Below are 56443 nucleotides of genomic sequence, written 5' to 3'. Positions count from 1 at the left end.
CTCGATCTACATGATCCAGACCATCGGTGAGCTGTGCCTCTCCCCTGTCGGCCTCTCCGTCACCACGAAGATGGCGCCGAAGAAGTACGCCTCCCAGATGATGGGTGTCTGGTTCCTCGCCGTCACCGCCGGTGACTGCACCACGGGTCTGCTCTCCATCGCGGGAGTCGACCTCAACGGCACAGGGATCATCGCGATGCAGGCGACGCTCGCCGTCGCGGCAGGCTTCGCGATCTACATGTACCGCAAGAAGGTCCAGGGGCTCATGGGCAGCGTCCACTGACCTGCTCGCCCTTCTGTACGCGCGAAGGCCGCCGCACCGGTTCGGTGCGGCGGCCTTCGCCGTTGCCGCGTCGTCAGCGCCTCAGCCGCGCCCACGGGGTGAAGGTGAACACCGCGCCGCCGAGGAGGATGACCGTGCCCGCGACCAGGGCGAGGGCGCGCAGGGCGCCGTCGCTCTCGGAGCCGGTCTCGGCGAGGTTCTCACCGGAGGAGCCGCCGGAGGCCGCCGCACTGCCGCCGGAGCCGGAGCCCGAGCCCGAGGCGCTCGAACCGCCGTCGGAGCCGCCGCTCGCCCCGCCCGCCTGCTTGCTGGTGTCCAGCTCGAGGGAGGCGTTCACCGCTCCCTTGACCTGGCAGGGGATCTCCATCTTCGCCTCGCCGAGCGTGACGCTGATGGTCAGCGCACCCGGACTGAGCGTGGACTTCCCGGTCGCGCCGGGCTTGTACGTGCCCTTCATGTCCTCCAGGCTCACCGGAGCTCCCGCCGCGACCGCGGTGGGGTTGGGTGCGCCGGTGACCTTCACCGTGCCGCTGTCCGCCCCACCGATCCTGACCGCCATGGAGGGTACGAGAGCCCCCTTGGGGAGGGGAGCGGGGCTGTTCATGACGCCCTTGGCCGTCTTGACCGTGAGGTCGTAGACGGCGCCGTTCTTCTTCGCGCTGATCGTCACCTTGGAGTTGATGTTCGGCGGGCCGGGGGACGTGCAGGTGAAGGCGACGGTCACCTCCTTGCCGGGGAAGTCGGTCTGACCGCCACCGCCGCCGGAGGTGGAGCCGCCGGCGGAGGCCGAGCCGCCGGACGCCGAGCTGGAGCTTCCGCCAGAGGTGGTCGTGCTGCTGCCGGAGGTGGACGTCGAGCTGCCGGTGCCGGCGCTGCCCGTGTGTCCCTCGGTGGTGGAGCTGCCGCCGGACGTGGTCGTGCTGCTGCCGCCGGAGGTGGTGGTGCTGCCGGAGGTCGTCGTGCTGCTGCCGCCGGACGTGGTCGTGCTGCCACCCGTCGTCGTGGTGGAGCCGGAGCTGTTGCCCCCGGAACTGCTGCCGCCGCCCGCCGTGACCTTGATCGTCGCCGCGACCGGGACCGCTTCCTTCGGTGCGCACTTCGTGTCCGTCGACAGCGGCTTGGACACGTTGATCGTGTACTTGTCGGGCGTCAGCGTGATGTCGCCCGCCGCGGTCAGCTTCAGCTTCCCCTTCATCTCGGGCAGCACCATCGGACTGTTCTTGGGGATCGGCGGGTTGCTCCGCGGTCCCTCCATCGCGACGGTGCCGCTCCCCGCGCCGCCCACCTTCAGGACACCGCTCGGCTTCACGGTGTCCGCTCCGAGGTCGAGCACGTCGGGGTTCTTCGAGGCGGCCTGGACCGTCTTCCAGACGATCTCGACCTCGTCGCCGACCTTGGCCTCCGCCGGTGCGGTGATGAGCACCTTCGTGGTGCCCTGCACCGGCGGGAGCCCGGAGATGGACGGCGGGATGCACTCCGTCTTGTACGAGACCTCGGCGGCCTGTGCGGGGCCGGCGGAAATCAGGATCCCCGCGCCGCCGAGCATCAGCGCGACCCCGGCCGCGCTCATCCTCCGTTGCGTACTCACGCATGTCCCTTCGTCGTCGGACTGCTCTCTGGCGCTGACGGTGCGGAGTCAGGGCTGAACCACGGCAGGACCGTGGCCGGTTCGTCGTCCCTCGCGTCCCCGGTGGCGGGGGCGGGGACGGACGTGCGGGTACGGCGGCGCGGTGCGGCCGTACGGGGAAGGCGGAGGCCCGGGCGGCCGGCGGACGGGCGTCCCGCGGCGGGCCGGGCGCGGTCCACGACCGCCATCCCGATCCGGAACAGCGCGGCCGGCACGACGACGGCGAGCAGCACCCAGAAGAGCGTCACGCCCCAGGGGCGGCCCACCCCCCACGGCTGCTCGACGAGGACCTTGCCCGCGTACCGCACGGAGACCTGGTAGTCGCCGTGCGCGCCCGCCGTGAGTTCGGCCGGGAGCCGGACCAGGGCCTTCTTTCCGGGTTCGATCGTGCCGCGCCACTGGCGTTCCTCGTACTGCGGCGCGAAGACGCCGTGGCTCGTGCCGACCTCGAAGACCGGGTCCTTGACGGCGGCCGAGCCGAGGTTGCCGACGGTGAAGACGACCTCGCGGCGCGGCGGCGCCCCGAACCAGACGAGGAGACCGCTGGAGCCGTCGAGGCGGACGGCCGCGAGGACGGCGAGCCGGCCGTTGCCCGAGGGCTCGGGTAGCGGTGCCGTGGGGTGCCCGGCGACCGTGAACTCCTTGTCGACCGCGCCCTGTTGGCCGGTGACGCCGGCCACGTGCACGACGCAGGGGCAGGGCTTGGGCGGTTCGGCGACCGGGAGCTTCGCGCTGAACGCTCCCCTGGCGTCGACGGTGGCGGCCCGGCCCTCGCTGTTGGCGCAGGAGTTGGTGCCGCCGATGACGCCCTTGCCGGGCGCGGACCGGCCGCAGATCAGGAGCATGAGCAGCGCGCCCGGCTTCCAGCCGCTGCCGCTGACGGTCACCGTGCCGCCCTTGCCTCCCTCGGCCGCCGAGAGCTCGACGACGGGCCCGGGCGCGGCCGTCGCGGTGACCGCGGGCGGCAGCGCGAGGGCGAGGGCCGTGAGCAGGGCGGTGACCAGGGCCGCGGCCGTACGCGACCGCCTCGTCGGCCTCATGTTGTCGCTCCCGTCGACGCGTGCGGGGCAGGGGTACGGGTACGGGGACCCGCATCCGTACGGCTTCCGGCCCTGCCCCGTCGCCGCACCGCCCACGCGCCGCCGCCCGCCGCCGCGAGGAGCAGCCCGGCCGCCCCCGCGAGGGCGGGGAACTCGGCGAAGGCCGCCTCGGCGCGGGCGGTGGCGGGGGGCGCGCCGGGGGCGCGGGCGGTGAGCCGGACGGTGACCGAGTCGAGGGCGGGCGGGTCCGGCCAGGGTTCGGTGCGGGTGGCCCGCTCGCCGGGGCGCAGGGTGAACGGCAGGGCGCGCTCCGGCCGGTCGAGGACCGTGCCGAGGAGGCCCTCGGCGCGGACGGCGAGGGTCGGGGCGAGGACGGTCGTACCGCGGTTGACCAGGGTGTAGCGGAGGGCGCCGGTGGTCTCGTCGACACGGACGTCCTCGACGGTGAGCGCGACGAGGCGCGGGCCGCTCACCCGCAGGAGCAGCTCGACGCTCAGCTCGCGTCCGGCGGCCGTGGCGCGCACGGTGCCGCGGTGGTCGCCCGGCGGGGTGTCCGCGGTGACGGTCACGGCGAACGGCACGTCGGCCCGGGTCCTGGCCGGCACGGTGACGGTCCGCGCGGCGAAGGCCACCGGCGCGCCCTCGCCCGTGAGCCGTACGGTGAGCGGCCGCGCGCCCGGGTTGGTCACCGACAGGCTGTCCTGGAGGACGCTCCCCGCGGGGCCCTCCAGATAGGCGTACGGCCGTCCGGCCGCGGGGGCCGCCGTCCAGGCCTGGGCTGCCGGGGGTGCCGCCGCGACCGCGCCGAGGAGGGCGGCCGCGGCGGCGAGGAGCCCGGAGCGGGTCGCCGCCGCCCGCATCAGCGTGCCGTGCGCCGCGTGAGCCAGAGGACTCCGGCGGCGCCGGTCAGCAGGACGGTTCCGCCGAGGGTCCCGAGGGCCAGGGCGGAGTCGAGCGGGCCGGTCTTGGGCAGTTCGGACCCGGAGCCGTTGTCGTCGCTGTCGTCGTCGGCCGGCGGGGTGTCGTCGCCGGCGACTCCCGTCACGTCGAGTTCCAGCGAGGGCGCGGGGTTGTTCTTCGGCTTGCACTCGGCCGCGTCCATGCCGAGGGCGTGCACGATGAGCGTGCCGGCCGTGAAGGTGACCTTGCCGTTCTTCGTCGGCGTGAACGTCCCGGTCAGCGTGCCGATCTTGATCGGGGTGTCCGGCGGTATGGCGGCCGTGTTCGGCGTGCCCTTGACCTTCACCGTGCCCGACGCGGCCCCGCCGAGGACGAGCTCGGCGCGCGGGGTCATGACGCCCTTGCCCAGCTCGATCGGGCTGTCGGAGACGCCCTTCTCGAAGGACATCGTGATCGTGTAGCCGCTGCCGCTCTTGACGGCCTTGATGTCGACGGGCGAGACGGCGTCCTTCGGGCCGATCTTCGTCACGCACGCGTAGTTCACATCGACGACGGTCGCCTGGGCGGCCGGTGCGGCGGTCAGTACGGCGGCGCCCGCCACCGCGACCGCCGCCGTGAGACCGGCGGCCGTTCTCCTTCGGTTCGGCACCTTGGACACCCGAGCACCCCTCACCACAACGTAACTGACGGTCTTTCAGATTGGCCGTCAAGGTACGCCCGGGGCCTTGCGGAGGGAAGGCAGAGGAACCGGTGAACTTGTGAAAATGCTAGGCGGGTGCGGCCAGTTCGGCCCAGACCGTCTTGCCGGGGGCGCCCGGGGTGCGATCGATGCCCCAGTCCAGGCAGAGTCGCTGGACGATGAACATGCCGTGGCCCCCGGGGCGGCCGGAGCGGTGCGGGGTGCGGGGGGCGGGCTGGCCGGCGCCGCGGTCGGTGACTTCGAGGCGTACGACCAGGGGGCCGCGCAGGACGCGCAGCCGCTCGGGGCCCTCGGCGTGCAGGCAGGCGTTCGTGACCAGTTCGGAGACGACGAGCAGGACGTCCTCGGCGGCGGCCCTGCGGTCGGCGGTGGCGGCCGGAAGCCAGCCCCACTCCGTGAGCGCCGACCGCGTGAAGTCGCGGGCGAGCGGGACGGTGCCGCTGGTCTCGCCGAGGGCGAGCGTACGGACGTCGGAAGCTTGGTCCATCAGCGCTTCACCTCACCGATTGACGAGACAGAGGGGTGGTACGTACGGAGTGAACGGACTCTCTCCGGCCTCAGCCGGGGAGGGCCGTGCCGAGCGTGTCGTGCAGCGTGAAGACGGCCTCCGCGCCGGTGATGCGGAACACCCTGGCGACCGCGGGCCGCATCGCCACCAGATGGACCCCGCCGCCCGCCGCGTCCGCCCGCAACCGGGCGCCGAGCAGGACGTTGAGCCCGGTCGAGTCGCAGAAGTCGAGACCCGAGCAGTCGATGACGAGCCGCGGGCGGCCCGCGTCGAGCGCGGAGTCGAGTGGCGCACGCAACAGTTCGGCGGTGTGGTGATCGAGCTCACCCACAGGGGTGAGGAGTTCGCTTCCCCCACCCACGGTCCGGACCTCGACCCGCAGGCGCGCGGGCTGCGCGCTGCCGATGTGCTGGCGGTCCATGGCCGTGCCTCTTCTCGCTCTCGCGGGTGCCGACTGACGTGCCTCGAACCCTACAAGCGGGGCCCCCTTCCGCGCACACATCGCCCCCACAAACCCACCCAAAGCGGACTATTGACACTTGCAACCATCGGCGTCCACCAGGTAGGGCTAGAGGGGAACACCTGACAGGACACCCGACACGACCGGCCTCGGAGGCGCCGCAAACCGCAGCAGAAGACCGATGAAGGAGACCCATGTCACCCCGGCTCGACGCCCCGCGTACCCCCGACGCGCCGTCGGCGGTAACCCCCCTCGACCACCTGCCCGAGGGGCCCCTCGACCGCATCGGAGCGGTCGACGCGCGCGCCCTCTCGAAGCAGCTCTTCGCCCGCCTCTCCGAACTGGAGGAGGGCACCCACGACCATGCGTACGTCCGCAACACCCTCGTCGAACTCAACCTGGCACTGGTGAAGTTCGCCGCCGCCCGGTTCGGCAGCCGCAGCGAGCCGATGGAGGACATCGTCCAGGTCGGCACGATCGGCCTCATCAAGGCGATCGACCGCTTCGAACTGACCCGGGGCGTCGAGTTCCCCACGTTCGCGATGCCGACGATCATCGGCGAGATCAAGCGGTTCTTCCGCGACACGTCCTGGTCCGTGCACGTCCCGCGCCGGCTCCAGGAGCTCCGCCTCGACCTCGCGCGGGCCGGTGACGCGCTCGCCCAGCGCCTCGACCGCGCCCCGACCGTCGCCGAACTCGCGGAGGAGCTCGGGATCTCCCCGGAGGAGGTCGTCGAGGGCATGACCGCCAGCAACGCCTACACGGCGAGCTCGCTCGACGCCAAGACCGAGGAGGACGACGCGGGCAGCGGGGACACCACCCTCGCCGACCGGATCGGCTACGAGGACGACGGGCTCACCGGGATCGAGTACGTCGCCTCCCTGAAGCCGATGATCGCCTCCCTGCCCGCCCGCGACCGGCTCATCCTCTCCCTCCGCTTCGTCTCCGGCATGACCCAGTCGGAGATCGGCACGGAGCTCGGGATCTCGCAGATGCACGTGTCCCGGCTGCTCGCCCGCACCCTCGCCCGGCTGCGTCGCGGCCTGACTCTGGAGGAATGACCTCCACGGACTGCCCCGAACCGCCAAAATGGCTCCGGAAAGGGCCCGTTCACGGTCGACCGACCCGGAACGGGCCCCTTTCGTACCGCCGGACGCCACCCCGGACGACCGCACGGAAGGCTCCTGGCCGACGCCAACCGCGCTGCCGGAGGGCCTTGTTGACGTGCCGTCCGGATTGGGCCACATTGAGCCCGGGGATTCAGGGGGGAATCACATGGTTTCTGCGTACGCGGAACTGGAAGGGCGGATGCGCGACCGGCTCGGGGGCAGAGAGTGCCTCTACGTGCCGTCGTGCCGCTTCGGGCTCTACCTCGCGCTGCGCCACTGGTGCGAGCCCGGCGGCCGGGTGCTCATGTCACCGGTCAACGACGACGTCATCTTCTTCGTCGTGCTCGCCGCCGGGCTCCGCCCGGTGCAGGCGCCGCTCGACCCCCGGGACGGGTCGATCGACACGGCGGCCGTACCCGAGTCCGTCTGGCGCGGCCTGTCCGCGGTCCTCACGACCAATCTGTACGGGAATCCCGACCCGGCACCGGAGCTGCGGGCCCACTGCGACCGGCTCGGCATCCCGCTGATCGAGGACGCCGCCCACGCGATCGGCTCCACGGTCGGCGGGCGCCCCGTCGGCACGTACGGCGAGGCCTCCGTCTTCAGCCTCTCGAAGCACACCGGCGCCAAGACCGGCGGCTTCCTCGCCCTCGCCGACCCGAAGCTGCGCGCGGAACTCACGACCGCCCGCGACGAGTTGCTGCACCCCTCCCGCACCGTCGACGAACTCGCCTACCTGGCGCGGCCGTACGTGGAGGCCGCCCTGCGCGGGACGCGCCTCGTCCGGCCCGCGCGCGCGGCGGTACGGCTGCTCGGGATGGAGGAGCGCGAGGAGATCCGGATGCCGCTCCGCGCCGACGAGCTGCGGCGGGCCCTGCCGGCCGCGCCCGCGCTCGCCCCCTTCCACTCCTGGGTCCGGGTCGACATGCACGCCTACCGGCTCCGGCCGGGCTCCGGGCGGCTCCGTCGCACCACCCGCCGGCTTGCCCGGCTCGACGGCGTCCTCGCCGCCCACCGCGCCGGCACGGCCCGGCTCCTGGCCAGCGAGTACGGCACGCCGTCGGCCACGGACGAGCCGGCCCAGCCGCTGTTCCGGGTGCCGCTGCTCGTCGAGGACCGGGACGCGGCGATCGCCGCCCTCGCCCGGCACCGGATCACCACCGGCTACGTCTACGACCCGCCGCTCGACAGCTACGCGGGCGAGGCGTTCACCGACCTCTCCCCCGCGCCGGCGGCCGCCGCCCGCTTCGCCCGGCACGCCCTGCCGGTGGACCCGCGCCGCGCCGACGAGGTCCTGGGCGTGCTGCGCGCGGCCGGGGCCCGTCCCGCGCGCCTGTCGGAGGCCCCCGGCGGCGCCCGGTGACCGACACCGTACGACTGCGGGCGACGGACGATCCGGCGGCCGGGGAGCCTCCGGCCGCCGCCGTGGCGGAACCCGCCGGCAAGGACCTCACGGAAGCCAAGGCCGCCTCCGGCGACTCCGGCGAGAACTCCATGTTCCGCAACGCCTACGCGCTCATGCTCTCCACCGGCGTCTCCGCCGCCCTCGGGCTCGGCTTCTGGCTGGTCGCGGCCCGCTACTACACGGAGGAGGCGGTCGGCCAGGGCTCCGCCGCCATCGCCGCCCAACGGATGCTCGCCTCCCTCACGGCGACGACACTGACCGGCGCCGTCGTCCGGTACGTGCCCCGGGCCGGCCGGGCCACCGGGCCGCTCGTCGTCCGCCTGTACCTGGTCAGCACGGCCGTCGTGGGCGTCGCCTGCGGTGTCTTCCTGCTCACCCTGGACTGGTGGGGACCCTCGTACGCCCCGCTCGGCACCGTGTCCGCCGGGATCTTCTTCACCGCCGCCAGCATCGGCTGGGCCCTGCTCACCCTCCAGGACGCGGTCCTCACCGGGCTCAGACGGGCCATCTGGGTGCCCGTCGGCAACGCCGTCTTCTCGCTCGGCAAGCTCGTCCTGCTCGTCGTCCTCGCCGTCGGCCTGCCGGTGCTCGGCGTCTTCGTCTCCTGGGCCGCGGCCATCGTGCTCTCCGTGGTGCCGCTCGGCTGGCTCGTCTTCCGGCACCTGATCCCCCGGCAGGCACACGCCGACCGGGACCGCGAGCCGCCCACCCTGCGCGAGATCGGCCGCTTCCTCGCCGGGGACTCCGTCGGCTCGATCTTCAGCCTGCTGATGATCAGCCTGCTTCCGATGATGGTCGCCGTCCGCTTCGACGCCGCCCACAACGCCTTCTTCTACACGGCCTACACCGTCGGCGGCACGATGGAGTTCATGGCCATCAACATGGCCTCCTCGCTCACCGCGCACGCCTCGCACAGCCCCGAGTCCCTCGCCGAGGGCGTCCGGGGCGCGCTGCGCCGCATGGTGCTGCTGCTCGTCCCCGTCGTGCTCGTGCTCGTCGTGCTCGCGCCGGTGCTGCTCACGCCCTTCGGCGAGGAGTACGCCGAGAACGGCACCACCGTGCTGCGGCTGCTCGCCGCCGCCGCGCTCCCCCGGGTCGCCGTCGAGCTGTACATCGGGGTGCTGCGCGTCCAGGGCCGTACGGGCATGCTCGCCGCGCTCCAGGGCGCGATGTGTGTCCTGGTCCTCGGCAGCGCGGTCTTCCTCCTCGGGCCGTACGGCATCGCGGGGGCCGGGTACGCCGTCCTCGGCTCCATGACGCTGATGGCGGTCGTGTGCGTGCCGGGTCTGCGGGCCGTCCTCAAGGGCCGGGCACCGGCCGAGGGCTCCCGGTCCGCCGCGCGGGTGCAGGAGCGCGCGGAGGACGGGTACGGCACGAACTGGGCGCGGGAGAGCGCCTATCTGCGCGGGACGCACGAGTCGGTGACGCCCGCGTTCGGCATCCCCGTGTACGTACCCCGGCAGCGCACGGACGAGCCGGCGGCCGTCCCGGGGCGGCCGCCGGCTCGTGCGGGGCAGGCGGGCGCGCGGGGGGCGGACCGGATCCCCGCGCCGGAGGGGACCTCCGCGGCCCGCCTCCGGCTGGGGCTCTGGCTGTGCCTCGGGCTCGCCGCCGGACTCTTCTGGTTCCCGCTCGCGGGTTCCGGCGCGCTCGACGTGGAGCGGCTCTCCGGGACCGGCCTGCTGACCGCGCTCCCGCCCGTCACGCTCTTCGCGGGGCTGCTGCTCGTCGCCCTCCAGGGCGCCGCAGTCGGTCTCCGCGCCTTCCGGCCGGCGTTCGCCGGAACGGTCCTGCTCGCCACGTTCCTCGCCCTGCACACCGCCCCGCCTCTGCTGGGGCTGCGGCCCGCGGCGGCCGGCGGCCCGGGTGCGGACCTCCTCGGCGAGGCGGCGGGGCCGGCGGCGGCGGTGACGCCGATCGTGCTCCAGGCGCTGTGCCTGCTGCTCGCGGCCCTGCTGCTGCGCGTGCTGGGCGTGGGCGAGCGGGTCACGGCGGGTGTGGTGTGGGTGCTCGTCTGGGGCGGGTGGGCGGGGCAGCAGGCCTTCGCCGCCGCCCCGCTCCCGCTCTTCCTGGGCCTTGCCGGGGCCACGATGGCGGTCTGCGCCTTCCGCGGCCTGGCGGCGGGCCGCCGCTGAGCCCCCGCCGCCGGGGGCTTCAGCGGCGCGGCAGGGGCTGTTTGAAGTACGGGTCCTGGCCGGCGATCCGGTAGCCCTCGAGACCGGGACCGGAGTCGATGGTCAGGTCGCAGCCGGGCCCGGGGACCGCGCGGTTCCAGTGCACGTACGCCTTCACGTCCGGCAGCGTCGGCGCCACCTTCGGGATCGCGGTGTACCAGTCGCGCTGCCGCTCGGGCCGCTTCGGGTCGGGGGCGGTGGAGAACTCGGAGAGCATGACGGGCTTGTCGGCGGAGATGTTCTTCCGCAGCCAGTCGTAGCTGGGGCGCTGGCTCCTGTCGAAGTCGAGCCAGTTCGGCGACTTGTGGCAGAGGTAGTAGTTGTACTGGTCCATGCCGATCCAGTCGACGTACGCGTCGCCGGGGTAGAGCCGCTTCATCAGGGCGGAGTTGCCGAGGTAGCCGGAGACGGTCCAGACCCACACCACGTTGGTGACGCCGAGCTTCTCGAAGCGGTCGCGGACGTGGCGGTAGGCGGCGACGTACTCCTCCGGGGTGCCGGCGCCCTGCTCGATGCGGAAGTCGGCCTCCTGGTCGAAGGAGAAGAAGACCCGCTTGCCGTACTCCTTGAGCCGCAGGGCCTGCGGGTCGATGACGGAGGTGTCGTACGTCCCGGCGGCGATGTTCTTCCAGCCGAGCTGTCTCTCGGTCCAGTTGGCGTGGTGCTTCTCGGTCCACACCGTGGACTCCCAGGCCAGCATGAGGAGTCGGTCCCGGCCGAGCTCCCGCTCGTCGGGGGTGAGCAGCTCGCCGTCGGCCTTGCTCCCGGACATGTCGTGGTACGTGTAGACGAGGTCGAGCTTGCGGCCGATCTTCTTCTCGAAGGCGTACACCGGCCGGGATAGCGAACTGTGTTCGTCGTACGGGATGTACGCACCCCACCAGGCGCCGCACGGTGCGACCAGCGAGGCGTCGGGCGCGCAGCGGTCGTCGTCCTCGGAGAGGGTGATCCAGACCCCGATGCCGGCGATCAGCGCGCCGACGGCGGCGAGCGCGACGGCCATCCGGGTCCAGGGGCCGCCCTTGGCGTGCCGCCCGTTCACCGGCCCCCGCCAGGCCTTCGTTTACGGAACCGGGCGGCGAGCGGGGACGTGCCCCCGGCGCCGCGCCCGGACGTGCGGGCGCTGTCGCGCTCGACGGCGCCACGGGTGGCGGCCGGCAGCGGCACGCCGGGCAGGATGGCGGCGACGGTCACGAAGAGCGCGAGGGCGGCGAGGAAGACGGTGAGCGAGAACGCCTTCGTCAGGAAGAGGGTGGTCGCGACGAGCGTGGCCACGGAGAGGCTGACGGGCGCGGCGAGCGCCAGGGCCTCCAGGCGGGCGCCGGGGCGCAGGCCGAGGGGCTGCGGGAGCAGCAGGGCGAGGCCCGGCGCGAGGACGACGAAGGCGAGGACGGGGATCCAGCGCAGCGGGGAGCCACCGGGGAGCGCGGTCGCGGCGAGGGCGACCCATCCGGAGGCCGCGAGGGCGGCTCTGCGCTGGACTCGTGGGGTCAGGCGTGGGCTGGCGGCCATGGGGTACCTGCTCCTTCGGGTGCGGACGGGTCGGACTGCGGTGCCGGGCGGATGGGACGGGCCCTGGGTGGTGGGACGGGCGAGCGGGCCACGGCCCTAGGTGGTGGGGCGGTAGCGGAGGACGAGTCCGTACCGGTTCTCCTCCACGACCTCGAAGAGCGGGGACCGCTTGAGCGCGTCCTTGAGGGTGTCGAAGCCGCCCTCCGGGAGGTAGCCCTCGCCGATGACGGCCTCGCCCTGGGTGGGGGTGAGGATCACGTAGGCCGGGCGGCCCGCGGGGATGCCGCCCGCGAGGTAGCCGGCGGGGTCCTTCAGCATGCGGAGGTTCTCGTCGACCTCCTGCTCGGTGAAGAACCAGCGCTCGTAGTGGTCGTAGCGGTAGTACGAGTCGGCGAAGGCGCCGGTCGCGGCGAGGATCAGCGCCCCCTCGGGCGCCCGGTCGAAGGCGCGGCGCGTGAGCGCGGTCTCGCCGGGCGGCGCGTAGTGCATGCCCTCCTTGCCGTAGTACGAGGGCAGGAAGCCGGCGAGCAGGGCGACGAGCGTGACGGGCAGGGCGACGGAGGCGGTACGGCGGGCGATGGCGGCGGCCCGGCTCGCGGCCCCGACGGCGGGGACGAGCGCGGCGGCGGCGAAGAAGGCCGCGCCGGGCAGGCCGAAGAGGTAGACCCGGAAGATCATCTCGCCGCCGTAGTCGTTGACGGCGAACATCGGCAGGGGCGCCGCGGCGGCGAGGATCAGCGGCAGGGCGCTGCGGGCCAGCCTGCGGCGGAGGAGTACGGCGGCGGCGGCGAGCCCGCCGAGGGCGAGGACCATCAGGATGTTGGCGCTGCCGACGAGCTCCGGGCCGGGGCCCGTGGGGTCGCCGGCGAAGCCGGGACGGGAGTTGCCGAGGAGGTCTCCGGCCTTCTCGCGCAGGGTCCCGAGGGTCTCCAGGAAGAGCTCCCGGCCCATGGTGAGGTTCCAGGCCAGCATGATCAGGCCGGTGGTGGCGAGGAGCCCGAGGTTGCGGTAGCGGCGGGTGAGGCAGAGGGCGAAGAGGCTCGCGCACAGCATCACGGGGGTGAGCTGGTGCGAGGCGTTGATGGTGGCGATGACCGGGACGAGGAAGAGGACGGCGACCGCGCGCTGCCGGGTCGTCGTGGGCGGCGGGACGGCCGCGGCGGCCGGGTCGAGCGCGGAGCGGTCGCGGAGCGCGCCCGCCGAGCCGGGCAGGACGAAGTGCCGGACGACGACGGCGAAGACGGTGAGGTAGAGCAGGTAGGAGAAGCCCTGCGGGGAGAGGTAGTCCTGGCCGACCCAGTTCGCCAGCTGGAAGATCCACACGCCGGTCCACACGAGCCGCCAGTCGTCGCTGAACGTGCGGTAGACGAGGATGAGGACGGGCACGGTGAGCAGACCGAGCGCGACCGGGGCCCAGTTGATGAAGGAGGCGGCGGCGTCGACGCCGAAGGCGCGGACGAGGGCCGCGTCGAGGGAGAAGAAGCCGGGCCACTGGTCGTAGGCGGACATGCCGCCGGAGAGCTCGCGCCCGGGGTGGACGGTGCCCTCGGTGAGCAGCCGGCTGATGATCGCGTCGTGCTTGGACGCCCAGGCGTAGCGGACGGTGTCGTAGAGGATCGCGGGCGGCGCCTTGAGGGCGACGAGCATGGCCGCGCAGTAGGTGGCGGGCCAGAGGGGCGCGGTGCCGGCGCGGCGGAGGGTGAGGACGAAGCCGCCGGTCAGGACGGCGAGGGCGGCGTAGAAGCCGAGGGGGAAGCGGTCGAGGAGGCCGAACTCCTCGATGCTCCGGAAGTCGATGTGGGGCAGCGCCCAGAGCCAGAGCGCGGCGGCGAGGAGCAGCGGGGCGAGGTTGGCGGCGGCCGGGGTGCGGAGTGCGGCGAGGGGGCCGGACCGGGACCGGGGGGCGGGGACTGCCGCCCCGGCATCCGGGCGGGCCGCTTCCGGCTCCGTGGCCTCGCGGTCCTGCGCGGAGGGCTGCGGCGGCACGCCGTCGCCCCCGGTCACCGGTGTTGTCGGCAGACGGTCCTGCTGCAAGGCGGCTCTCCCCCCACTGTCCCTGTCCCCTTGGTGAAGCAAGGGAACGTACTTCGGATTTGCACCCGGATTCAACTCTCGTCCCGGATGGGGGAGTTGATGATCTTGCGCGGCGCCGCGGCGCCGTGGCTCAGCCCGCGAACTCCGGCCCGTTGAGCACGGCGCGGGCCCTGCGGTACATCCGCCAGCCGACCGTCGGCAGCGAGTCCGGGTACGGCGCGGCCTTCGCTCCGCGCCCCTCCATCCACTGCTCGATGTCGGCGACGGTGTGCCCGCGGCGCAGGATGAGCCGGGCGATGCGGTAGATCTCGTCCGACCCGGAGCTGAGCGCGTGCCGGACGGCGACGGCCGAGGTGTAGCCGGCGGCCGCGGCGGCCCGGCGCACGGCGGGGCTGTTGTAGCCGTGCGGGTAGGCGAGGTGCCGGACCTCGTGCCCGAGGACGTCCTCAAGGACCGCCTTCGCCTCGCGCAGTTCGCGCCGCAGGAGCCCGGGCGTGAGCGTGTCGAGCTGCGGGTGGGTGACGGTGTGGGCGCCGACCTCCATCCCGTACTGCTCCAGACGCGGGGCCTGGGAGAGGGTCATCATCGGCGCGGGCGGGAGGAGGCACGGCCGGCCGGGGGTGACGGCCCCGGTGGTGAGGTACGCGGTGGACGGCAGGTCGCGGGAGGCGAGCGCCTCGGCCGTCGGTCCGACGAGGTCGGCGAAGCCGTCGTCGAAGGTGAGGACGACGGGGCGGGGCGGCAGCGGGGTGCCGGTGGCGAGGTGTGCGGCGAGGGCGCCGACGGTGATCGCGGTGCGTCCGCTGGCGACGATCGCGTCGAGCTGGGAGGCGAACTCCTTCGGGGAGACGGTGAATTCGGCGATCCACCCCGGAGGGTCGTCCATCACGGCGTGGTAGAGGAGGACGGGTATGCGGGTGGAGACGGGTGCGCTCGTCATCGGGCAGCCGCCTTCCGCGAACCGGCCTGGACGCGGGCCTTCGCCCGGGCCTTCGCGTATCCGATCGGGCCGTAGAGCATGCCGCGCCGCTCCAGTCGGGACAGGCTGCGGGGCCAGGGGTGGTGCTGGGTGCCGTGCTCGCCGGGGACTCCGCCCTCGGCGGCCTCCCCCCGCTGGGCGGTCATGGTCCGCGCGTACGCCAGGCCGCGCGGCAGCCGGGACAGGAGCGCGGGCAGCGTGCGGGGGCGGCGGAGGAGGGTCGCGGTGAGGTACGCGGTGAGGCCGGCGCCGTAGCCGTACGCCTGGTTCCGCAGGTCCTGCCAGGTCTCGCGGTGGTGGTGCCAGACGAGCGCCTCGGGTGTGTAGCGGAGCCGGAAGCCGGCGGAGAGGACGGCGACGAAGGCGTACAGGTCGTCGCCGCCCCTGGCCGGGGTCCCGGTGCCGGTCGCCGGATCGAAGCCGCCGGCCTTCTTCAGTGCCTCCGCCCGGAAGGCCATGTTGGCGCCGGATCCGAAGCTGCCCGCGGTGAACGGGAAGAGCGGCTCGTCGGCGGGCGGCCGGGCGGGGTCGTAGAGGCGGGGCGCGAAGCCCTTGGCGAAGCCGCCGTGCGATTCGAGGAGGACCTGGGCGGGAGTGCCCAGCCGGGCGGGCAGGATCAGGCCGGTGACGCAGCCGAGGCCGGGGTCGTCGGCGAAGGGCTCGGTGAGGGCCGTCAGCCAGTGCGGGTCGGCGATCACGTCGTCGTCGGTGAAGGCGAGGACCTCGCCTTCGGCCGCGGCGGCGCCGGTGTTGTGGGCGACGGCGAGCCCGGGGGTGTCCTCACGGACGTACCGGACGCGGTCGGCGTACTTCCCCGTGACGAGGTCGTGCGTGTCGGTGGTGCGGGGCGCGTTGTCGACGACGATCAGCTCGTGGTCGGGGTGGTCCTGGGCGAGCAGCGAGTCGAGCGCGCGGGCGAGCTGCTCGGGGCGCTCGCGGGTGGCGACGACGACGGAGGTACGGGGCGGGGTGAGCCCCTTGCGGGCCGCCGCGAGAAGGTCCGGCCTGGCCGACGGGCGTGCGGCGGCGAGGTGTTCGGCCTCGGTACGGGGCCGGGCCGCGTCCTCGACCCGCCCGCGCGCGAGCGCCCCGAGCACCTCCTCGGGGTCCTCGCCCTCCGCGACGGTCCCGATGACGGTGGCGGCGGGCCGGCCCCGGAGCCGTACGAGCGCGTACACGTCGCCCGTCGCCAGGGGCGGCCCGCCGGGCGCGGGCCGCAGGCCGACGACCGGCCCGTCGGGCGCGTCGAGATCGAGCTCGGCGACGGAGACGGCACGGGGAGGGGGGACGGGGCGGTCGGGACGACTGCTCGATCGGCTGCTCAATGGGGATCCCTCAGGGGAGTACGGCGGCGGGCTCGGCGGCGGGGGAGGGGCGTCGGCGGGGCGGAACCGGCGCGGACGGGGAGGAGCGAGGGCTATCGGTTGCCCCGCAGCCGGGCGAGGCCGTTGAGGGTGGTGCGGGCCCGGGCCGCGAGGGCCGGACGGTCGCGGACGAAACGGTGGGCGCGCCGGGCGGGTTCACGCCCGAGCCAGTGCAGGGCGGCGCGCGCACCCGGGACGAAGACGGCCCCTTCGTACACCGTCAGTTCGCCCGTCTTCAGCGCGTCCTTGTACTCGGCGGCGCCGCGCCCCAGGTCGAGCATCCCGATCCCGGCGGCGGCCGCGGCCTCGGCCATGCGCAGATGGAGGACGAGGCCGGGCGAGTACTTCGCGAACTCGGGGTCGTACGAGGGGAACCAGCAGGAGAGCACGGTCGCGGACCGCAGCCCGAAGTGGGCGGCTATGGGCCGGTCCCCCACGTACAGCACGGACAGGACTCCGGAGCAGCCGGGCGTGCGCTGCTCGTGGAGGCGGCGGACGAGGGTGCTGATCCACTCCTTGGCGAAGCGGTCGCCGCGTCCGGTCCTGCGGTACTGGGCGGACTTCCACTCCATGAGGGTGCGCAGGGCGGCCGGGTCGCGTTCGTCGAAGACGAAGCGCACCTCGCCGTCCGCCTGGCGGCCGAGCTTGCGCTCCTTGGCGAGGGTGGTCCTGAGGAACTTGGGCGACTGGACGCGCAGCAGCGCCTCGTAGGCCGCGTACCCCTCGCCGATGTCGATCACGGGCGAGGCGAAGGACTCGGTGGCGGCGCCTTCGAAGACGGGCTGGCCGGCCTCCAGGTTGTCGAACTCCCACACCGCGGCCCCGCAGGCGCGCAGCAACGCGCGTGCACCGGGCCGCAGTCCGGGGCGCAGAACGGCACCGTGACTGTCGGAGACACCGAAGCCGATGGCCCGGCCCTGCCCCAACGGCCCCTTCTCGTACGGGAAGAAGCCGACCGGCTCGTCGCCCTCCCACCAGACGGCGACCCGCGAGCGGGGCCGCACCTCGGCGACCGCGCGCGTGAACTCCGGCTCCATGAAGGGGTTCGCGGGCGATCCGGACTTGGCGCGCAGCTCCCGCCACGCCGCCATCTCGCGCTCGCCCAGCTCCCCCGGCCGCACGATCCGCACACGAAAAGCACTCACCTTGCCGACCCCCCGGTCTACCCCCTGAGTACTGCCAGGACAGGACGGTACCGGTCCGAACCCCTCCTCGGCAGGCATACTCGGCCATTCCGTGACCGCACTGTGAAGCGGCCGTCACGCAGGGGCGGGGACGGACAAGAGAGGGGCGGGGAAGGGAAGTTGAAGATCATCGGGCGGGGCAGGACCGCGGCCGTGTACGCGCTGGACGAGCGCCGGAGCTGGTCGCCGGCCTGGCTACGGCTTCCGCTTCACCTCGGTGATCCGGACGTCTTCCGCATCAGGAGCTCCGAAGGGTTCGGCTGTGACCCCACGGTCGGTCCCCGTGACGTCCAGGACCAGGCGGCCGCCCATGAAGCGGAGGTCGATCCGGGCCCGGGGCGAGCCGCCCTGGTCCGGCATCCGGTTGATGAACGACGGCGGGTAGTCCAGGCTCGTCAGCTTCTTCTGCAGCGCCGGGTAGTCGGCCGGGGCCGCGTCGTCGAACGCCGTGCGGACGCGCTCGGCGTGCGCGTCGCCGGCGCACTTCTCGACGTCGGTCAGCGGAACTTCCTCGACCGGACCGGACTTGGTGGGGGCCGGCTCCGGGGCGGGCGGCGGCGGCGGGAAGTCCGTGGGGAACGGGAGCTCCTCCGGCTCCTCCGGCATCGGCTGACCCGGCCGGTTCTGCGGCGGGACCGATTCCTCCGGGCCCAGGGAGGGCGGCTCGGGCAGCCCACCGGGCACACAACCGTCCAGCACGCGGGAGTTCAGGGCCAGGAAGCGCGCGAACGGGTCGGGGTGTTCCGCCAGGCCGTCCGAGGGGAGGGACCGCGTCGGCGTCGGCGTGGTGGCGGGCTTCGGCTTCGCCGAGGCGCCGACGGCCACGGCGGACGCCTTGGCGGGCGGCTTGCCGGTGGCGTCCGCCGTGCCACAGGCGGTCAGGGCCATGCTGCCGAGCGCGGCGGCCAGGACGATCTTCGCGAGGCGGTTCCGACTTCTCATGCAGGAATCATGCGAGCGGCGGCGGGCCGGCCACATGAGTACCGGTACTCAACGGTACGTGCGAGCCGACCCACCGCCGCTGCGTCGCTTTGACGCCTCGTCGTGTGTACGTCAGACCGTGCGGACGCCCTTCCGCCAGACCTCGGCGACCAGCGGCACGCCCGGGCGGTACGCCAGGTGGACGTGGGAGGGGGCGTCGAGGACGGCGAGGTCGGCGCGGGAGCCGGCCGTCAGACGGCCGACGTCCGTGCGGCGGAGCGCCGCCGCGCCGCCGGCCGTGGCGGACCAGACGGCCTCGTCGGGGGTCATGCCCATGTCCCGTACCGCGAGGGCGATGCAGAAGGGGACGGAGGACGTGAAGGACGAGCCCGGGTTGCAGTCCGTGGAGAGGGCGACGGTCACGCCCGCGTCCAGGAGACGGCGGGCGTTCGGCCACTCGGCGCGGGTGGAGAACTCGGCGCCGGGCAGGAGGGTGGCCACCGTGTTCCCGGAGGCCAGGGCGTCGACGTCGGCGTCGGTGAGGTGGGTGCAGTGGTCGGCGCTCGCCGCGTCCAGCTCCACCGCCAGCTGCACGCCGGGGCCGTACGTCAGCTGGTTGGCGTGGACCCGGGGGTGCAGGCCCTTCGCCTTTCCGGCGGTGAGGATCGCGCGGGCCTGGTCGCCGTCGAAGGCGCCCTTCTCGCAGAAGACGTCGACCCAGCGGGCGTGCGGGGCGCAGGCGTCGAGCATCTCGCCGGTGACGAGCTCGACGTAGGCGGCCGGGTCGTCCGCGTAGTCCGGGGAGACGATGTGCGCGCCGAGGTACGTCACCTCGTCGGTGTGCTCGGCGGCGATCCGCAGGGCACGGGCCTCGTCCTCGACGGTCAGGCCGTAGCCGGACTTCGTCTCGAAGGTGGTCGTGCCCTGGCGGAGGGCCTCCCGCAGGAAGCGGGCCACGTTGGCCGAGAGGGCCTCGTCGCTCGCCGCCCTCGTCGCCGCGACCGTCGTGCGGATGCCGCCCGCCGCGTACGCCTGGCCCGACATGCGGGCGTTGAACTCGGCGGTGCGGTCGCCCGCGAAGACGAGGTGCGAGTGGGAGTCGACGAAGCCGGGGATCACGGCCCGGCCGCCGGCGTCGACCCTGTTGTCAGTGGCGGGTGCTTTGCTGGATTCACCGACCCAGACGACACGGTCGCCCTCGATGACGACGGCCGCGTCCTGGATCAGACCCAGGCGGCTGCCATCACCGAGGGAGGGATCGTTCGTGACGAGACTGGCGATGTTGACGATGGCGGTGGCGGTCGTCGCCACGGCACTGTTCGCGCTCGTGGGGGCGGAGCTCGCCGCCGGGTTGTTCGTCGCCGCGGGGCCGGTGTTCATGGTGAGGGGTGTCTCCTTCAGCCGCGCAGGGCGGCGATCGAGTCCGCGAGCGCGCCGGCCACGTCCGGTACGGAGTGGTGGACCCCGTCCCGTACGACGTGACGGCCGGCCACGACCGTGTGACGGACGTCCGCTGCCGACGCGGCGAATACCGCCGTCTCGACTGCCAGACGCGGTAGCGGTCCCGCTGTCCTGACCGTGTCCAGGGCGATCGTCGTGAAGTCGGCGAGCGCGCCGGCCTCCAGGGTGCCCGCGTCCGGCCAGCCGAGGGCCGCGTGGCCGTCGGCGGTCGCCGCGCGCAGGAGTGCCGCCGCCGTCCAGTGACCTCGCGTGCGGGTGCGCAGGCGCTCGTTCAGCTCCATGGCCCGCGCCTCCTCCAGGAGGTCGATGACCGCGTGGCTGTCGCTGCCCAGGGAGAGCGGCGAGCCGGCCCGCTGGAGGGCGACCGCGGGACCGATGCCGTCGGCGAGGTCGCGTTCGGTCGTCGGGCACATGCAGGTGCCGGTGGTCGAGGAGCCGAGGAGGGCGATGTCGCCGTCCGTCAGGTGCGTGTTGTGGACGCCGGTGGTGCTGGGCCCGAGGACGCCGTGCTCGGCGAGGAGCTGGGTCGGGGTGATGCCGTGCGCCGCGAGGCAGGCGTCGTTCTCGGCGGTCTGCTCCGAGAGGTGGACGTGGAGGGGGGCCTCCCTGTCCTGCGCCCAGCGGGCCACGGTGGCGAGCTGGTCCGCCGGGACGGCCCGGACGGAGTGGATCGCCGCTCCGACGCGGACGCCGTCCCGTTCCTTGAGCGCCGAGACCCGCTCGGCCCACTTCTCCGCCGTGCCGTCGGAGAAGCGGAGCTGGTGCCGGTCGGGGGCGGCGCCGAAGCCGGAGGAGAGGTAGGCGGTGTCGAGGAGGGTGATGCGGATGCCGGCCTCGGCGGCGGCGGCGATCAGCGCCTCGCCCATCGCGTTGGGGTCGGCGTACGGGCTGCCGCCGGGCGCGTGGTGGAGGTAGTGGAACTCTCCGACGGAGGTGATGCCGGCGAGCGCCATCTCCGCGTACACGGCGCGGGCGAGCGCGAAGTAGCTGTCGGGGGTGAGCCGCTGGGCGACCGTGTACATCACCTCGCGCCAGGTCCAGAAGGTGCCGGAGCCGACCTGGACGGTGCCGCGCAGGGCGCGGTGGAAGGCGTGCGAGTGGGCGTTGGAGAGGCCGGGGATCGTCAGGCCGCGCAGGACGACCGCGCCCGGGGGCGGGGTGTCGACCCCGGTGCGGACGGCGGTGATACGGCCGTCCGCCGGACCCGCGGCGGAGCCGCTGATGGACACGGTCAGGGTCACGCCCGGCTCGACGTTCGTGTCGAGCCAGGCGTGCTCCAGCCAGTACGTCGTCAGCGACACGCCAGGTCCTCCAGTACGTCGGCGAGTGCGAGGACCCCGGCCACGCAGTCGTCCTCGGCCGCGAATTCGGCCGGGGAGTGCGAGACGCCGGTGGGGTTCCGTACGAACAGCATGGCGGTCGGGATCGATTCGGAGAGGATTCCGGCGTCGTGTCCCGCGCCCGTGCCGAGGACGGGGGTCTTCTCGCCGAGGACGCGGGCCAGCTCGTCGCGCAGGGCGTGCGAGAAGTCCACGACCGGGGTGAAGGACTCCCGGACGACGGTGAGGTCGATGCCGTGGCGCTCGGCGTAGGCGCGGGCCTCCGCCTCGATGCCCGTGACGACCTTGTCCAGCGCGCCCTGGTCGGCGGCGCGGGCGTCGAGCCAGCCGCGGACGAGGGACGGGATGGCGTTGACGCCGTTCGGCTCGACCGCGATCTTGCCGAAGGTGGCGACGGCGCCCGCGAGTTCGGCCTCGCGGCGGGCGGCGAGGACCGTCTCCGCGTAGGTGAGCATCGGGTCGCGGCGGTCGACGAGCCGGGTGGTGCCGGCGTGGTTGGCCTCACCGGCGAAGTCGTACCGCCAGCGGCCGTGCGGCCAGATCGCGGAGGCGAGGCCGACGGAGTCGCCGGACAGGTCCAGGGCCCGGCCCTGCTCGACGTGCAGTTCGACGAAGGCGCCGATGCGGGCGAGCCGCTCGGGGTCCGGGCCGATGGCCGAAGGGTCGTGTCCCGCCGCCTCCATCGCCTGCGGGAGGCTGATCCCGTCGGCGTCGCGGAGCTCGTACGCCTGCTCCTTCGTCAGCCGGCCCGCGGTGAGGCGGGAGCCGACGCAGGCGAGGCCGAAGCGGGCCCCCTCCTCGTCACCGAAGTTGACGATGGCGAGGGGCTTCTTGAACACGGCACCGCGGGAGCGCAGTTCGTCGAGTGCGGCGAAGGCCGAGACGACACCGAGGGGGCCGTCGAAGGCACCGCCGTCCGGGACGGAGTCCAGGTGGGAGCCGGTGACGACCGCGTCGCCGGCCGTCGGGTCGCCGAGCCAGGCCCACTGGTTGCCGTTCCGGTCGGTCTCGACGTCGAGGCGGCGCGCCTCGGCCTGCATCCGGAACCAGAGCCGGCAGTCGGCGTCGGCCCCGGTCCAGGCGTAGCGGCGGTAGCCGCCCGAGGCGTCGCTGCGGCCGATGGGCCGCAGCGAACGCCACATGGCGTGGAAGGTGTCGCTCACGCGGAGGCCTCGGCGCCGGAGGTCTCCTGGCCGGAGCCCTCGCGCATCGGGACGCGGACGCCCTTCTCGTCGGCGACCCGCTCGGCGATGTCGTAGCCGGCGTCGACGTGGCGGATGACGCCCATGCCCGGGTCGTTGGTGAGCACGCGGCGGATCTTCTCGCCGGCGAGCGGGGTGCCGTCGGCGACCGTGACCTGGCCCGCGTGGATGGAGCGGCCCATGCCGACGCCGCCGCCGTGGTGGAGGGAGACCCAGGAGGCGCCGGAGGCGACGTTGACCATGGCGTTGAGGAGCGGCCAGTCGGCGATGGCGTCCGAGCCGTCGAGCATGGCCTCGGTCTCGCGGTACGGGGAGGCCACCGAGCCGCAGTCGAGGTGGTCGCGGCCGATCGCCAGGGGCGCGGCGAGGGTGCCGTTGCCGACCATGTCGTTGAACATGTCGCCGGCCTTGTCGCGCTCGCCCTGGCCGAGCCAGCAGATGCGGGCGGGGAGGCCCTGGAAGTGGACGCGCTCGCCGGCCATCTTGATCCAGCGGTGGAGGGACTCGTTCTCCGGGAAGAGCTCCAGGATCGCCTTGTCCGTCTTGTGGATGTCGGAGGCCTCGCCGGAGAGGGCGGCCCAGCGGAAGGGGCCCTTGCCCTCGCAGAACAGCGGGCGGATGTAGGCGGGGACGAAGCCGGGGAAGGCGAAGGCGCGGTCGTAGCCGGCGAGCTGCGCCTCACCGCGGATCGAGTTGCCGTAGTCGAAGACCTCGGAGCCGGCGTCCATGAAGCCGACCATGGCCTCGACGTGCTTGGCCATGGACTCGCGCGAGCGCTGGGTGAAGCCGGCCGGGTCCTTCGCCGCCGCGTCGGCCATGTCCTCGAAGGCGATGCCGACGGGGAGGTAGGAGAGCGGGTCGTGGGCGGAGGTCTGGTCCGTCACGATGTCGATCGGGGCGCCCTCGGCGAGCATCTGCGGGAGCAGCTCGGCGGCGTTGCCGAGAAGGCCGATGGAGAGCGGGCGGCGGGCGTCGCGGGCCTCGACGGCGAGCCGGAGGGCGTGGGCGAGGTTGTCGGCCTTGACGTCCAGGTAGCGGTGCTCGATGCGGCGCTCGATGGCGCGCGGGTCGACGTCGATGCAGATGGCGACGCCGTCGTTCATCGTCACGGCGAGGGGCTGGGCGCCGCCCATGCCGCCGAGGCCGGCGGTGAGGGTGATGGTGCCGGCGAGGGTGCCGTTGAACTTCTTCGCGGCGACGGCGGCGAAGGTCTCGTACGTGCCCTGGAGGATGCCCTGGGTGCCGATGTAGATCCAGGAGCCGGCGGTCATCTGGCCGTACATGGTGAGGCCGAGGGCCTCCAGGCGCCGGAACTCCTCCCAGTTGGCCCAGTCGCCGACCAGGTTGGAGTTGGCGATGAGGACGCGCGGGGCCCACTCGTGGGTCTGCATGACGCCGACGGGGCGGCCGGACTGGACGAGCATCGTCTCGTCCTGCTTCAGCGTGCGCAGCGTGCGGACCATGGCGTCGTACGAGCGCCAGTCGCGGGCGGCCTTGCCGGTGCCGCCGTAGACGACGAGCTTGTCGGGGTGCTCGGCGACCTCGGGGTCGAGGTTGTTCTGGAGCATCCGGAGGGCGGCTTCCTGCTGCCATCCCAGGGCGCTCAGTTCCGTACCGCGTGCTGCTCGGACGGGGCGGGGTCCTGACATGGGGGTGCCTCCTCGAATGTCGATCAGATATTCACATCTTGGCGCGCTGAATAGTTGTAGTCAACAGGGCGGCCCTCACCCGTACCGGTGAAGCGATGGACGAGGATGGGCCGCATGGCCTCCTACCGCCGTGATCTCGCCGTCCGAGCCTCCGTCGACCAAGGACTGCTCTCCCCCGCCGAGCCCGTCGTCGCACTCCTCGACACCGCCGGCATCCGCGCCTCCGCCGCCGCCCTGACCAGTGCTTTCGCCGCCGTCACCGACGCCCACGTCCTCCATGCCTTCGCCGTCAAGGCCGCCCCGCTCGTCCCCGTCCTGCGCCTTCTCCACGACGCGGGGCTCGGCGTCGAGGTCGCCAGCCCCGGCGAGCTCGCCCTCGCCCGCGCCGCCGGGATCCCGCCCACCCACACCGTGCTCGACTCCCCCGCCAAGACCCCGGCCGAGCTGCGCCAGGCCCTCGCGCTCGGGATCGCCGTCAACGCCGACAACCTCCAGGAGCTGGACCGCCTCGACGCGCTCGTCGCCTCCGCGCCCACCGCCTCGCCCCTCGGACTCCGGGTGAACCCTCAGGTCGGAGCCGGTTCCATCGGCGCGCTCTCGACCGCGACCGCCACCTCCAAGTTCGGCGTGGCACTCCGCGACGAGGGCGCACGCGAGGGCGTCGTCCAGGCCTACCTGGACCGCCCCTGGCTCACCCGGCTGCACACCCACACCGGTTCCCAGGGCGTCCCGCTCGCCCTGATGGCCGAAGGCGTCGGGGAGACCTACGCCCTCGCCGAGGAGATCAACCACAAGGCGGGCCGGCAGCAGATCGACACCCTCGACATCGGCGGCGGGCTGCCGGTCAACTTCACCTCCGACGAGGAGACGCCGACGTACGCCGAGTACGCCCGCCTCCTCGCCGACACCGCCCCCGGGCTCCTCGACGGCCGCTACCGGCTCGTCACCGAGTTCGGCCGCTCCCTGCTCGCCAAGCACGGCACGGTCCTCGCCCGGGTCGAGTACACGAAGACCTCCGGGGGCCGCCCGATCGCCGTCACCCACGCGGGCGTCCAGCTCGCCACCCGTACGGTCTACGCCCCCGAGTCCTGGCCGCTGCGGATCCTCGCGTACGACGCCGGGGGCCGCCCCCGCGCCGGGGAGCCCACCGTCCAGGACGTGGCGGGGCCCGCCTGCTTCGCCGGGGACCTGCTCGCCACCGGCCGGGAGCTGCCGCTGCTGCACCCGGGCGACGTCGTCGCCGTCCCGGACACCGGCGCGTACTGCTTCGCCCACCACTACGCGTACAACAGCCTGCCCCGGCCCGCTGTCCACGGCTTCACGGTGGGCGACGACGGGGCGGTGGCGTTCTCGACGGTACGGAGGGCCCAGACGCTCGACGAGATCGTCGCGGAGGCGGGCGGGGCGCATGCGAACGCCCTCGTCGGATAGCGGGCGGGCCCGCCGGATCGCGCGGGCAGGGGGCGCCCGGTAGCGCGGGCGGGCCCTTCGGGTAGCGCGGGCGCGGCGGCACGGCTTCGATGAGGACATGACTGGATCGGGTACGGACACCACCTCCGTCGTCGTCGAACGCCGGATCGCCGCCTCCCCCGGGCGCGTCTGGGAGTCGATCACCGACCTCCGGGACATGCCCCGCGTCCTCTCGGGCGTCCAGAAGGTCGAGGTGCTCACCGAGGGCGGCTTCGGCGTGGGGACGCGCTGGCGTGAGACGCGGAAGATGCTGGGCAAGGAGGCCACGGAGGAGATGACCGTGACCGAGTGCGTGCCGCCCGACCGGTACGTCACGGTCGCCGAGTCGCACGGCATGCACTACGTCTCCGAGCTCACCCTCAAGGCCGACGGCGGGGCCACTACCCTGCGGATGGCCTTCTCGGCCCGCCCGGCGGCCGGCCGCACCCCCGGATTCGTCGCCCGCCTGCTCGCCCGCTTCGGCGCGAAGGCCGTCGCCAAGGCGCTCGCGAAGGACCTGTCCGAGATCGCGAACGCGGTCGAGTCCCGCGCCTGACGAGCACGGGCGGTCAATTCCCGCCACCCTCGGGCATGTTCCGATGGAAAATGCCAGAACACCTCCCGCGGGCCGGAACGTTCAGTAACGTCACCGTCACCGCCGTTCGTTCGCGCACCGTATCGGGAGGGGAATCCGCGTGCCCGGAATCGACGAGTGCCTGCTGGAGGCCATGGCCGTGCCAGGCGCTCGCGGAGCCTCCCTGGTCGACTGGACCAGCGGGCTCGCGCTCGGGACCGCAGGGGACTCACCCGTCGGCGACCACGAGACGACGGCCGCCGAGACGGCCGAACTCGCCCGGTCCGCCGCCGAGTTCGACTCCTTCGTGGCGGCGGGCGACATACCCTCCGACGGTCCGCCCGTCGAGGACGTGATCGTCACCACCCGCGCCGGCTACCACGTCATACGCTTCGTCGAGACCTCCTTCGACAGCAGCGTCTTCCTCCACCTCTGGCTCGACCGCGACGCCGGCAACCTCGCCCTCGCCCGGATACGGCTCCGCGACCTCGCCGAGAGGCTGGTCCTCGGATGAGCGCGGTGGCCACCCCCGTGTCCCCGATGCTGGTCCGGCTCGCCGCCGAGAAGGCCACCGGCGCGCTGCTGCGCGACCACGGCACGCTCTACCTCGTCGACGGCCGCGTCGTGCACGCCGAGAGCCCCGCCGCCCCCGGCGTCGACGTCCTCCTGACCACCGGCGGGCGGCTGCCGCGCGAGGGCTGGGACGAGGCCGTCGACCGGGCCGGCGCCCACCGCGCCGTCGGCCGCTTCCTCGTCGACAGCGGCCGGCTGCACGACGGCGAGCTGGAGATCTGCCACCTCGGCGCCGTCTTCGACGCGGCCTTCTTCGCCCTCTCCCCCACCAGCGGACCGACCCGCTTCCGGTACGGCGTGGGCCACTGGTTCGGCACGGTGCGGCCGGTCTCCGCCGAGGCCGTCGAGCGCGAGACCGTCCGCCGCCGCGAACTCCTCGACGCCGTCTGGCCGTACGCCTCCGTCGACAACACCCCGGTGGTGCCGCGCCCCGCCGCCCCCGGCCAGACCGTCGGAGCCCGGCAGCGCGCCCTGCTCGCCGCCGCCGACGGGGAGCGGACCCCCGCGGACCTCGCCCGGCTGCTCGGCCGCCCCGCCTTCCACACACTTCTCGACGTCCGGCGGCTCGCCGCGGCCGGGCTCGTCGAGACCCCGCCGGAGCCGGATCCCCGACCCGACCCCGGCCCCGTACCGCCCCCGCAACCGCTCCTGGCGGCCCCGCAGGTGGCAGACCCCGACATCGCCCTGCTGCGCCGGCTCCGTGACGCCCTGGAGGCACATCTGTGATGAGACGTGCCCTGCGCCTGCGCGCCGAGAGGAGACAGCTCATGACTGCGGAGACAGAAGTCCTCAGCGAGCTCAGACGGCTGCGGGCCCGGCTGCCCCAGCTGACCGGAGCCCTCGCGGCCAGCGCCGACGGCCTCGTGCTCGCCCACGACACCGTCGACGGCGAGGCGGAGAGCGTGGCCGCGCTGACGGCGGCGGCGCTCGGCGTCGGCCAGCGGCTGACCGACTCCACGGGCCAGGGCCGCTTCCGCGAGCTCCTCGTCCGTGGCGAGAGCGGATATGTGGCGACCTACGCGGCAGGCGGCTCTGCCGTCCTGACGCTCCTCGCGGAGCCCCGGATCAACGTGGGCCGGCTCCACCTGGAGGCCCGCAGGTCCAGCACCCGGATAGGGGAACTCGTCGACGGCGCCCTGGAACGCAAAGACCTGAACCGACTCTGATCGAACCGTCCGAACAGCACACTCGAAAAGGAAGTACGACACCATGGCGAACACCGAGACTGCCCTCAAGGAAGCGGCCTCCATCGAGGGCGCCATCGGCGCTGCCCTCGTGGACTACACCAGCGGCATGGCGCTCGGCACGATCGGCGGTGGCAACGAGATCGACCTGAACGTCGCCGCGGCGGGCAACACCGACGTCGTCCGGGCCAAGGTCCGGGCGATGGAGCTCCTGGGCCTCAACGACGAGATCGAGGACATCCTCATCACCCTCGGCAGGCACTACCACCTGATCCGGCTGCTCAAGGGGCGCGGCACCGACGGCCTCTTCCTCTACCTGGCCCTCGACAAGGGCCGGGCGAACCTGGCGATGGCCCGCCACCAGCTGAAGAAGATCGAGAACGAGCTGGACGTCTGATCCCGGGGCACCGAACCCACGGCTCCCGGGGCTACTCGACGAAGAGCCCCCGCGCGGCCGCCTTCGTGTCGAACTCCTCCAGACGCGCCTGCGCGTCCGGGAGTTCGTCCGCCATGGCCTCCAGCAGGACCCGGCCGAGCATCATCGGCGCGCAGGCGGTGTCGAAGGCGAGCCCGGTGCCGACGGCGGCCGGGATCAGCAGGTCGCTGTGGGCGGCGACGGGCGCGAACGCCGAATCGGCGACGGCCACGACCGTCAGCCCCGCCGCCCGCGCGTACTCCAGGGCCTCCACGACCTCCCGGGGGTGCCGGGGCAGGGCGAAGCACAGCAGCGCCGTGGCCCCGGCCCGTACGGCCGCGTCGACGCGGTCCGTGAGCATCGAGCCGCCCTCGTCGAGGAGCCGGACGTCGGGGTGCACCTTGGCGGCGAAGTAGGCGAAGCCGCGCGCCTGCGAGGAAGCCGCCCGCAGGCCGAGCACGAGCAGCGGGCGCGAGGAGGCGAGGAGCCGGCCGGCCCGCTCGACGGGCCCGGGGTCGGCGAGGAGCCCGGCGAGGTGCCGCAGGTTCTCGATCTCGGCGAGCACGGCCTGCTGGTACTCGTTGCCCTGCTCGCCCCCGGCCCCGTCCGGCTCGGGCGGCGCGACCTCCCGCAGGTGCTTGCGGAGCGCCGGGTACCCGTCGAAGCCCAGGGCGACGGCGAAGCGGGTGACGGAGGGCTGGCTGACCCCGGCGAGCTCGGCGAGCTCGACGCTGGACAGGAAGGGCACGTCGGCGGCGCGCCGCACCATGGAGTGGGCGATCCGCCGCTGGGTCGGCGTCAGCCGGTGCCCCTCGAAGAGCGCCTGCAGCCGTCCGGCCGGGCTGTCGCTCATGCCGCCCCCTCACCTATTCACCCGCCAATGACTCTGCATAAGGATATGCAGCCGGGTGGAGAGAGGGAAAGGCGAGGGAAGGGGAAGGTGTGGCGCGGGGACCGCCGCACCCCCGGTGAAGGGGGGCGGGACGACGGCGGTCCCCGCGAGGGACACGGGCCCGGGTCAGGGCCGGTCTCCGCGTCCGCGGCGTCCATGGAGGCCCGGGAGCCGCTCCGGAAGTCCTTGACGCCGACAGACACCAATGTGCCGGACGCGTGTTAAGCGGGTGCTGCGCGTACGTGTCACGCTCGTACCGGTTGTACGAAGTACCGGTTTCCCGTACGCCGCAGCACCCGCCCGGGGTCCTACTTCGAGCCGCCGTTGGCCAGGAAGGCCAGCAGGTCCTGGCGGCTGACGACGCCGGTCGGCTTGCCCTCGACCAGGACGATCGCCGCGTCGGCGGACTCACCGAGGACGGTCATCAGGTCGGCGACGGGCTCACCGGAGCCGACCTGCGGCAGCGGCGCGCTCATGTGGCGCTCCAGCGGGTCGTCCAGGGAGGCGCGCTTCGTGAAGAGCGCGTCGAGCAGCTCCTTCTCGACGACCGAGCCGACGACCTCGGCGGCCATGACGTCGGGGTGGCCGGCGCCGGGCTTCACGATGGGCATCTGGGAGACGCCGTACTCGCGCAGCACCTCGATGGCCTGGCCGACGGTCTCGTCCGGGTGCATGTGGACGAGGGAGGGCATGACGCCCTCCTTGTGCCGCAGGACGTCGGCGACGGTGGCGGAGGAGGTGTCCTCCAGGAAGCCGTGTCCCGCCATCCACTCGTCGCTGAAGATCTTCGACATGTAGCCGCGGCCGGAGTCCGGCAGCAGGACGACCACGACGTCGTCGGGGCCGAGCTCCTTGGCGACCTCCAGCGCGGCGACGACCGCCATGCCGCAGGAGCCGCCGACGAGCAGGCCCTCCTCCTTGGCGAGGCGGCGGGTCATCTGGAAGGAGTCCTTGTCGGACACGGCGACGATCCGGTCCGTGACGTTCCGGTCGTACGCGGTCGGCCAGAAGTCCTCGCCGACGCCCTCGACCAGGTACGGGCGGCCGGAGCCGCCGGAGTAGACCGAGCCCTCGGGGTCGGCGCCGATGACCTTCACGGAGCCGCCGCTGACCTCCTTGAGGTAGTTGCCGGTGCCGGAGATGGTGCCGCCGGTGCCGACGCCCGCCACGAAGTGGGTGATCTTCCCGTCCGTCTGCTCCCAGAGCTCGGGACCGGTGGTCTCGTAGTGGGAGCGCGGGTTGTTCGGGTTGGAGTACTGGTCGGGCTTCCAGGCGCCCGGCGTCTCACGGACGAGCCGGTCCGAGACGTTGTAGTACGAGTCCGGGTGCTCGGGGTCGACCGCGGTGGGGCAGACCACGACCTCGGCGCCGTACGCCCGCAGCACGTTGATCTTGTCGAGGGACACCTTGTCGGGGCAGACGAAGATGCACTTGTAGCCCTTCTGCTGGGCCACGATCGCGAGGCCGACGCCGGTGTTGCCGGACGTGGGCTCGACGATGGTGCCGCCGGGCTTGAGCTCGCCGCTCTGCTCGGCCGCCTCGATCATCCGTACGGCGATCCGGTCCTTGACCGAGCCTCCGGGGTTGAAGTACTCGACCTTGGCCAGGACGGTCGCCTGGATGCCCGCTGTGACGTTGTTGAGCTTCACCAGCGGGGTGTTGCCGACGAGGCTGATCATCGAGTCGTGGAATTGCACCGTAATCTCCGGGGTCTCCGTAATGGTGTGGCCAGCGTATGCGTAGTCGGAGCGGGTTACGGGGCAGTTAGACCCTGAACGGCTTGAAGGGTCCCTGCGGCTCGGAGGAGGTGACGGCCCCCATGTCGAGGGCGAGGGTGGCACGACGGATCGCGGCGGGTGCGGCGTACGGCGGCGGGAGCATCGGTCTCCTCGGCGTGGCGGCGGTCGGACTCCTGCTGACCGAGATGCAGCTGGCGAAGCGGTCGGTGGGGAACGGGACGGCGCCCCTGCCGCCGGTGGCGGACGGCCTGTACGGCCGGTCCTTCGGCACGGAGGAGCCCCTGCGAATGGCCCTTCTGGGTGATTCCACGGCGGCGGGCCAGGGGGTGCGCCGCACGGGTCAGACGCCCGGCGCGCTGCTCGCCTCGGGGCTCGCGGCGGTCGCGGAGCGGCCGGTGGTCCTGCGGAACGTGGCGCTGTCGGGGGCGCGCTCGGACGACCTGGAGCGCCAGGTGTCGCTGCTGCTCTCCCAGCCGGTGGCCCCCGACGTCTGCGTGATCATGATCGGGGCGAACGACGTGACGCACCGGATGTCGCCGACGGAGTCGGTGCGGCATCTCTCGGCGGCGGTGCGGCGGCTGCGGACGGCGGGCGCGGAGGTGGTCGTCGGGACCTGTCCGGACCTGGGGACGATCGAGCCGGTCTACCAGCCGCTGCGCTGGCTGGCCCGGCGGGCCTCGCGGCAGCTGGCGGCGGCGCAGACGATCGTGGTGGTGGAGCAGGGCGGGCGGACGGTGTCGCTGGGCGATCTGCTCGGCCCGGAGTTCGCGGCGAACCCGCGCGAGATGTTCGGGGTGGACAACTTCCACCCCTCGGCGGAGGGGTACGCGACGGCGGCGATGGCCGTGCTGCCGACGCTGTGCGTGTCGCTGGCCGTGTGGCCGGAAACCGATCGGCTGGAGCCGGCGCGCCGGGAGAACATCCTGCCGGTGGCGAAGGCGGCGGCCGAGGCGGCGAAGGAGGCGGGCACCGAGGTCACGGGCGCCCGCGCACCGTGGGCCCTCCTGAAGCACCGGCGGCGGAGGCGCCTGCCGGCCGCGGAATCCCCGGCCCCGGCCCCGGAGGACGCCCAGGCATGACCCGTACCCCGCCACGGAGGGAGGCATCGACTGAGCGCTCGCTTAGAAAAGAGGTCCGCGTCACACCGCCAGGGCGGTGACCCGTGCGGTACGTACGGGTAACTTCCCTTTCAGTCCGCCCCCTCCGCACCCTCATGGAGCCGTGATGCCCGAAGCCGTGATCGTCTCGACCGCCCGCTCGCCCATCGGCCGGGCCTTCAAGGGCTCCCTCAAGGATCTGCGGGCGGACGACCTCACCGCGACCATCGTCCAGGCCGCCCTGGCGAAGGTGCCGGAGCTGGACCCGCGCGACATCGACGACCTCATGCTGGGCTGCGGTCTGCCCGGCGGCGAGCAGGGCAACAACCTGGGCCGGATCGTGTCCGTGCGGATGGGCATGGACCACCTGCCGGGCTGCACGATCACCCGCTACTGCTCCTCCTCGCTGCAGACCTCCCGCATGGCGCTGCACGCGATCAAGGCGGGCGAGGGCGACGTCTTCATCTCGGCCGGTGTCGAGATGGTGTCCAGCTTCGTCCGGGGCAACTCGGACTCGCTGCCCGACACCCACAACCCGTTCTTCGCCGAGGCCGAGGCCCGTACCGCCGCGGTCGCCGCCTCCGAGGGCTCCACCTGGCACGACCCGCGCGAGGACGGCATCGTCCCGGACGCGTACATCGCGATGGGCCAGACCGCCGAGAACCTGGCCCGCCTCAAGGGCATCAGCCGCCAGGAGATGGACGAGTTCGGCGTACGGTCGCAGAACCTCGCCGAGCAGGCCATCAAGAACGGCTTCTGGGAGCGCGAGATCACCCCGGTGACGCTGCCGGACGGCACCGTCGTCTCCACCGACGACGGCCCGCGCGCCGGCGTCACCCTGGAGGGCGTGCAGGGCCTCAAGCCGGTCTTCCGCCCCGACGGCCTGGTCACCGCCGCCAACTGCTGCCCGCTGAACGACGGCGCCGCCGCACTCGTCATCATGTCGGACACGAAGGCCCGCGAGCTCGGCCTGACCCCGCTCGCCCGCATCGTCTCCACCGGCGTCTCCGGCCTCTCCCCCGAGATCATGGGCCTGGGCCCGGTCGAGGCCTCGAAGCAGGCCCTCAAGCGCGCCGGCCTGACCATCGGCGACATCGACCTGGCGGAGCTCAACGAGGCCTTCGCCGCCCAGGTCATCCCGTCCTACCAGGACCTGGGCCTGGACCTGGACAAGGTGAACGTCAACGGCGGCGCGATCGCCGTCGGCCACCCCTTCGGCATGACGGGCGCCCGGATCACCGGCACGCTCATCAACAGCCTCCAGTTCCACGACAAGCAGTTCGGCCTGGAGACTATGTGCGTCGGCGGCGGCCAGGGCATGGCCATGGTGATCGAGCGCCTGAGCTGATCGAGCGCCTCTCCGGGCACCCCGGGACCAACCCCGTCGCGTCCGAGCCGTGACCGAATCTCCCCCAGGATGTGACCTACGTCCCGGGGGAGGTTCATATCTGCAGGTCAGAGGGGTTTCGGGACTAAACACCCGGCCGAAATACCTGTCCAATTCGTGACGTAATGCACTGACAGCGGGCACCACCTCAGGACAAGCTGATGTAGGAAGTCGGGGGATCGACTCGGAATCGGGAGTACGTCAGTGAGCGCCATGTCTCTTGCCCTGCTGCTGACCACGGCCGCTGCCACGGCCGTGGGCGCTGCTGCCCTGCACGCCGTCCACGGTCTCCGCAAGGAGGTCACCGGCCTCCGCAGCGAGCTGGCGGCCGCCCGCGGCGTCACGGTCCCCGCGGCGCGCGCCACGCCCGCCGCGGAGATACGGGCCGCGGTCGCCGAGGCGCTGGCCGAGGAGCGCGAGCGCGAGCTCGCGGAGGCCCGTGCCTTCTGGGCCGCGCAGGAGGCCCGTGACGCGGCGGACGCCCCGTCCCTGCTCGGCGGGATCGGCGGCCCGGCCGAGGACGGCACCTTCTTCGTCCCGCGCCAGGCCGACTTCGCGGGCCTGGAGGCGATGGCCCTGGAGGCCATGGAGGCCGAGGCCGCCGCGCTCGACGGCGTCGCCGAGCTCGCCGACCCGCTGGACGAGTTCCCCGAGGACTCCCCGGAGCTGGCCGCGGCCCGCCGCCGCCACCCCTCGCACCCGGACTTCGTGCCGGTCCAGACCCCGGTCGTCACCGACCACGAGCGGACGGTGGCCCGCCTCGAAGAGCTCGCGGACACCCGTACGGCGCTGACCGACGTGCGCCCCGGCCCGCTCGGCACGCTGGACGTGTACGTCTTCGCGGACGGCACGACGCTCTGTATGACCCCGGGCCACCGCGAGACCGCGGAGCGCCTCGCCGAGGCCCTGCGCTCCGGCCGTTCCCCCGTGCTGCTCGGCGGCTCGGGCGTCTCGGGCGCCTTCGCGCTCACCTTCTCCTACGGCGACACGGACGAGGAGAACGTCTACATCCTGGCGGACCGCGTCATCGCGTCCCTCTGATCCCGCGCCGCCGGCACCGCTCGGCCACCGAGGGCCTCACGGGCTTCGGAGCGCTGCGGCGGCCTCCGACCGCCGGCCGCGCGGCGCGAGCCGTAAGGCTCGGCCCTGATCCGGCCTGATCCCCCGGACAGAGGCCCGCGGCCCCGGCCATGATCCGTCGGACAGGCCCTAGAGCCCCGAGCGCTCCGCCGCCTCCCGTACCAGCCTCACGGCCTCGTCCAGCTCTCCCTCGCGGGAGCCGGCCGGGGCCGTTCGCAGGATCTCCGCCAGGTCGTTCCCGGCGACGACGAGCTGGTCGGCGACGGTGAAGACCCCCGCGTCCGGCATCGTGAGCGGCTCCCGCTCCGGGCTCTCGGCGCGCTGGGCGCGCACCGCGAGCTCCCGGGCGAGCTCCAGCCCCTCGGCCGCCGCACCGCGCTGGAGGCGGCTCTGCGGGGCGGCCCGCAGCCGGTCGGCGAAGCGCTCGACGGCCGCGGTCAGTTCACTCGTATCACGCACGCGGTGACCCTACGGCATCACTTCACGTGCCGGCCGAGGAAGTCCCTGACCAGCGCGGCGATCTCCTCCCCGTGGGTCTCCAGGGCGAAGTGGCCGGCGTCCAGGAGGTGGATCTCCGCGTCCGGCAGGTCCCGCTCGAAGGCCGCCGCGCCCGCGGGTCCGAAGATCTCGTCGCCGCGCCCCCAGGCCGCGAGGAGCGGCGGCCGGTGGGTGCGGAAGTACTCCTGGAAGGCCGGGTAGCCGTCGAGGTTGAACTGGTAGTCCCAGAAGAGCTGGAGCTGGATCTCCTTGTTGCCGGGCCGGTCCAGGCCGGCCTGGTCCAGGGTCCAGGTCTCCGGGCCGATCCGGTCGAGGCGATCGGCCGGCACCCCGTGGGTGTACTGCCAGCGCGTGGCCTCGGCGGTCAGCAGCTCGCGCACCCCGGCCTCGTGGGCCGCGCGGTCCTTGGCGTGGGCGAAGAGCACGTCCCAGAAGGGCGTGAAGCCCTCCAGGTAGGCGTTGCCGCTCTGGCTGACGATCGCGGTGATCCGCTCGGGGTTCCGGGAGGCGATCCGCAGGCCGATGGGTGCCCCGTAGTCCTGGACGTAGAGCGCGAACCGGTCGACGCCGAGCCGGTCGAGCAGCGCGAGGGTGACCTCGGTGAGCTTCTCGAAGCCGTACGGGAAGTCCTCGACGGCCGGGGCGGCGGAGGCGCCGAAGCCGATGTGGTCCGGGGCGATCAGGTGGTAGCTGTCGGCCAGCTCGGCCATGAGACCGCGGTACATGTGCGAGCTGGACGGGAAGCCGTGCAGCAGCAGGAGCGTGGGCTTGGCCGGGTCGCCGGCCTCCCGGTAGAAGACGTCGAGCCCGTCGACGGTGACGGTGCGGGCGCGCAGGGCGAAGGCGGACATGGGCGTTCCCCGTTTCCGGTGTCGTGTTTCCGGACGGGAGAACGATCGTTCTCCCGATGCCCTGTAGGCTACGAGAACGATGGTTCTCTACGCAAGGGGTGATCGGCCGATGGACGCGGAAGCCGCCGAACTGAAGGTGCTCGACACCGCCGAGCGGCTCTTCGACGAGCGCGGGGTGCAGGCGGTCGGCATGGACGCGCTCCGCACGGCGTCAGGGGTCTCCCTGAAGCGCCTCTACCAGCTCTTCCCCTCCAAGGACGTCCTGGTCGAGGCGGTCCTGCGGCGCCGCGACGGGGCCGTCCGCGACGCCCTCGCCGCGTACGGCGCACGGGTCGCCGACGGTCCCTACGAGCGGGCCCTGGCGGTCTTCGACTGGCTCGGCGCCTGGTTCGCCGAGCCCGGGTTCCGCGGCTGCGCCTTCATCAACACCTTCGGGGAGCTCGGCGGCGTCGCCCCGAACGTCACCGCCCTCGCCCGCGACCACAAGGAGGCCCTGCGGGCGTACCTCGCCGCACAGACGGACGCCCTGGGCGCCCCGCCCGCCCTCGCCGACCAGCTCGCCCTGCTCGCCAACGGCGCCATGGTCGTCGCGGGCATCACCGGCTCCCCCGAGCCCGCCGCCCAGGCGAAGGCCGCGGCCCGCGTCCTCCTCGACGCGTCACAGCCGTAGGGCGAACGCGGAAAGGGCCCGCCCGGCACGAAGCCGGACGGGCCCTTCCCCCGAGCTCGGAGGCGTCAGTCGTCGCCCTGCAGGATCGACAGCAGACGCAGCATCTCCAGGTAGATCCACACCAGGGTCATGGTGAGACCGAAGGCGGCCAGCCAGGCCTCCTCGCGCGGCGCGCCGTAGTTCACGCCGTCCTCGACCTGCTTGAAGTCGAGGGCGAGGAAGCAGGCACCCAGGATGACGCCGATGACGCCGAAGAGGATGCCGAGGCCACCGCTGCGGAAGCCGAGGCCGTCACCGCCGGCGAAGACGGCGAACAGCAGGTTGACGACCATGAGCAGCATGAAGCCCATGGCGGCGGCCATCACGAAGCCGTAGAAGCGTCGGTTGACCCGGATCCAGCCCATCTTGTAGGCGATCAGGACACCGGCGAAGACCGCCATCGTGCCCAGGACCGCCTGGATGACCACGCCGTCGGCGATGTACGTCGAGACGGCGGCCGAGATCACACCGAGGAAGACGCCCTCGAAGGCGGCGTAGCCCAGGATCAGCGCGGGAGACGGCTTGCGCTTGAAGGACTGCACCATCGCCAGGACGAAGGCGACCAGGGCGGCGCCGATGGCGATGCCGTAGGACTTGCCGAGGTTGGCCGAGTCGACCGGCAGAAGGAACCAGGACAGGACGGCGGTGAGCACGACCGTACCGAGCGTCATGGCCGTACGGCTCACGACGTCGTCGATCGTCATCACGTTGCCGCGAGCCTGCTGCAGGGCGCCGGCCTGGGCGTCCTGCGGGGCGTACGGGTTGGTGGCGTACGGGTTCGTCGCGCCGTCGGCGTACGGGTTGCCGGTGGCGTACGGGTTGGTTCCTACGGCGGGGCCCCCGGCCTGCGGCTGCTGGCCGAAGCCCGCGGTGCCGTTGTCGCGGCTGAACCCCCGTCGCGAGAAGACCGGGTTGCTGCTCCTCATCTCACTCCTCCATGGGCAGACCGCGCGGCGCGGTCTTGCGTCAAGAGTAATGCGTAGGCAAAAGAAACTCCCTAGTGCTCGGGGAGGATCTTTTCCCGCATCCGTGGGAGGCCCCCGGGAGAGCGGCCGGGAGTGTCGATCGGGGACCTTGCCACCGGGCCCCAGGCACTCGCCTGCGGCCCGGGTTGGTGCCCGGAACCGGACTTGAACCGGTACGGCCCGAAGGCCAGCGAGGTTTAAGCTCGCCGTGTCTGCGTATTCCACCATCCGGGCGTTGCGCGAAGCTCCGCGTTGGCACAGGAGCCTATCGGGGCCCTATCCCTCGTTCAGCGGAACATCGACCCGATGTTGTCTTATTTTATTGACGCCTGAGGGTGCGTCAGTGCAGGTGAGGGGCATTTCGCCGAACTGTGACGGGGGTCGCAGGCGCAAAGGCGAGCCCACCGGAATGACGAAAAGTCGTCGGACTTCTGTCACCTCGGCTCGATGCCGACTCTCAGGGAAGCCGTCATACCTCAGGAGGAGGGTCGAGGGCTCCGGTCCGCCTCGAGTCTGCCCCGAGAACGGGCACGTGGACGGACGTCCCGGGCCGGAACGCTCGACACGATGGAGTGGTTCCCGCAGCAGCCCCGCAGTGACAGGAGTCCCCCTCGTGACCACCACCCCCACCGTGTCCCGCGCCACCGCGGTGGCCGCCCGCGCCACGGATCTCTCGAAGGTCTACGGCCAGGGCGAGACCCAGGTGGTCGCGCTCGACCACGTCACCGTCGACTTCCGGCAGGGCGAGTTCACCGCGATCATGGGCCCCTCGGGCTCCGGCAAGTCGACCCTGATGCACTGCGTCGCCGGCCTGGACTCCTTCTCCTCCGGCTCGGTGCGGATCGGCGAGACCGAGCTCTCCACGCTGAAGGACAAGCAGCTCACCCAGCTCCGCCGGGACAAGATCGGCTTCATCTTCCAGGCCTTCAACCTGCTGCCGACGCTGACGGCCCTGGAGAACATCACGCTGCCGATGGACATCGCCGGCCGCAAGGCCGACAAGCAGTGGGTCCAGCAGGTCATCGACATGCTCGGCCTCTCCGCCCGCCTCAGCCACCGCCCCACCGAGCTCTCCGGCGGCCAGCAGCAGCGCGTGGCAGTGGCCCGCGCCCTGGCCTCGCGCCCCGAGATCATCTTCGGTGACGAGCCGACCGGAAACCTGGACTCGCGCTCCGGCGCCGAGGTCCTCGGCTTCCTGCGCAACTCGGTCCGCGAGCTCGGCCAGACCGTCGTCATGGTCACCCACGACCCGGTCGCCGCCTCCTACGCGGACCGCGTGATCTTCCTCGCGGACGGCCGGATCGTCGACGAGATGCTGAACCCGACGGCCGACGGGGTGCTCGACCGCATGAAGGCCTTCGACGCCAAGGGCCGTACGAGCTGACGCACGCGCGTCACCCCGTACCCACCCCCTTCTCCCAGGACTCCAGGACACACCCATGTTCCGTACCGCCCTGCGCAACGTCCTCGCGCACAAGGCGCGGCTGCTGATGACCGTCCTCGCCGTGATGCTCGGCGTGGCCTTCGTCTCCGGCACCCTCGTCTTCACCGACACCCTCGGCCAGGCCTTCCGCAACCAGTCGGCGAAGAGCTACGACGACGTCTCCGTGGCCGTCGAGATGTGGCCGAACCCCGAGCAGGCCCGCAAGGCCCCCGGCCTCTCACAGCAGGACGTCGACAAGGTCGCGAAGCTCGACGGGGTCACCTCCGTCTCCGCCCGCGTCGACGGCTTCGCCGGCGTGCCCGACAAGAACGGCAAGCTGATCGGCAGCGGCTGGTCCAACAAGGGCACCAACTTCGCGCCCGGCCAGGACGGCAAGGACCGCGCGTTCGCCTTCACCGCGGGCAACGGCCCGGCCGAGGCCGGACAGGTCGCGCTCGACAAGGACACCGCCGACAAGGGCGGCTACAAGGTCGGCGACACCGTCCGCGTCGCCACCAACGGCCCGGTGAAGGAGTACACCCTCTCCGGTGTCTTCACCACCGAGGACGGCGCCGTCAACGCCGGCGGCAGCCTCGTCGTCTTCGACACCGCCGTCGCCCAGAAGCTCTACCTGAAGCCCGGCTTCTTCCAGAACCTGACCGTCACCGCCGCCCCCGGCACGGACGACGGCAAGCTCCTCGACGAGGTCCTGAAGGTCGTCCCGAAGGCCGCCACCGCACAGACCGGCCAGGCCCTCGCCGACCAGCAGGCCAAGGACATCGAGGCCGGCCTCGGCGCCCTCAACCAGGTCCTCCTCGGCTTCGCCGGCATCGCGCTCTTCGTCGGCATCTTCCTGATCTCCAACACCTTCACCATGCTGGTCGCCCAGCGCACCAAGGAACTGGCCCTGATGCGCGCGGTCGGTGCCTCGCGCAAGCAGATCACCCGCTCCGTCCTCGCCGAGGCCGGCCTCGTCGGCCTGGTCGCCTCCGCCGTCGGCTACGTCCTCGGCATCGGCCTGGCCGTCGGGCTCCGCTCGGCCATGAGCGCCTTCGAGATGAAGGTCCCCGCCGGCGACCTGGTCCTCGGCGCCACCCCGGCCCTCAGCGCCTTCGGCGTCGGTGTCCTGATCACGATGCTCGCCGCCTGGCTGCCCGGCCGCCGCGCCGCGAAGATCCCGCCGGTCGCCGCCATGAGCAGCGTCCACGCCACCGCGAGCACCAAGTCGCTCGTCGTGCGGAACTCCATCGGTGCCGCGCTCACCGCGCTCGGTGTCGTCCTGATCGTGCTCGGTGCCGGCCAGGGCGGCGACGACGGCCGCATGCTCATCGCGGGCGGCGCGTTCCTCACCCTCATCGGCGTCATCGTGCTGATCCCGTTCCTGTCCCGGCCCGTGATCGCCCTGATCCGCCCGGTCTTCGTCAGGCTCTTCGGGGTCTCCGGCAAGCTCGCCGGCCTGAACGCGGTCCGCAACCCGCGCCGCACCGGCGCCACCGCCTCCGCGCTCGCCATCGGCCTGACCCTGGTCACCGGCCTCTCGGTGCTCGGCGCCACGGTCGGCTCGGCCCTCGACAAGGTGACGACCGACCAGATCAAGGCCGACTACATGGTCACCATGGCCAGCGGCGACGGTCTGAGCCCGGAGGCGCTCGCCGCCCTGGAGAAGGCCCCCGGCGTCACCGCGGTCTCCCCGCAGCAGGCCGGCGCCTTCGAGCTGAAGGGCGACTACGTCTCGGTCTCCGGCGTCACCCCCGGGGCCATCGAGAAGGTCCTCAAGCTGGACGTCCTGAAGGGCTCGCTGTCCTCCCTGGGCGGGAACACGATCGCCATCGACGACAACGTCGCCACGAAGCGCGGCCTGAAGGTCGGCGACGCCGTCCCGGTCGAGTACCTCGACAAGCAGAAGGGCAAGCTGACCGTCGGCGCCGTCTACAGGACCAACGAGTTCGTCTCGCCGGTCATGGCCGACCACAAGCTGGTCACGGCGCACGAGGAGCAGGCCTCGATCCGCCAGGTCTTCGTCTCGACGGACGGCGGCGCGAGCGCGGCCCACGAGAAGGCCCTGTCGAAGGCCATGGGCGACAACCCGGCGATCACGGTGATGGACCACAAGGACATCCGTGACTCCTTCGGCGGCCCGATCAACATGATGCTCAACATCATGTACGGCCTGCTCGGCATGGCCCTGATCATCGCCGTCCTCGGTGTCGTGAACACCCTCGCGATGTCGGTCTTCGAGCGCCAGCAGGAGATCGGCATGCTGCGGGCGATCGGTCTCGACCGGCGCCGGGTGAAGCGGATGGTCCGTCTGGAGGCCGTGGTCATCTCGGTGTTCGGCGCGGTCGTCGGCATCGGTCTCGGCTCGTTCCTCGGCTGGGCGATCGGCGAGACGTTCAAGAGCAGCCTGCCGGGCTACGTCCTGGTCCTGCCGTGGGACCGGATCGGGCTCTTCCTGGTCCTGGCGGCCCTGGTCGGCGTCCTCGCCTCCCTCTGGCCGGCCCGGAGCGCGGCGAAGCTGAACATGCTGTCCGCGATCAAGGCCGAGTAGCCGCGACAGAAGCCGAAGGGCCGGTCCCCCACCCGGGGCCCGGCCCTTCGGCGTGTCCGCCTCAGTCCGTCTTCTCGTTCCAGACGCGCGGCCGCAGCGCCGTCCCGCTCGTCCCCGCGAGCGGCGTCTTCACGGCGAGGAACTGGTTCACGCCGATCCGGTTGCGCTCGAAGGAGACGGCGGAGGCCGCCATGTAGAGCCGCCAGATGCGGGCGCGGCCGGGCGAGGTCAGCCGGACCGCCCGGTCCCAGTCGCGCTCCAGGTTGGCCACCCAGCGGCGCAGCGTCAGCGCGTAGTGCTCGCGGATCGCCTCGACGTCACGGACCTCGAAGCCGGCGTCCTCCAGAGTGGACAGGGTCCGGCCCATGGGGGCGAGTTCGCCGTCGGGGAAGACGTACGCGTCGATGAAGGGGTCGATCTCGTAGGCGGCCTCGTCGGGCTCGGGGCGGCGCGAGATCTGGTGGTTGAGGAGCCGTCCGCCGGGCCTGAGGAGCCCGTACAGGGTGTCGGCGTACTCCCGGTACCGCACGGCCCCGACGTGCTCGGCCATGCCGATCGAGGAGATCGCGTCGTACGGGCCGTCCGCGACGTCCCGGTAGTCCTGGACGCGGATCTCGACGAGGTCGGTCAGGCCCTCGTCGGCGACGCGTTTGCGGGCGTACGTCGCCTGCTCCCGGGAGAGGGTGATGCCGACGACCCGGGCTCCGTACTCGCGGGCGGCGTGGAGGGCCATGGAGCCCCAGCCGCAGCCCACGTCGAGGAGCCGGTCGCCCTCCTTCAGGTTCAGCTTGCGGGCGATGAGGTCCAGCTTGTCGTGCTGGGCGTCCTCCAGGGTGCCGTCCTCCGTCCAGTAGGCGCAGGAGTAGACCATGGACGGCCCGAGGACGATCTCGTAGAAGTCGTTGCCCACGTCGTAGTGGTGACTGATCGCCTGCTTGTCGCGGCGCCTGCTGTGGCTGCGGCCGCTGCGACCGCGCACCTCCTCGGCGGGCGGCGGCGGGGGCGGCAGGGGCCCGGCGAGCCGCAGCAGGGCGCGGGCGGCGGCACGGAGCTTCGGGTCGCGGACGGAGTCTCGCAGGGCCGTGAGACGGCTCCTGGTGTCCTCGGGGCGCTCCCAGAGGAGGCCCGAGAGCCGGTCCAGGACCTCGTACAGATCCCCTTCGACGTCGAGCTCCCCGGCCACCCAGGCGCGGGCCAGGCCCAGTTCGCCGGGCTTCCAGATCATCCTCCGCAGGGCGCGGCGGTCGCGGACGATCAGAACGGGAGCCCCCGCGGGGCCGGCTTCGCTGCCGTCCCAGGCTCGCAGTCGCACCGGGAGCGGTCCTCCGAGGACTTCCTCGGCGAGAGTCGTCAGCCGCGACGCGGCGTCGGCCATGATGCACACCTCCGTGATCTCGTGCCCCAGAAATGCCCGTCACCAAGGGAACACCCTGAGTAGGTGTTTCCCATCCCGGCGCAGCGTGACGCGTGCGCAAAACACGCGAAGGGCCGTCCGCACCACGGATGGCGGACGGCCCTTTCGGACGAGCTGTGCAGTTGTGCGGAGGCTAGGAGGCCTTGGCCTTCTCCTGCGCCGGCGCGGCCGGGGCGGGGGCGGGCTTGGCGGCCTCGTAGAACTCCTCGCGCGGCGTCTCCATGGCGCCGAGCGAGACGACCTCGCGCTTGAGGAACATGCCGAGGGTCCAGTCGGCGAAGACGCGGATCTTGCGGTTCCAGGTCGGCATGGCCATGCCGTGGTAGCCACGGTGCATGTACCAGGCGAGACGGCCCTTGAGCTTGATCTTCACCTTGCCCATGACGATCATGGCGACGCCCTTGTGCAGACCGAGTCCGGCCACCGCGCCCTTGTTGGCGTGGCTGTACTCCTTCTGCGGGAAGCCGCGCATGCCGGCCACCACGTTGTCGCCGAGGACCTTGGCCTGGCGCAGGGCGTGCTGGGCGTTCGGCGGGCACCAGGCGTTCGGGTTGCCGGCCTTGCGGCCGACCATGTCCGGAACCTGGGCGTTGTCGCCGGCGGCCCACGCGTAGTCGAGGCCGTTGATCTGGAGCTTCTCGTTGCAGTCCACGTGGCCGCGGGGGCCGAGCGGCAGACCGAAGCGGGAGAGCGCCGGGTTCGGCTTCACGCCGGCGGTCCACACGATCGTGTTGGAGTCGACCTCGAGGCCGTTCTTCAGCACGACGTGGCCGTCGACGCAGGAGTCCATGGAGGTCTCGAGGTAGATCTCGATACCGCGGGACTCCAGGTGCTCCTTGCCGTACTGGCCGAGCTTGGGGCCCACCTCGGGGAGGATCTTGTCGGCCGCGTCGACCAGGACGAAGCGCATGTCCTCGCGCGACACGTTCTGGTAGTACTTCGCGGCGTCGCGGGCCATGTCCTCGACCTCGCCGATCGTCTCGGCTCCGGCGAAGCCACCGCCGACGAAGACGAAGGTCAGCGCCTTGCGGCGGACCTCCTCATCGGTGGTCGAGTCGGCCTTGTCGAGCTGCTCGAGGACGTGGTTGCGCAGGCCGATGGCCTCCTCGATGCCCTTCATGCCGATGCCCTGCTCGGCGAGGCCGGGGATCGGGAAGGTGCGGGAGACCGCGCCCATCGCGATGACGAGGTAGTCGAAAGGCAGCTCGTACGCCTCGCCGACGAGCGGCGAGATCGTGGCGACCTTGCGGTCCTGGTCGATGGTGGTGACCCGGCCGGTGAGCACCTCGGCTCCGCGCACGACGCGTCGCAGCGGGACGACGACGTGGCGCGGCGAGATGCTGCCGGCGGCGGCTTCGGGGAGGAAGGGCTGGTAGGTCATGTACGACCGCGGGTCGACGACCGTGACGGTCGCCTCCGCGTAGCGCATCTTCTTGAGGATGCGCCGAGCTGCGTACAGGCCTACGTACCCGCCGCCTACTACGAGGATCCTGGGACGCTCCGTGGTGCTCATGGGATCGAGTATCCACCCCTCACCGGGGGGGTGCTCGTGCGCCCCTTCACAAGGTCCTGGCGGACCTCTGCTACACTCCGCCGCCCACGTGATCCATGTCATGGTGTTGCAAAGGAACCGGGGTGCGGCGGTGAACGTTGTTCACCCCTTGTGAACTGGCCTGGAGAGCCCTCGTTAACGCTGAACCGCCAGATGCGTTCACGCGATGGAAACAACGAGCGAAGTGGCCCCCGCACCTGCGAAAGGGCCCCGAGACGCCCCCCGGAGGGGCTAAAGACCCCCCTCTGGCGCCATCGAGGCCCTTTTCCTTGTGAAGAACTTCACGAACCTTTTCCGACAGGGTGTCGCCGGAGGGCTCGATAGGCGCCCACTATGCGACGGATAGGGCGATCCCATCGAGAATGTCGTGCTCGCTGACCACGACCTCGCTCGCTCCGACGCGCTCCACGATCTCCCTCAGGACGAGCGCACCGGCGATGATCACGTCGACCCGGCCCGGGTGGATGACGGTGATCGCGGCCCGCTCGTCGTGCGTGGAGGCGAGGAGCATGTCGGTGACCCCGGCGACGCGCTCGGCGGAGATCCGGGAGTGGTGGATCTTCTCGGAGTCGTACTCCGGCAGCCCGAGGGCGATCGCGGCGACGGTGGTGACCGAGCCGGCGAGCCCGACGAGGGTCTCCGCCGTGCCGATCGGCACGGTCTCCGCGGCCAGGTCGAGCGCGGCCCGGACGTCGGCGCGGATCGCGGCGACCTCCTCGGCGGTCGGCGGGTCGTTCCGGACGTGCCGCTCGGTCAGCCGGACGCAGCCGATGTCGACGGAGCGGGCGGCCTCGACGTGCTTGTTGCCGACGACGAACTCGGTGGAGCCGCCGCCGATGTCCACGACCAGGCGCCGGTCGTCGCCGTGCAGCTCACCGGTGGCGCCGGTGAAGGAGAACGCGGCCTCCTGGTCGCCGGTGATCACCTCGGGCTCGACGCCCAGGATCTCCACGACCCCGTTCACGAAGTCCTGGCGGTTCTCGGCGTCGCGCGAGGCGGAGGTGGCGACGAAGCGGAGCTTCTCGGCGCCCAGCTCCTTGATGACCTCGGCGTACGCGCGGCAGGCCGCGAAGGTCCGCTCCAGCGCCTCGGGCGCGAGCCGGCCCGTCTTGTCGACGCCCTGGCCGAGCCGGACGATCGTCATCCGCCGGTCCAGCTCGACGAGCTCGCCGGTCTCCGGGTGGACGTCGGCGACGAGGAGGCGGATCGAGTTCGTACCGCAGTCGATTCCGGCGACCCGGGTCATTCCGCGGACTCCTTCTCTTCCTTGTCCGCGCACGGCGTCACGCACGCACCCTTCGCCCACCACTCCGGCAGCATCGCGAGGGCCTCGTCACCGAACGGGTTGACGCCCGGGCCCGCGACCAGCGAGTGACCGACGAGGACGTGCAGGCACTTCACGCGGTCCGGCATGCCGCCGGCGCTCGGGAAGCCCTCCAGGACCTCGATCGCGTCCCGGCGGGCGAGGTAGTCCTCGTGCGCCGCCCGGTAGGCGGCGGCCAGCTCCGGGTCGGTGGCGAGCCGGGCCTGCATCTCCTTCATGACCCCGTTGGCCTCGAGTGTGCCGATGGCGGAGGCCGCGCGGGGGCAGGTCAGGTAGTACGTCGTCGGGAACGGCGTGCCGTCGGGGAGCCGCGGCGCGGTCTCGACGACGTCCGGGTTGCCGCACGGGCAGCGGTGCGCGATGGCGCGCAGGCCGCGCGGCGGCCGGCCGAGCTGCAGCTCGAAGGCGGCGATGTCCGTCGCGGTGGGCTCGGTGCGTTCGGTCTGCGGAGGGGGCGTTTCCATGTCTTCGATTGCCTTGCTCGTTGTCGCGGAGGAGGGGTCAGGGGCGGTCGGCGTGGTCGACGCCGTCCCAGAGGTTGTCGTACCAGGGGCGCTCGGCCGCGCCCTGGTCGGCGCGGGGCCGCTGCTCCGCGTCGGGGTCGTTCACGGTGAAGCCGGTCTCACCGGGCAGCACGTAGTGCAGGTGCTCGCGGGCGAGGCGGCGGACGTAGGCCGGGTCCTGGAGGCGGGCCTTCTCGTCCCGCAGCTCCTCGACCCGCTGGGCGGCCTCGGCGGCCCGGCGCTCCTGCTCCTCGATCTCGCCCTGCTGGGAGACGTAGCTCCGCATCGGGTAGGCGAGCGCCACGACGAGGGAGCAGACGACGAGGGCGAGGAAGGCCGCGCGGCCGGTGAGCCGGGAGCGGCGTGCCTGGCGGCGGGTCTGGGAGCGGTAGACACGAGCGGCGGTCTGCTCGCCGAGCAGTCTGATCCGGGTCGCGGTCGAGAACCGGTCCCGGTCCTTCGCGGCCATGTCGTGTCGCCTCCCCTGTTCATGCGTACGTCCCCGCACACGGTACGGGACCGAGTACGGGGACGTACGGAAGCTGCCCTACGGGGCCGGTGTCAGCCCCTGGGGTCTCGTCAGCCCTTGAAGCGCGGGAACGCGCTGCGGCCGGCGTAGACCGCGGCGTCGTCGAGGATCTCCTCGATGCGCAGCAGCTGGTTGTACTTGGCGACGCGGTCCGAGCGGGCCGGGGCGCCGGTCTTGATCTGGCCACAGTTCACGGCGACGGCGAGGTCCGCGATGGTGACGTCCTCGGTCTCGCCGGAGCGGTGGGACATCATGCACTTGAAGCCGTTGCGCTGGGCGAGCTCGACGGCGTCGAGGGTCTCGGTCAGCGAGCCGATCTGGTTGACCTTGACCAGGAGGGCGTTCGCGGTGCCCTCCTCGATGCCGCGGGCGAGGCGCTCCGGGTTGGTGACGAAGAGGTCGTCGCCGACGATCTGGACCTTGGTGCCCAGCTTGTCGGTGAGAACCTTCCAGCCCGCCCAGTCGTCCTCGAACAGCGGGTCCTCGATGGAGACCATCGGGTACGCGGAGACGAGCTCCTCGTAGTACTCGGTCATCTCGGCGGCCGAACGGGACTTGCCCTCGAACTCGTACTTGCCGTCCTTGTAGAACTCGGACGCGGCGACGTCGAGCGCGAGCGCGACATCGGTGCCCGGGGTGTAGCCGGCCTCCTTGATGGCCTCGACGATGAGGTCGAGGGCGGCGCGGTTCGACTCCAGGTTCGGGGCGAAGCCGCCCTCGTCGCCGAGGCCGGTGGAGAGGCCCTTGCGCTTCAGCACGCTCTTGAGCGTGTGGTAGATCTCCGCACCCCAGCGAAGGGCCTCGGAGAAGGACTCCGCGCCGATCGGGGCGATCATGAACTCCTGGATGTCGACGTTGGAGTCGGCGTGCGACCCACCGTTGAGGATGTTCATCATCGGAACGGGCAGCAGGTGCGCGTTCGGGCCGCCGAGGTAGCGGAAGAGCGGGAGGTCGGAGGCCTCGGACGCGGCGTGCGCGACGGCGAGGGAGACACCGAGGATGGCGTTCGCGCCGAGCGAGCCCTTGTTCTCGGTGGCGTCCAGGTCGAACATCGCCTGGTCGATCAGGCGCTGCTCGGTGGCGTCGTAGCCGACGAGCTCCGGGCCGATCTGCTCGATGACGGCGAGGACGGCCTTCTCGACACCCTTGCCCAGGTAGCGGTTGGGGTCACCGTCGCGAAGCTCGATGGCCTCGAACGCACCGGTGGAGGCGCCGGACGGAACAGCAGCACGGCCGGTGCTGCCGTCGTCGAGGCCGACCTCGACCTCGACCGTGGGGTTGCCTCGGGAGTCCAGGATTTCCCGGGCTACGACGACGTCGATGGACGGCACGAGCATCTCCTTTTTGGGATGTGACGCTGGATGTGACGCATGGCCGGTGCAGGGTCGACCGGCCTTGCGACATGAGCCTAACCGGCTCGGGGGCTCCGGTCGGCCGCGCGCCCGCCCCCTGGGACGAAAAAGGACCCAAGGGCATGCAATAAGGGACGAAGGGCCCCAGATCTACTGGGCAGTAACTGTGAGGTCGCCCCCGGCGGGCCGAAGACCCCCGGATACGCGGAACCCCGGTCCGGCGCGCACGGGGGAGAGTGCGCCGGACCGGGGTGGTCACCGCGGGAGGGTCGTCGGGGTCGGGGGAGCCGCCGGACTCACCCGAGCCGCCGGGTTCACTTCAGGTGGAGCTGCTGGCCCACGTAGATGAGGTCGGCGTTCTCGACGACGTCCTTGTTCAGCTCGAAGAGCTCGGCCCAGCCGCCCTTGACGCCGTGCGCCTCGGCGATCTTGCTGAGGGTGTCGCCGGCGACGACCTTGTACTCGCCGTCGCCCTTCTTGACGACCTTGCCGGTCGGGGTGGTGACCGTCTTCTTGGTGGCGGCCTTCGGCGCGGCGTACTGCTGCGTCGACTTCTTCGGGGCCTGGCGCTGCTCGCTGCGGGTGGTCGGCTGCTCGGCCTTCCGCTCCTGGCGCGGCTGCTGGGTCTGCTGCGGCTGCGTGCTCTGCTGCTGCGGCGCGCTCTCGGCGGCGCCGCCGTCGTACGAGGCGCCGGAGAGGCCCACGCCACAGCTCGGCCAGGCACCCTTGCCCTGGCCCGCGAGGACCTTCTCGGCGATGGCGATCTGCTGGGACTTCGACGCCTGGTTGGCGGTCGAGGCGTAGGCGGTGCCGCCGTACGCGGCCCACGTGGAGGCGGAGAACTGCAGGCCGCCGTAGTAGCCGTTGCCGGTGTTGATGGACCAGTTGCCGCCGGACTCGCACTGGGCGACGCGGTCCCACTCGGAGGCCGTGGCGGCCGAGGCGGTGCCCGCGGTCATCAGCGGGGCGGCCACGGCGACACCGGTGACGCCGACGAGCGTGGCGACCTGGGTGGCCTTGGAGGGACGACGGTGTTTGCCCTTGCCGGAAAACAGCATGGAGATTCTCCTCACCGACGCCTGTGAGGTGAGCTGTCGGGTTCGGGCCGGAAAGTTGCCCGGCCGCGTGTCCTAGCACGCGGCTTCACCCCAAGCCGGTCTTCGGCCGTCTCTCAACGGCCTGGACCGGCACTTACCTTGGGTCCCCCACTCCTGCCTTCGGCGCTTACGCGACGACTGTTCCCATCGGCCGACGGCAGGATTCGGCGTTTCGGTCGACGGGGCCCGCGGTGGCGAGCGGTTACGACCGTAGACACAGACCCACCGGAAGTTCAAAGAGGCGTATTGCGGAAATATCGCCCCTACTTGCCTTCCGGTGGGGGGCGTTTGTGCAGGTCGGAGGTGACGGAAGCAAAGTTCGCGGACGTGACACGCCAGTTGGGACGAAGAGACCCATGTCTCACTTGCCCAGAACCGGACATAAGCCCTCGAACTACTCCGCCACCTCCTCCGAACCGACCGTCAGGTCGAGGCTCTGACCAGGGACGATGAGGTCCGGATCGGTGCCCACGGTCCCGCGGTTGGCGTCATAGAGGGCGTCCCAGCCGCCAGGGAGTTCGTTCTCCTGTGCAATCTCGGACAGGTTGTCACCCGGCCGCACGGTGTACGTGCCCGAAGTGCCCTGACTGTCCGTTGTGCCCGAATCCTTCGACTCGTCAGCCACGGGCTTGGCGGTGGAGTTTTCCGCCAGCTTGTCCGTCGATGAAGCGTGTCGACCCGATTCGGCAGGAGTGTCCGCCTTGTCGGCTTCCTCCGGAGCCGCCTCGCCCCGGTGCTTGCCGGTGCCGGGCGCGGCCGACGAGGCGTCATCCTTCGGCGTCTCGGGCGAACCGGGCGTAAGGGATGTGTCGGGCGTGACCGGAGCGGTCGGGGTGCCCGGCGCGGTCGGGCTCACCGGCGCGGTCGGGGTGGTCGAGCCGTCCGGGGTGGTCCCGGTCGCCGGTGCGGTCGGGCTGACCGGCGTGGCGGTGCCGGCGGGGGTGGTGGGCGCGGCGGGGCCGGTGGGGGCCTCCGAGGCCTCACGGGGCGACTCGGAGGTCTCCGCGGCCTGCGTGGGCGCGGTGGCCTCCTCCGCCGCCTTCCCCGCGGACTTGTCGGCAGCGGCCTCCGAGGGCGCGACCGGGGTGCCCGCGGTCCGGTTCGACTCCGCCACGGGCCCCGTGGGCGCCTTCGTGGCGACGGCCGGGCCGGGGTTGACCCCGGTGGCCCTGCCGTCGTTCGTCAGACCGGCGATGGGCGCGCAGGTGGCCCAGTCGGTGCCGCCGGCGGTGAACGCCTTGTCGGCGATCGCGATCTGCTGGGCGCGGCTGGCCAGATCGGGGCTGGGCGCGTAGTCGAGGCCGCCGTTCCGCTCCCAGCTCTCCTGGGTGAACTGGAGGCCGCCGTACATGCCGTTGCCGAAGTTGGCGCTCCACTGGCCGCCGGACTCGCACTCGGCGACCCGGTCCCAGGTCGCGGCGTCGGCGGCGGAGGCGGAGCCGGTGGCGAGCAGCGGCAGCGCCAGGGCGGAGCCGGTCACACCCGCGGCTACGACGATGGCGGGGGCCTGACGGGGGCGGCGGTGTCTTCCGTTCCCGGATCGCATAGGAACGCCTTTCGCGTGACGGCTGGAAACTGCCGGGAAACGTAGCGGCATTCGAACACTCATCACAAGTCGATGGACCCCCGATCACGTGAAGATCACATTTCTGACGGTCCATCAACTCACAGCAGGCGTACGGAAGGGGTGAAATCCACCGGAAGCGTGCGCAATCCCCGCATGATGAGCCCTCCGCGCCACCGCAGTTCGGCCGGATCGGCCGCAAGTCGCAGGTCGGGCAGGCGCGTCAGCAGGGTGGCCAGCGCCGCCTGACCCTCCAGCCGGGCGAGCGGCGCGCCCAGGCAGTAGTGGATGCCGTGCCCGTACCCGAGGTGCTGGCTGTCGCGCCGCGAGAGGTCCAGCGTGTCCGGCTCCGCGAAGCGCTCCGGGTCCCGGTTGGCGGCGGCCAGGACCACGAGCACCGGGTCGCCCGCCGGGATCTCCTGCCCGCCGACGGTCAGCGCCTGCGTCGCGTACCGCCAGGTGGCCATCTCCACCGGACCGTCGTACCGCAGCAGCTCCTCGACGCCCGTCTCCAGGAGCCCGGTCTCCCCCGCCGCGACCGACGCCTGGAGCCGCTCGCGCTGCTCGGGGTGGCGGAGCAGCTGGTAGACGCCGTTGCCGATGAGGTTCACCGTCGTCTCGAAGCCGGCGAAGAGAATGATGAAGGCCATGGCGGCCGCTTCGTTCTCGGTGAGGTGCTCGCCGTGGTCGGAGGCCCTGATGAGCCCCGAGATGAGGTCCTCGCCGGGCTCCTCGCGCTTGCGATGGATCAGCTCCGCCAGGTAGCCGCGCATCTTCTTCACCGACCGGGCGACGCCGCCGCGCGGCCCGCCGCCGTGCCGGATCATCATCCCGGCCCAGTCCCGGAAGTCGTCCTGGTCCTCCGGGGGCACGCCGAGCAGGTCGCAGATCGCGTAGATGGGGAGCGGGAACGCGAACTCGTGGATGAGGTCGGCGCTCCCCCTCTCCACGAACTCGTCCATGAGCCGGTCGGTCAGCTCCTGCACGCGCGGCGCGAACTCCGCGACCCGGCGCGGCGTGAAGGCCTTCGACACGAGCCGCCGCAGCCGGGTGTGGTCGGGCGGGTCGATGTTGAGCAGATGCGTCATCAGCTCGGCCTTGCGCTCGCCCGGAATGCCCGTCTTCCCCTTCGCGTGCGGGGACTCGTCATGATGCGCCGGGTTCTTGGACAGCCGCTGGTCGGCGAGGGCCTGCCGGGCGTCCGCGTACCGGGTCACGAGCCAGGCCTCGACGCCGCTGGGCAGTTTCGTGCGGTGCACGGGCGCGTGCTCCCGCAGCCAGGCGTAGGCGGGGTAGGGGTCGCTGGCGAACTCCCAGGTGAAGAGCTCGGGGGCGGGGCTGGTACTCACTCCCCGACCGTACAGGGAGGTCCCGGGGGTGCAGACGGGGCGCGTGCGGGGCTCGGGCAGGGGCGGGAACGGGGCTCGGCCGGGGGCGGGAGCGGCGGCCGCCGGGGCATGTATGGAGAACCTGTGATCATGAGGCGCCCGACGTGCCCTAGATTCATGCCAGTGGATCCCCAGTTGATCAGAAGCACGTTCGCGGTCGTCGAGAGACGGGCCGAGCATGCCGTCACCTTCTTCTACTCGCACCTCTTCTGGAACAACCCGGGAGTGCGCGAGCTCTTCCCCGAGGACATGGTCCCCCAGCGGGACCGGCTCTTCGCGGCGCTGACGCATGTGGTGACGCACCTGGAGGACCCCGCGCTCGCCGCCTATCTGGGGCACCTGGGCCGGGACCACCGCAAGTTCCTGGCCTCGCCCGCGCTCTACGCCGCCGTCGGCGAGAGCCTGATCGGCGCCTTCGCGCACGCCGCCGGCTCGGCGTGGACCATCGAGGCGGAGAAGGCCTGGACCGAGGCGTACGGGCTCGTGGTCGAGATGATGCAGGCGGGCGCCGACGAGGCCGCCGGGGCCGGGGAGCCCGCCTGGTGGGACGCGGACGTCGTCCGCCACGAGCGGTACGGCGACAGCCTGGCCGTCCTGACCCTGCGGCCCCGGCAGCCCTTCCCCTACGTCCCCGGCCAGTACGTCAGCGTCAGCTCGCTGCGCGTCCCGCGCGTCTGGCGCACCTACTCCGTCGCGAACGCGCCCCGCGACGACGGCACGCTCGACCTCCATGTGAGCCGGATCCCCGGCGGCGCGATGAGCACGGCACTCGTCGAGGAGACCGGTCCCGGCGAGGTCCTGCGGCTGAGCGCCCCCGGCGGCGGCCTCACGGCACGGACGCCCGCGGGCGGACTGCGCACCTATATATGCGCCGGTACGGGCTGGGCCCCCGTGCGGGCCCTCCTGGAGGAGGCCGCCGAGGCGGAACCGGACCTGGAGGGCAGGCTGTTCGTCGTGGCCCGCGCGAAGGACCACCTCTACGGGCGCCCCGACGCCGAGGCCCTGAAGAATCGTCTCCCCGGTCTGAACGTCACCTACATCACCGCGGCCCCCGGACGCCGGCGCGACCAGGCGACGGAGCGGCTGATCCACGCGCTCCAGGCCTGCGAGCAGTGGCCCGCGCACGAGGTCTACCTCGCCGGCCCGCCCGGTTTCCTGACGGAGACCGTCGAGGTCCTGACGGAGCTCGGCACCGATCCGGACCGCATCCACCACGACACGCTCCCGGCCGTGGGCCGCTTCACGGTCCGTCCGAGCACCGCCGCCGAACGCCTCCTCGGCCCGCCCCAGCTCAGCTGGCACAACCCCGAGGCCCGGGCCCCGCACGGGGAGTGAGCCGGGGGTTCAGGCCCGGGCGCGCCCGCGCAGGCGCCCGACGGCAACCCTTGCCAGCAACGCGAAGCCCCACAGCGCCAACAGCCCCGAGACGGTGCGCAGCCACCACTCCGAGCCGTCGCTCAACGCCTCCCACCCGAGGACCGGGGCGAGCAGGATCAGCGGAGCCGAGTCCATGTCACGAGCGCGACGGCGCGGCTTCCTCGCCTCCTTCGGTCCCCCCGTCACAGCCCTTCCGCCGCTCGGATCGCCTCGCGGTACGTCCGGGCCGCCGCGCGCAGCGCCGCCTCCGGGTCCACGCCGGCCGCCTCCGCACGGGCGGCGAGGCCGAGGAGCTCGTACCCGATGCCCTCGCCCGCCGGCAGGGCCACGTCGAGCCCCGCCGACCGCACGCGGTTCGCCAGCTTCGCGGCGAGCGCGAGGCCCGGCTGTCCGAGCGGCACGCCGTCGGTCACGGACTCCCGCTGCTTCTCGACGGCCTTGGTCCGCAGCCAGTGGGCCTTGACCTCCTCCGGCGTCTCGGCCGTCGCGTCGCCGAAGACGTGCGGGTGCCGGTGGATCAGCTTCTCGACGATGGTCCCGGCGACGTCGTCCACGGAGAACGGCTCCTCCGGGTCCTCCTCGGCGATCCGGGCGTGGAAGACGACCTGGAGCAGGACGTCCCCGAGCTCCTCGCGGAGCTCCTCGCGGTCACCGTCCTCGATCGCCTCGACGAGCTCGTACGCCTCCTCGATGCCGTACTTGGCGAGCCCCTTGTGCGTCTGCTGCGAGGACCAGGGGCACTCGCGCCGGATCCGGTCCATGACCTGCACCAGGTCGAGGAGGCGGGAGCCGGGCAGGTCGTACGAGCCGGGGAGCAGCTCCAGGTCGGGCATGGAGACCCGGCCGGAGCCGGCGAGCCGGGCGAGCCCGTCGGTCAGGGCGCGGTCGCCCTCGCCGGAGGGCAGCAGCACGATCGTCCGGCCCCCGGCGCACTCCTCGACGAGCTCCTGCGCGGTGGGCAGGACGTGCTCGACGACGACCCCGGCGTCCTTCAGGTACGGCAGCTGGGGGTGGTGCTCGTCGGGACAGAGCACCCGGTCCGCGCCGTGCAGTGCCTGCCACGCGGGCCAGGACAGCAGTCCGGGCGCCACGCGGTGGCTGGCGGTCAGCAGGACGATGCGGCCGGGGTTCTCAGATGTCACCCCTCGAACCTACCGCCCCGGGCATCGACGCCCGGGCCCGGCCTCAGGCCCCGGCCTGGGCCGCGCCCGGGTCCTGGCTGACCTGCCGCAGCCACGGCGCCCCGTCGTAGGCGCCGTCGAGCTGGACCTGCGCGTCGTCCCAGGCGCCGAAGCGCGGGTTCACGTCGATGTCGAGGGCCTTCGAGGCGGCGGTGAAGACCTTCGTCAGCTTCTCCTGGCCCTCGGGGGTCTCGGTGATCCCCAGCTTGGCGGCGATCTTGTTCATGAGGACGTTGCGGCGGACGACGTCGTCGATCTGGTCGGGGGCCACGCCCTGCTCCTGGAGCAGCACGGCCGCCAGCCGGTCCTCGCCGCCGCTCTGCCGGACGAACGCGGCCCGGGTCTCCTGGAGCTCGGCGCGGGTCGCGGTGACGCCGTTGTCGGCGGCGACCTTGTTCACGACCCGGTCGAAGATCAGGCCGTTGAGCTTGCGGCGGTTGAGGTCGCCGCTGGTGCCGAGCAGCTGGGCGGCCTGCGGCGAGGCGGCCTGTGCGGCCCGCACGTCCTTGACCTGCGCCTGGAGCGTCGAGACCTCGATCCGTTCACCGCCGACGACGGCCGCAGCTCCTGGGTGGGCGTCGCTCCCGCAGGCGGTGAGCAACGGCGCCGCGAGGAGCGCGGCGGAGACGGAGAGAGCAATGCGGCGATCGCGGCGGTGCACAGGAGCCTCCCGGGCGGGTCGTGCGTCAGTTGAACGACCTTGCGGTGATCGATGGTAGGGAGTCGCCGGGGCCGTAGCCACTACTTCGGAGCGACTGTTTCCCACAACGAGTCACGGGACCGCCTGGTGTCGGCCCGCATCCCCCTGTCCTCCTGCCCCGTCTCCGTCTCCTGCACCAGGTAGTGGGGGCGTCGCTTCACCTCGTAGTAGATGCGGCCGACGTACTCGCCGATGAGTCCCACCATCACCATCTGAACGCCGGCGAGCGCGGTGACGGCGACGAGGAGCGTGACGTAGCCGGGTGTGTCGACGCCGCTGGCCAGGGCGTCGACGACGATCCAGGCGGCGTAGACCGAGGCGAGGGAGACGAGGATCAGGCCGAGGTAGACGGCGGCCCGGAGCGGCTTGTTGTTGAAGGAGAGGAGACCGTCGAGCCCGTAGTTGAGGAGCTTGCCGAAGGTCCACTTGGAGCGGCCCTCCTCACGCACGGCGTTCTCGTAGGAGAAGGTCGTGGTGCGGAAGCCGACCCAGGCGAAGAGGCCCTTGGAGAAGCGGTTGTACTCGCCGAGGCCGAGGAGCGCGTCGACGGTACGGCGGGACAGCAGCCGGAAGTCGCCTACGCCGTCGACGAGCTCGACGTCCACGAGCCGGTTGATCGCCCGGTAGTAGAGGCGGGCGGTCAGGGTGCGGGTGACCCGGTCGCCCTCGCGGGTGCGGCGGGCGACGACCTGGTCGTACCCCTCGGCGTGCAGGGCGACCATGCGGTGCACGAGCTCGGGCGGGTGCTGGAGGTCGGCGTCCATGATGACGACGGCGTCCCCGGCGGCGTGCCGGAGCCCGGCGAGCATCGCGGCCTCCTTGCCGAAGTTGCGGCTGAAGGAGACGTAGCGGACGCGGCCGGGGTCGGCGGCGGCCAGCTCCTGGAGGAGCGGGAGGGTCCGGTCCCGGCTCCCGTCGTCCACGTAGACCAGCTCGAACTCCCCGTCGAGGCGGGAGAATTCCTCGGTCACGCGGGCATGGAAGCGGGTGAGGACGTCATCCTCGTTGAAGCACGGGACCACGATCGAGAGCAGCACGCGGACCACGACAACGGAGCCCGGTGACCCGGCCGGTCCGGGTGGGTGGCGGGCAGGCGACGATTGCGTGAACTGGCCTGCCGGGCCCGGCCCTTCCCGGGGACTCGCTGGCATATTCGATCCGTCATGCCGAACGCCCTGCGCTCCCTGTCGCTCTCCGCCCTCCTCGCCACGGCAGCCGTCTGCGCC

53 protein-coding genes, 1 tRNA gene and 1 riboswitch (2 of these 55 cut by a window edge) are annotated in these 56443 nt (G+C 72.4%); of the genes, 18 read left to right on the top strand and 36 right to left on the bottom strand.

Going from position 1 to position 56443, the window contains the following annotated elements:
- Positions 1–283, top strand: the 3' portion of a protein-coding gene (locus DEJ46_RS24320) for a peptide MFS transporter (protein ID WP_150269631.1). It extends 1238 nt beyond the left edge of the window; 283 of the gene's 1521 nt are visible here — the last part of the coding sequence; its start codon lies off the left edge, out of view; it ends in the stop codon at positions 281–283.
- 73 nt (positions 284–356) lie between these two features.
- Here DEJ46_RS24320 and DEJ46_RS24315 read toward each other — a convergent pair whose 3' ends face one another.
- The 6 genes from DEJ46_RS24315 to DEJ46_RS24290 form a co-directional block, all read right to left on the bottom strand.
- Positions 357–1853, bottom strand: coding sequence for a hypothetical protein (locus DEJ46_RS24315; protein WP_150269629.1), 1497 nt, complete (start codon positions 1851–1853; stop codon positions 357–359).
- 14 nt (positions 1854–1867) lie between these two features.
- Positions 1868–2950, bottom strand: a complete 1083-nt coding sequence (locus DEJ46_RS24310; protein WP_150269627.1) for a neocarzinostatin apoprotein domain-containing protein — start codon at positions 2948–2950, stop codon at positions 1868–1870.
- Entirely contained in the window at positions 2947–3810 is an 864-nt protein-coding gene (locus DEJ46_RS24305; protein WP_150269626.1) for a hypothetical protein, read from the bottom strand. The genes DEJ46_RS24310 and DEJ46_RS24305 overlap by 4 nt, the downstream gene beginning before the upstream one ends.
- Positions 3810–4499, bottom strand: a complete 690-nt coding sequence (locus tag DEJ46_RS24300) for a peptidase (protein WP_190623258.1) — start codon at positions 4497–4499, stop codon at positions 3810–3812. The genes DEJ46_RS24305 and DEJ46_RS24300 overlap by 1 nt, the downstream gene beginning before the upstream one ends.
- Positions 4500–4617: 118 nt before the next feature.
- Complete coding sequence (locus DEJ46_RS24295; protein ID WP_150269622.1) at positions 4618–5037, bottom strand: ATP-binding protein; 420 nt, start codon at positions 5035–5037, stop codon at positions 4618–4620.
- Positions 5038–5107: 70 nt separating this feature from the next.
- The gene (locus DEJ46_RS24290; protein WP_150269620.1) at positions 5108–5479 is read right to left on the bottom strand and encodes an STAS domain-containing protein; all 372 of its coding nucleotides are present in this window, start codon (positions 5477–5479) and stop codon (positions 5108–5110) included.
- A 233-nt stretch (positions 5480–5712) separates the two neighbouring features.
- Here DEJ46_RS24290 and DEJ46_RS24285 point away from each other — a divergent pair, with 233 nt between their 5' ends.
- The 3 genes from DEJ46_RS24285 to DEJ46_RS24275 all read left to right on the top strand — a co-directional run bounded on the left by DEJ46_RS24285 (position 5713) and on the right by DEJ46_RS24275 (position 10167).
- Positions 5713–6579, top strand: a complete 867-nt coding sequence (locus DEJ46_RS24285; RefSeq protein WP_150269619.1) for an RNA polymerase sigma factor SigF — start codon at positions 5713–5715, stop codon at positions 6577–6579.
- A 214-nt stretch (positions 6580–6793) separates the two neighbouring features.
- Positions 6794–7990: a DegT/DnrJ/EryC1/StrS family aminotransferase gene (locus tag DEJ46_RS24280; RefSeq protein ID WP_150269617.1), complete on the top strand. Its 1197-nt coding sequence runs from the start codon at positions 6794–6796 to the stop codon at positions 7988–7990.
- Entirely contained in the window at positions 7987–10167 is a 2181-nt protein-coding gene (locus DEJ46_RS24275; RefSeq protein ID WP_150269615.1) for a lipopolysaccharide biosynthesis protein, read from the top strand. The genes DEJ46_RS24280 and DEJ46_RS24275 overlap by 4 nt, the downstream gene beginning before the upstream one ends.
- Before the next feature lie 19 nt (positions 10168–10186).
- Here the strand turns inward: DEJ46_RS24275 and DEJ46_RS24270 are convergent, their stop codons facing one another.
- From DEJ46_RS24270 to hutU, 11 genes are all read right to left on the bottom strand, one after another.
- Positions 10187–11248 carry a glycosyl hydrolase gene (locus tag DEJ46_RS24270; RefSeq protein ID WP_223835052.1) on the bottom strand — a complete coding sequence of 354 codons (1062 nt, stop codon included), beginning with the start codon at positions 11246–11248 and terminating at the stop codon, positions 10187–10189.
- Entirely contained in the window at positions 11245–11718 is a 474-nt protein-coding gene (locus DEJ46_RS24265; RefSeq protein WP_223835050.1) for a hypothetical protein, read from the bottom strand. Before DEJ46_RS24265 ends, DEJ46_RS24270 begins: the two co-directional genes overlap by 4 nt.
- 96 nt (positions 11719–11814) lie before the next feature.
- Positions 11815–13752, bottom strand: a complete 1938-nt coding sequence (locus DEJ46_RS24260; protein ID WP_223835048.1) for a hypothetical protein — start codon at positions 13750–13752, stop codon at positions 11815–11817.
- 130 nt (positions 13753–13882) lie between these two features.
- Entirely contained in the window at positions 13883–14692 is an 810-nt protein-coding gene (locus DEJ46_RS24255; RefSeq protein ID WP_150269611.1) for a polysaccharide deacetylase family protein, read from the bottom strand.
- Positions 14689–16056, bottom strand: coding sequence for a glycosyltransferase (locus tag DEJ46_RS24250; protein ID WP_150269610.1), 1368 nt, complete (start codon positions 16054–16056; stop codon positions 14689–14691). The genes DEJ46_RS24255 and DEJ46_RS24250 overlap by 4 nt, the downstream gene beginning before the upstream one ends.
- Positions 16057–16148: 92 nt before the next feature.
- On the bottom strand, positions 16149–17186 hold the full coding sequence (locus DEJ46_RS24245) for a GNAT family N-acetyltransferase (RefSeq protein WP_223835494.1): 1038 nt from the start codon (positions 17184–17186) through the stop codon (positions 16149–16151).
- A gap of 288 nt (positions 17187–17474) precedes the next feature.
- The gene (locus DEJ46_RS24240) at positions 17475–18221 is read right to left on the bottom strand and encodes a hypothetical protein (protein WP_150269606.1); all 747 of its coding nucleotides are present in this window, start codon (positions 18219–18221) and stop codon (positions 17475–17477) included.
- Between the two features lie 111 nt (positions 18222–18332).
- On the bottom strand, positions 18333–19580 hold the full coding sequence (gene hutI, locus DEJ46_RS24235; protein WP_150269604.1) for an imidazolonepropionase: 1248 nt from the start codon (positions 19578–19580) through the stop codon (positions 18333–18335).
- Between the two features lie 17 nt (positions 19581–19597).
- Positions 19598–20962, bottom strand: coding sequence for a formimidoylglutamate deiminase (locus DEJ46_RS24230; protein ID WP_150269602.1), 1365 nt, complete (start codon positions 20960–20962; stop codon positions 19598–19600).
- On the bottom strand, positions 20953–22164 hold the full coding sequence (locus DEJ46_RS24225) for an allantoate amidohydrolase (protein ID WP_150269600.1): 1212 nt from the start codon (positions 22162–22164) through the stop codon (positions 20953–20955). Before DEJ46_RS24225 ends, DEJ46_RS24230 begins: the two co-directional genes overlap by 10 nt.
- Positions 22161–23852: a urocanate hydratase gene (gene hutU / locus DEJ46_RS24220; RefSeq protein WP_150269598.1), complete on the bottom strand. Its 1692-nt coding sequence runs from the start codon at positions 23850–23852 to the stop codon at positions 22161–22163. Before hutU ends, DEJ46_RS24225 begins: the two co-directional genes overlap by 4 nt.
- A 105-nt stretch (positions 23853–23957) precedes the next feature.
- Between hutU and DEJ46_RS24215 the strand changes: the two genes are divergently transcribed.
- From DEJ46_RS24215 to DEJ46_RS24190, 6 genes are all read left to right on the top strand, one after another.
- Positions 23958–25283, top strand: coding sequence for a diaminopimelate decarboxylase (locus DEJ46_RS24215; protein WP_150269596.1), 1326 nt, complete (start codon positions 23958–23960; stop codon positions 25281–25283).
- A 97-nt stretch (positions 25284–25380) separates the two neighbouring features.
- The gene (locus DEJ46_RS24210) at positions 25381–25857 is read left to right on the top strand and encodes an SRPBCC family protein (protein WP_150269594.1); all 477 of its coding nucleotides are present in this window, start codon (positions 25381–25383) and stop codon (positions 25855–25857) included.
- A 139-nt stretch (positions 25858–25996) separates the two neighbouring features.
- The gene (locus DEJ46_RS24205) at positions 25997–26389 is read left to right on the top strand and encodes a hypothetical protein (RefSeq protein ID WP_150269592.1); all 393 of its coding nucleotides are present in this window, start codon (positions 25997–25999) and stop codon (positions 26387–26389) included.
- Positions 26386–27174 carry a transcriptional regulator gene (locus tag DEJ46_RS24200; protein ID WP_150269590.1) on the top strand — a complete coding sequence of 263 codons (789 nt, stop codon included), beginning with the start codon at positions 26386–26388 and terminating at the stop codon, positions 27172–27174. The genes DEJ46_RS24205 and DEJ46_RS24200 overlap by 4 nt, the downstream gene beginning before the upstream one ends.
- Before the next feature lie 41 nt (positions 27175–27215).
- The gene (locus DEJ46_RS24195) at positions 27216–27614 is read left to right on the top strand and encodes a roadblock/LC7 domain-containing protein (protein ID WP_150269588.1); all 399 of its coding nucleotides are present in this window, start codon (positions 27216–27218) and stop codon (positions 27612–27614) included.
- Between the two features lie 43 nt (positions 27615–27657).
- The gene (locus DEJ46_RS24190) at positions 27658–28029 is read left to right on the top strand and encodes a hypothetical protein (protein ID WP_150269586.1); all 372 of its coding nucleotides are present in this window, start codon (positions 27658–27660) and stop codon (positions 28027–28029) included.
- 31 nt (positions 28030–28060) lie between these two features.
- Here the strand turns inward: DEJ46_RS24190 and DEJ46_RS24185 are convergent, their stop codons facing one another.
- Together DEJ46_RS24185 and DEJ46_RS24180 are read right to left on the bottom strand one after the other, a co-directional pair.
- Positions 28061–28900: a MurR/RpiR family transcriptional regulator gene (locus tag DEJ46_RS24185; protein ID WP_150269584.1), complete on the bottom strand. Its 840-nt coding sequence runs from the start codon at positions 28898–28900 to the stop codon at positions 28061–28063.
- 347 nt (positions 28901–29247) lie between these two features.
- Complete coding sequence (locus DEJ46_RS24180) at positions 29248–30636, bottom strand: cystathionine beta-synthase (RefSeq protein WP_150269582.1); 1389 nt, start codon at positions 30634–30636, stop codon at positions 29248–29250.
- Positions 30637–30773: 137 nt separating this feature from the next.
- Between DEJ46_RS24180 and DEJ46_RS24175 the strand changes: the two genes are divergently transcribed.
- The 3 genes from DEJ46_RS24175 to DEJ46_RS24165 all read left to right on the top strand — a co-directional run bounded on the left by DEJ46_RS24175 (position 30774) and on the right by DEJ46_RS24165 (position 34203).
- Positions 30774–31757, top strand: a complete 984-nt coding sequence (locus DEJ46_RS24175) for an SGNH/GDSL hydrolase family protein (RefSeq protein ID WP_150274728.1) — start codon at positions 30774–30776, stop codon at positions 31755–31757.
- 145 nt (positions 31758–31902) lie between these two features.
- Positions 31903–33123 carry an acetyl-CoA C-acetyltransferase gene (locus DEJ46_RS24170; RefSeq protein WP_150269580.1) on the top strand — a complete coding sequence of 407 codons (1221 nt, stop codon included), beginning with the start codon at positions 31903–31905 and terminating at the stop codon, positions 33121–33123.
- Positions 33124–33366: 243 nt separating this feature from the next.
- Positions 33367–34203: a hypothetical protein gene (locus DEJ46_RS24165; RefSeq protein ID WP_150269578.1), complete on the top strand. Its 837-nt coding sequence runs from the start codon at positions 33367–33369 to the stop codon at positions 34201–34203.
- Positions 34204–34371: 168 nt separating this feature from the next.
- Here DEJ46_RS24165 and DEJ46_RS24160 read toward each other — a convergent pair whose 3' ends face one another.
- Both DEJ46_RS24160 and DEJ46_RS24155 read right to left on the bottom strand, forming a co-directional pair.
- On the bottom strand, positions 34372–34701 hold the full coding sequence (locus DEJ46_RS24160) for a hypothetical protein (RefSeq protein ID WP_150269577.1): 330 nt from the start codon (positions 34699–34701) through the stop codon (positions 34372–34374).
- Between the two features lie 17 nt (positions 34702–34718).
- The gene (locus DEJ46_RS24155) at positions 34719–35591 is read right to left on the bottom strand and encodes an alpha/beta fold hydrolase (protein ID WP_150269575.1); all 873 of its coding nucleotides are present in this window, start codon (positions 35589–35591) and stop codon (positions 34719–34721) included.
- Between the two features lie 109 nt (positions 35592–35700).
- On the opposite strand from DEJ46_RS24155, the gene DEJ46_RS24150 reads away from it, so the two are divergent.
- Positions 35701–36261 (top strand): TetR/AcrR family transcriptional regulator, encoded by a 561-nt coding sequence (locus DEJ46_RS24150; RefSeq protein WP_150269573.1) that lies wholly within the window; start codon positions 35701–35703, stop codon positions 36259–36261.
- Positions 36262–36326: 65 nt separating this feature from the next.
- Here the strand turns inward: DEJ46_RS24150 and DEJ46_RS24145 are convergent, their stop codons facing one another.
- Together DEJ46_RS24145 and DEJ46_RS24140 are read right to left on the bottom strand one after the other, a co-directional pair.
- Entirely contained in the window at positions 36327–37226 is a 900-nt protein-coding gene (locus DEJ46_RS24145; protein ID WP_150269571.1) for a Bax inhibitor-1/YccA family membrane protein, read from the bottom strand.
- 186 nt (positions 37227–37412) lie between these two features.
- Positions 37413–37499: transfer RNA gene (locus DEJ46_RS24140), tRNA-Leu, on the bottom strand.
- A gap of 379 nt (positions 37500–37878) precedes the next feature.
- On the opposite strand from DEJ46_RS24140, the gene DEJ46_RS24135 reads away from it, so the two are divergent.
- On the top strand, positions 37879–38649 hold the full coding sequence (locus DEJ46_RS24135) for an ABC transporter ATP-binding protein (protein WP_055643093.1): 771 nt from the start codon (positions 37879–37881) through the stop codon (positions 38647–38649).
- 55 nt (positions 38650–38704) lie between these two features.
- Positions 38705–41236 carry an ABC transporter permease gene (locus DEJ46_RS24130; protein WP_150269569.1) on the top strand — a complete coding sequence of 844 codons (2532 nt, stop codon included), beginning with the start codon at positions 38705–38707 and terminating at the stop codon, positions 41234–41236.
- Positions 41237–41297: 61 nt separating this feature from the next.
- On the opposite strand, the gene DEJ46_RS24125 is transcribed toward DEJ46_RS24130, so the two are convergent.
- From DEJ46_RS24125 to DEJ46_RS24085, 9 genes are all read right to left on the bottom strand, one after another.
- Positions 41298–42611 carry an SAM-dependent methyltransferase gene (locus DEJ46_RS24125; protein WP_150269567.1) on the bottom strand — a complete coding sequence of 438 codons (1314 nt, stop codon included), beginning with the start codon at positions 42609–42611 and terminating at the stop codon, positions 41298–41300.
- 172 nt (positions 42612–42783) lie between these two features.
- Positions 42784–44163 (bottom strand): NAD(P)/FAD-dependent oxidoreductase, encoded by a 1380-nt coding sequence (locus tag DEJ46_RS24120; protein WP_150269565.1) that lies wholly within the window; start codon positions 44161–44163, stop codon positions 42784–42786.
- Between the two features lie 370 nt (positions 44164–44533).
- Positions 44534–45448 (bottom strand): Ppx/GppA phosphatase family protein, encoded by a 915-nt coding sequence (locus DEJ46_RS24115; protein ID WP_150269563.1) that lies wholly within the window; start codon positions 45446–45448, stop codon positions 44534–44536.
- The gene (locus tag DEJ46_RS24110) at positions 45445–45990 is read right to left on the bottom strand and encodes a DUF501 domain-containing protein (RefSeq protein WP_055643088.1); all 546 of its coding nucleotides are present in this window, start codon (positions 45988–45990) and stop codon (positions 45445–45447) included. The genes DEJ46_RS24115 and DEJ46_RS24110 overlap by 4 nt, the downstream gene beginning before the upstream one ends.
- A 37-nt stretch (positions 45991–46027) precedes the next feature.
- Positions 46028–46498, bottom strand: coding sequence for an FtsB family cell division protein (locus tag DEJ46_RS24105; RefSeq protein ID WP_150269561.1), 471 nt, complete (start codon positions 46496–46498; stop codon positions 46028–46030).
- Positions 46499–46608: 110 nt separating this feature from the next.
- A complete protein-coding gene (gene eno / locus DEJ46_RS24100; RefSeq protein WP_150269559.1) occupies positions 46609–47895 on the bottom strand; it encodes a phosphopyruvate hydratase in 1287 nt (428 codons plus the stop codon).
- Between the two features lie 329 nt (positions 47896–48224).
- A complete protein-coding gene (locus DEJ46_RS24095) occupies positions 48225–48968 on the bottom strand; it encodes a transglycosylase family protein (protein WP_150269557.1) in 744 nt (247 codons plus the stop codon).
- A 3-nt stretch (positions 48969–48971) separates the two neighbouring features.
- Positions 48972–49143, bottom strand: a riboswitch (cyclic di-AMP (ydaO/yuaA leader).
- 258 nt (positions 49144–49401) lie between these two features.
- Positions 49402–50487: a transglycosylase family protein gene (locus tag DEJ46_RS24090; protein WP_317852191.1), complete on the bottom strand. Its 1086-nt coding sequence runs from the start codon at positions 50485–50487 to the stop codon at positions 49402–49404.
- A gap of 185 nt (positions 50488–50672) precedes the next feature.
- Positions 50673–51920, bottom strand: a complete 1248-nt coding sequence (locus tag DEJ46_RS24085) for a cytochrome P450 family protein (RefSeq protein ID WP_150269554.1) — start codon at positions 51918–51920, stop codon at positions 50673–50675.
- Between the two features lie 174 nt (positions 51921–52094).
- Between DEJ46_RS24085 and DEJ46_RS24080 the strand changes: the two genes are divergently transcribed.
- On the top strand, positions 52095–53294 hold the full coding sequence (locus DEJ46_RS24080; protein WP_263411757.1) for a globin domain-containing protein: 1200 nt from the start codon (positions 52095–52097) through the stop codon (positions 53292–53294).
- A 9-nt stretch (positions 53295–53303) separates the two neighbouring features.
- Here the strand turns inward: DEJ46_RS24080 and DEJ46_RS39270 are convergent, their stop codons facing one another.
- From DEJ46_RS39270 to DEJ46_RS24065, 4 genes are all read right to left on the bottom strand, one after another.
- A complete protein-coding gene (locus DEJ46_RS39270) occupies positions 53304–53471 on the bottom strand; it encodes a hypothetical protein (protein WP_190622862.1) in 168 nt (55 codons plus the stop codon).
- A 47-nt stretch (positions 53472–53518) separates the two neighbouring features.
- The gene (locus DEJ46_RS24075; RefSeq protein ID WP_150269551.1) at positions 53519–54478 is read right to left on the bottom strand and encodes a nucleoside triphosphate pyrophosphohydrolase; all 960 of its coding nucleotides are present in this window, start codon (positions 54476–54478) and stop codon (positions 53519–53521) included.
- A 43-nt stretch (positions 54479–54521) separates the two neighbouring features.
- Positions 54522–55178 carry a SurA N-terminal domain-containing protein gene (locus DEJ46_RS24070; protein ID WP_150269549.1) on the bottom strand — a complete coding sequence of 219 codons (657 nt, stop codon included), beginning with the start codon at positions 55176–55178 and terminating at the stop codon, positions 54522–54524.
- A gap of 80 nt (positions 55179–55258) precedes the next feature.
- Positions 55259–56254: a glycosyltransferase family 2 protein gene (locus tag DEJ46_RS24065; RefSeq protein ID WP_150269547.1), complete on the bottom strand. Its 996-nt coding sequence runs from the start codon at positions 56252–56254 to the stop codon at positions 55259–55261.
- 126 nt (positions 56255–56380) lie between these two features.
- Between DEJ46_RS24065 and DEJ46_RS24060 the strand changes: the two genes are divergently transcribed.
- Positions 56381–56443: the 5' portion of a YfhO family protein gene (locus DEJ46_RS24060; RefSeq protein ID WP_150269545.1), read on the top strand. It continues 2250 nt past the right edge of the window; 63 of the gene's 2313 nt are visible here — the first part of the coding sequence; the start codon lies at positions 56381–56383; its stop codon lies off the right edge, out of view.

This window comes from Streptomyces venezuelae (assembly GCF_008642375.1).
In the GTDB taxonomy this organism is placed as follows: Bacteria; Actinomycetota; Actinomycetes; order Streptomycetales; family Streptomycetaceae; genus Streptomyces; species Streptomyces venezuelae_G.
This window is presented reverse-complemented; position numbering and strand designations above follow the sequence as displayed.

Excerpts from the sequence above, each read along its gene's own strand:
- DEJ46_RS24190 (WP_150269586.1), top strand. The coding sequence starts at position 27,658 with ATGGCGAACACCGAGACTGCCCTCAAGGAAGCGGCCTCCATCGAGGGC.
- DEJ46_RS24290 (WP_150269620.1), bottom strand. The coding sequence starts at position 5,479 with ATGGACCGCCAGCACATCGGCAGCGCGCAGCCCGCGCGCCTGCGGGTC.
- DEJ46_RS24295 (WP_150269622.1), bottom strand. The coding sequence starts at position 5,037 with ATGGACCAAGCTTCCGACGTCCGTACGCTCGCCCTCGGCGAGACCAGC.
- DEJ46_RS24105 (WP_150269561.1), bottom strand. The coding sequence starts at position 46,498 with ATGGCCGCGAAGGACCGGGACCGGTTCTCGACCGCGACCCGGATCAGA.
- DEJ46_RS24115 (WP_150269563.1), bottom strand. The coding sequence starts at position 45,448 with ATGACCCGGGTCGCCGGAATCGACTGCGGTACGAACTCGATCCGCCTC.
- DEJ46_RS24110 (WP_055643088.1), bottom strand. The coding sequence starts at position 45,990 with ATGGAAACGCCCCCTCCGCAGACCGAACGCACCGAGCCCACCGCGACG.
- DEJ46_RS24195 (WP_150269588.1), top strand. The coding sequence starts at position 27,216 with ATGACTGCGGAGACAGAAGTCCTCAGCGAGCTCAGACGGCTGCGGGCC.
- DEJ46_RS24145 (WP_150269571.1), bottom strand. The coding sequence starts at position 37,226 with ATGAGGAGCAGCAACCCGGTCTTCTCGCGACGGGGGTTCAGCCGCGAC.
- DEJ46_RS24130 (WP_150269569.1), top strand. The coding sequence starts at position 38,705 with ATGTTCCGTACCGCCCTGCGCAACGTCCTCGCGCACAAGGCGCGGCTG.
- DEJ46_RS24265 (WP_223835050.1), bottom strand. The coding sequence starts at position 11,718 with ATGGCCGCCAGCCCACGCCTGACCCCACGAGTCCAGCGCAGAGCCGCC.
- DEJ46_RS24310 (WP_150269627.1), bottom strand. The coding sequence starts at position 2,950 with ATGAGGCCGACGAGGCGGTCGCGTACGGCCGCGGCCCTGGTCACCGCC.
- DEJ46_RS24245 (WP_223835494.1), bottom strand. The coding sequence starts at position 17,186 with ATGGCGGCGTGGCGGGAGCTGCGCGCCAAGTCCGGATCGCCCGCGAAC.
- DEJ46_RS24210 (WP_150269594.1), top strand. The coding sequence starts at position 25,381 with ATGACTGGATCGGGTACGGACACCACCTCCGTCGTCGTCGAACGCCGG.
- DEJ46_RS24155 (WP_150269575.1), bottom strand. The coding sequence starts at position 35,591 with ATGTCCGCCTTCGCCCTGCGCGCCCGCACCGTCACCGTCGACGGGCTC.
- DEJ46_RS24185 (WP_150269584.1), bottom strand. The coding sequence starts at position 28,900 with ATGAGCGACAGCCCGGCCGGACGGCTGCAGGCGCTCTTCGAGGGGCAC.
- DEJ46_RS24200 (WP_150269590.1), top strand. The coding sequence starts at position 26,386 with ATGAGCGCGGTGGCCACCCCCGTGTCCCCGATGCTGGTCCGGCTCGCC.
- DEJ46_RS24240 (WP_150269606.1), bottom strand. The coding sequence starts at position 18,221 with ATGAGAAGTCGGAACCGCCTCGCGAAGATCGTCCTGGCCGCCGCGCTC.
- hutU (WP_150269598.1), bottom strand. The coding sequence starts at position 23,852 with ATGTCAGGACCCCGCCCCGTCCGAGCAGCACGCGGTACGGAACTGAGC.
- DEJ46_RS24255 (WP_150269611.1), bottom strand. The coding sequence starts at position 14,692 with ATGACGAGCGCACCCGTCTCCACCCGCATACCCGTCCTCCTCTACCAC.
- DEJ46_RS24170 (WP_150269580.1), top strand. The coding sequence starts at position 31,903 with ATGCCCGAAGCCGTGATCGTCTCGACCGCCCGCTCGCCCATCGGCCGG.
- DEJ46_RS24315 (WP_150269629.1), bottom strand. The coding sequence starts at position 1,853 with ATGAGCGCGGCCGGGGTCGCGCTGATGCTCGGCGGCGCGGGGATCCTG.
- DEJ46_RS24215 (WP_150269596.1), top strand. The coding sequence starts at position 23,958 with ATGGGCCGCATGGCCTCCTACCGCCGTGATCTCGCCGTCCGAGCCTCC.
- DEJ46_RS24150 (WP_150269573.1), top strand. The coding sequence starts at position 35,701 with ATGGACGCGGAAGCCGCCGAACTGAAGGTGCTCGACACCGCCGAGCGG.
- DEJ46_RS24280 (WP_150269617.1), top strand. The coding sequence starts at position 6,794 with ATGGTTTCTGCGTACGCGGAACTGGAAGGGCGGATGCGCGACCGGCTC.
- hutI (WP_150269604.1), bottom strand. The coding sequence starts at position 19,580 with ATGAACACCGGCCCCGCGGCGACGAACAACCCGGCGGCGAGCTCCGCC.
- DEJ46_RS24095 (WP_150269557.1), bottom strand. The coding sequence starts at position 48,968 with ATGCTGTTTTCCGGCAAGGGCAAACACCGTCGTCCCTCCAAGGCCACC.
- DEJ46_RS24125 (WP_150269567.1), bottom strand. The coding sequence starts at position 42,611 with ATGGCCGACGCCGCGTCGCGGCTGACGACTCTCGCCGAGGAAGTCCTC.
- DEJ46_RS24285 (WP_150269619.1), top strand. The coding sequence starts at position 5,713 with ATGTCACCCCGGCTCGACGCCCCGCGTACCCCCGACGCGCCGTCGGCG.
- DEJ46_RS39270 (WP_190622862.1), bottom strand. The coding sequence starts at position 53,471 with ATGGACTCGGCTCCGCTGATCCTGCTCGCCCCGGTCCTCGGGTGGGAG.
- DEJ46_RS24120 (WP_150269565.1), bottom strand. The coding sequence starts at position 44,163 with ATGAGCACCACGGAGCGTCCCAGGATCCTCGTAGTAGGCGGCGGGTAC.
- DEJ46_RS24305 (WP_150269626.1), bottom strand. The coding sequence starts at position 3,810 with ATGCGGGCGGCGGCGACCCGCTCCGGGCTCCTCGCCGCCGCGGCCGCC.
- eno (WP_150269559.1), bottom strand. The coding sequence starts at position 47,895 with ATGCTCGTGCCGTCCATCGACGTCGTCGTAGCCCGGGAAATCCTGGAC.